At 70.9% G+C, this 56715-nt stretch carries 50 protein-coding genes and 2 pseudogenes (2 of these 52 running past the window's edge); 30 read left to right on the top strand and 22 right to left on the bottom strand.

All coding sequences use genetic code 11. From position 1 onward, the window contains the following. The 3 genes from IE97_RS0125810 to IE97_RS0125800 form a co-directional block, all read right to left on the bottom strand. Positions 1 to 2012, bottom strand: partial view of a caspase family protein gene (locus IE97_RS0125810; protein WP_030245171.1) — the 5' portion only. Its footprint begins 520 nt before the window's first position; 2012 of the gene's 2532 nt are visible here — the first part of the coding sequence; the start codon lies at positions 2010 to 2012; its stop codon lies off the left edge, out of view. A 4-nt stretch (positions 2013 to 2016) separates the two neighbouring features. Continuing rightward, positions 2017 to 2352 (bottom strand): hypothetical protein, encoded by a 336-nt coding sequence (locus tag IE97_RS0125805; RefSeq protein ID WP_234310770.1) that lies wholly within the window; start codon positions 2350 to 2352, stop codon positions 2017 to 2019. Between the two features lie 125 nt (positions 2353 to 2477). Continuing rightward, positions 2478 to 3539 carry a hypothetical protein gene (locus IE97_RS0125800; protein ID WP_030245166.1) on the bottom strand — a complete coding sequence of 354 codons (1062 nt, stop codon included), beginning with the start codon at positions 3537 to 3539 and terminating at the stop codon, positions 2478 to 2480. 173 nt (positions 3540 to 3712) lie between these two features. On the opposite strand from IE97_RS0125800, the gene IE97_RS0125795 reads away from it, so the two are divergent. Both IE97_RS0125795 and IE97_RS0125790 read left to right on the top strand, forming a co-directional pair. Then, positions 3713 to 4162, top strand: coding sequence for a hypothetical protein (locus IE97_RS0125795; RefSeq protein ID WP_030245162.1), 450 nt, complete (start codon positions 3713 to 3715; stop codon positions 4160 to 4162). Positions 4163 to 4334: 172 nt separating this feature from the next. Beyond that, positions 4335 to 5255 (top strand): hypothetical protein, encoded by a 921-nt coding sequence (locus IE97_RS0125790; RefSeq protein ID WP_037837106.1) that lies wholly within the window; start codon positions 4335 to 4337, stop codon positions 5253 to 5255. Here IE97_RS0125790 and IE97_RS0125785 read toward each other — a convergent pair. Further along, complete coding sequence (locus IE97_RS0125785) at positions 5152 to 6546, bottom strand: PLP-dependent aminotransferase family protein (protein WP_030245152.1); 1395 nt, start codon at positions 6544 to 6546, stop codon at positions 5152 to 5154. The genes IE97_RS0125790 and IE97_RS0125785 overlap by 104 nt on opposite strands. A 157-nt stretch (positions 6547 to 6703) precedes the next feature. On the opposite strand from IE97_RS0125785, the gene IE97_RS0125780 reads away from it, so the two are divergent. The 3 genes from IE97_RS0125780 to IE97_RS0125770 all read left to right on the top strand — a co-directional run bounded on the left by IE97_RS0125780 (position 6704) and on the right by IE97_RS0125770 (position 9867). Then, positions 6704 to 7513: an alpha/beta fold hydrolase gene (locus IE97_RS0125780; RefSeq protein WP_030245146.1), complete on the top strand. Its 810-nt coding sequence runs from the start codon at positions 6704 to 6706 to the stop codon at positions 7511 to 7513. A 44-nt stretch (positions 7514 to 7557) separates the two neighbouring features. Next, a complete protein-coding gene (locus IE97_RS0125775) occupies positions 7558 to 8562 on the top strand; it encodes an endonuclease/exonuclease/phosphatase family protein (RefSeq protein ID WP_030245145.1) in 1005 nt (334 codons plus the stop codon). A 63-nt stretch (positions 8563 to 8625) separates the two neighbouring features. Continuing rightward, positions 8626 to 9867 (top strand): glycosyltransferase, encoded by a 1242-nt coding sequence (locus IE97_RS0125770; protein WP_030245143.1) that lies wholly within the window; start codon positions 8626 to 8628, stop codon positions 9865 to 9867. Between the two features lie 132 nt (positions 9868 to 9999). Here the strand turns inward: IE97_RS0125770 and IE97_RS0125765 are convergent, their stop codons facing one another. Next, complete coding sequence (locus IE97_RS0125765; protein WP_030245140.1) at positions 10000 to 12081, bottom strand: PhoX family protein; 2082 nt, start codon at positions 12079 to 12081, stop codon at positions 10000 to 10002. A 277-nt stretch (positions 12082 to 12358) separates the two neighbouring features. Here IE97_RS0125765 and IE97_RS0125760 point away from each other — a divergent pair, with 277 nt between their 5' ends. From IE97_RS0125760 to IE97_RS39380, 7 genes and pseudogenes are all read left to right on the top strand, one after another. After that, a complete protein-coding gene (locus IE97_RS0125760) occupies positions 12359 to 14161 on the top strand; it encodes a VWA domain-containing protein (RefSeq protein WP_030245139.1) in 1803 nt (600 codons plus the stop codon). 109 nt (positions 14162 to 14270) lie between these two features. Continuing rightward, on the top strand, positions 14271 to 15887 hold the full coding sequence (gene metG, locus IE97_RS0125755) for a methionine--tRNA ligase (protein WP_030245137.1): 1617 nt from the start codon (positions 14271 to 14273) through the stop codon (positions 15885 to 15887). Positions 15888 to 16024: 137 nt separating this feature from the next. Continuing rightward, positions 16025 to 16930 (top strand): hypothetical protein, encoded by a 906-nt coding sequence (locus tag IE97_RS0125750; RefSeq protein WP_030245134.1) that lies wholly within the window; start codon positions 16025 to 16027, stop codon positions 16928 to 16930. 77 nt (positions 16931 to 17007) lie between these two features. Further along, positions 17008 to 17187 (top strand): hypothetical protein, encoded by a 180-nt coding sequence (locus IE97_RS0125745; RefSeq protein ID WP_158708329.1) that lies wholly within the window; start codon positions 17008 to 17010, stop codon positions 17185 to 17187. A gap of 154 nt (positions 17188 to 17341) precedes the next feature. Continuing rightward, positions 17342 to 17554, top strand: a pseudogene (locus IE97_RS0125740) (PH domain-containing protein); the annotation flags it as partial. A gap of 169 nt (positions 17555 to 17723) precedes the next feature. Next, positions 17724 to 18254, top strand: coding sequence for a GNAT family N-acetyltransferase (locus IE97_RS0125735; RefSeq protein ID WP_030245120.1), 531 nt, complete (start codon positions 17724 to 17726; stop codon positions 18252 to 18254). Positions 18255 to 18353: 99 nt separating this feature from the next. Continuing rightward, a complete protein-coding gene (locus tag IE97_RS39380; protein WP_051705101.1) occupies positions 18354 to 18917 on the top strand; it encodes a hypothetical protein in 564 nt (187 codons plus the stop codon). A 132-nt stretch (positions 18918 to 19049) separates the two neighbouring features. On the opposite strand, the gene IE97_RS0125725 is transcribed toward IE97_RS39380, so the two are convergent. Further along, entirely contained in the window at positions 19050 to 19220 is a 171-nt protein-coding gene (locus IE97_RS0125725) for a hypothetical protein (RefSeq protein ID WP_234331856.1), read from the bottom strand. A gap of 100 nt (positions 19221 to 19320) precedes the next feature. Here IE97_RS0125725 and IE97_RS0125720 point away from each other — a divergent pair, with 100 nt between their 5' ends. From IE97_RS0125720 to IE97_RS0125710, 3 genes are all read left to right on the top strand, one after another. Beyond that, a complete protein-coding gene (locus IE97_RS0125720) occupies positions 19321 to 20325 on the top strand; it encodes a FecCD family ABC transporter permease (RefSeq protein ID WP_030245116.1) in 1005 nt (334 codons plus the stop codon). Then, a complete protein-coding gene (locus IE97_RS0125715) occupies positions 20322 to 21389 on the top strand; it encodes a FecCD family ABC transporter permease (RefSeq protein WP_051705100.1) in 1068 nt (355 codons plus the stop codon). The genes IE97_RS0125720 and IE97_RS0125715 overlap by 4 nt, the downstream gene beginning before the upstream one ends. Before the next feature lie 88 nt (positions 21390 to 21477). Further along, entirely contained in the window at positions 21478 to 22521 is a 1044-nt protein-coding gene (locus IE97_RS0125710) for an ABC transporter substrate-binding protein (RefSeq protein WP_030245109.1), read from the top strand. A gap of 60 nt (positions 22522 to 22581) precedes the next feature. On the opposite strand, the gene aspS is transcribed toward IE97_RS0125710, so the two are convergent. After that, complete coding sequence (gene aspS, locus IE97_RS0125705) at positions 22582 to 24345, bottom strand: aspartate--tRNA ligase (protein WP_030245103.1); 1764 nt, start codon at positions 24343 to 24345, stop codon at positions 22582 to 22584. A 188-nt stretch (positions 24346 to 24533) separates the two neighbouring features. Between aspS and IE97_RS0125700 the strand changes: the two genes are divergently transcribed. From IE97_RS0125700 to IE97_RS40750, 5 genes and pseudogenes are all read left to right on the top strand, one after another. Continuing rightward, positions 24534 to 26672 (top strand): SpoIIE family protein phosphatase, encoded by a 2139-nt coding sequence (locus tag IE97_RS0125700; RefSeq protein ID WP_030245100.1) that lies wholly within the window; start codon positions 24534 to 24536, stop codon positions 26670 to 26672. A 253-nt stretch (positions 26673 to 26925) separates the two neighbouring features. After that, entirely contained in the window at positions 26926 to 27348 is a 423-nt protein-coding gene (locus IE97_RS0125695) for a hypothetical protein (RefSeq protein WP_030245098.1), read from the top strand. A gap of 5 nt (positions 27349 to 27353) precedes the next feature. Further along, positions 27354 to 27557, top strand: a complete 204-nt coding sequence (locus tag IE97_RS0125690; protein ID WP_158708328.1) for a Scr1 family TA system antitoxin-like transcriptional regulator — start codon at positions 27354 to 27356, stop codon at positions 27555 to 27557. Beyond that, positions 27535 to 27741: a DUF397 domain-containing protein gene (locus IE97_RS0125685; protein ID WP_030245092.1), complete on the top strand. Its 207-nt coding sequence runs from the start codon at positions 27535 to 27537 to the stop codon at positions 27739 to 27741. The genes IE97_RS0125690 and IE97_RS0125685 overlap by 23 nt, the downstream gene beginning before the upstream one ends. Positions 27742 to 27848: 107 nt before the next feature. Next, positions 27849 to 28720 (top strand): annotated as a pseudogene (locus IE97_RS40750) (Bro-N domain-containing protein). Between the two features lie 86 nt (positions 28721 to 28806). Here IE97_RS40750 and IE97_RS0125670 read toward each other — a convergent pair. Next, the gene (locus tag IE97_RS0125670; protein WP_030245088.1) at positions 28807 to 29778 is read right to left on the bottom strand and encodes a pirin family protein; all 972 of its coding nucleotides are present in this window, start codon (positions 29776 to 29778) and stop codon (positions 28807 to 28809) included. 171 nt (positions 29779 to 29949) lie between these two features. Then, positions 29950 to 31461: an MFS transporter gene (locus IE97_RS0125665; RefSeq protein ID WP_037844786.1), complete on the bottom strand. Its 1512-nt coding sequence runs from the start codon at positions 31459 to 31461 to the stop codon at positions 29950 to 29952. A 131-nt stretch (positions 31462 to 31592) separates the two neighbouring features. Between IE97_RS0125665 and IE97_RS0125660 the strand changes: the two genes are divergently transcribed. After that, positions 31593 to 32339, top strand: coding sequence for a TetR/AcrR family transcriptional regulator C-terminal domain-containing protein (locus tag IE97_RS0125660; RefSeq protein ID WP_030245085.1), 747 nt, complete (start codon positions 31593 to 31595; stop codon positions 32337 to 32339). 129 nt (positions 32340 to 32468) lie between these two features. Here IE97_RS0125660 and IE97_RS0125655 read toward each other — a convergent pair whose 3' ends face one another. From IE97_RS0125655 to IE97_RS0125640, 4 genes are all read right to left on the bottom strand, one after another. Beyond that, a complete protein-coding gene (locus tag IE97_RS0125655) occupies positions 32469 to 33038 on the bottom strand; it encodes a L,D-transpeptidase family protein (protein WP_030245084.1) in 570 nt (189 codons plus the stop codon). Between the two features lie 111 nt (positions 33039 to 33149). After that, positions 33150 to 33500, bottom strand: coding sequence for a hypothetical protein (locus IE97_RS0125650; protein ID WP_030245083.1), 351 nt, complete (start codon positions 33498 to 33500; stop codon positions 33150 to 33152). A gap of 270 nt (positions 33501 to 33770) precedes the next feature. Further along, positions 33771 to 34847: a peptidoglycan-binding domain-containing protein gene (locus IE97_RS0125645; RefSeq protein WP_037844783.1), complete on the bottom strand. Its 1077-nt coding sequence runs from the start codon at positions 34845 to 34847 to the stop codon at positions 33771 to 33773. A gap of 317 nt (positions 34848 to 35164) precedes the next feature. Then, on the bottom strand, positions 35165 to 35629 hold the full coding sequence (locus IE97_RS0125640) for an SseB family protein (protein WP_030245078.1): 465 nt from the start codon (positions 35627 to 35629) through the stop codon (positions 35165 to 35167). Between the two features lie 237 nt (positions 35630 to 35866). On the opposite strand from IE97_RS0125640, the gene IE97_RS0125635 reads away from it, so the two are divergent. From IE97_RS0125635 to IE97_RS0125625, 3 genes are all read left to right on the top strand, one after another. Next, positions 35867 to 37693 carry an acyl-CoA dehydrogenase gene (locus IE97_RS0125635; protein ID WP_030245076.1) on the top strand — a complete coding sequence of 609 codons (1827 nt, stop codon included), beginning with the start codon at positions 35867 to 35869 and terminating at the stop codon, positions 37691 to 37693. 76 nt (positions 37694 to 37769) lie between these two features. Continuing rightward, entirely contained in the window at positions 37770 to 39068 is a 1299-nt protein-coding gene (locus tag IE97_RS0125630; protein ID WP_030245073.1) for a M18 family aminopeptidase, read from the top strand. 87 nt (positions 39069 to 39155) lie between these two features. Next, positions 39156 to 39413, top strand: a complete 258-nt coding sequence (locus IE97_RS0125625) for a DUF6458 family protein (RefSeq protein ID WP_030245070.1) — start codon at positions 39156 to 39158, stop codon at positions 39411 to 39413. Positions 39414 to 39425: 12 nt separating this feature from the next. On the opposite strand, the gene IE97_RS0125620 is transcribed toward IE97_RS0125625, so the two are convergent. Next, positions 39426 to 41231, bottom strand: a complete 1806-nt coding sequence (locus tag IE97_RS0125620; RefSeq protein ID WP_030245068.1) for an NHL domain-containing thioredoxin family protein — start codon at positions 41229 to 41231, stop codon at positions 39426 to 39428. A 352-nt stretch (positions 41232 to 41583) separates the two neighbouring features. On the opposite strand from IE97_RS0125620, the gene IE97_RS0125615 reads away from it, so the two are divergent. Continuing rightward, on the top strand, positions 41584 to 42075 hold the full coding sequence (locus IE97_RS0125615) for an LURP-one-related/scramblase family protein (protein ID WP_030245065.1): 492 nt from the start codon (positions 41584 to 41586) through the stop codon (positions 42073 to 42075). A gap of 29 nt (positions 42076 to 42104) precedes the next feature. On the opposite strand, the gene IE97_RS0125610 is transcribed toward IE97_RS0125615, so the two are convergent. Further along, entirely contained in the window at positions 42105 to 42926 is an 822-nt protein-coding gene (locus IE97_RS0125610) for a carbon-nitrogen family hydrolase (RefSeq protein ID WP_030245062.1), read from the bottom strand. A 193-nt stretch (positions 42927 to 43119) separates the two neighbouring features. Between IE97_RS0125610 and IE97_RS0125605 the strand changes: the two genes are divergently transcribed. Continuing rightward, on the top strand, positions 43120 to 43944 hold the full coding sequence (locus IE97_RS0125605) for a maleylpyruvate isomerase family mycothiol-dependent enzyme (protein WP_030245059.1): 825 nt from the start codon (positions 43120 to 43122) through the stop codon (positions 43942 to 43944). 196 nt (positions 43945 to 44140) lie between these two features. Next, positions 44141 to 44887 (top strand): SAM-dependent methyltransferase, encoded by a 747-nt coding sequence (locus tag IE97_RS0125600; protein ID WP_030899892.1) that lies wholly within the window; start codon positions 44141 to 44143, stop codon positions 44885 to 44887. Position 44888: 1 nt separating this feature from the next. On the opposite strand, the gene IE97_RS0125595 is transcribed toward IE97_RS0125600, so the two are convergent. Continuing rightward, positions 44889 to 46184, bottom strand: a complete 1296-nt coding sequence (locus IE97_RS0125595; RefSeq protein WP_030245054.1) for an MFS transporter — start codon at positions 46182 to 46184, stop codon at positions 44889 to 44891. Then, complete coding sequence (locus tag IE97_RS0125590) at positions 46181 to 46831, bottom strand: GntR family transcriptional regulator (RefSeq protein WP_030245051.1); 651 nt, start codon at positions 46829 to 46831, stop codon at positions 46181 to 46183. The genes IE97_RS0125595 and IE97_RS0125590 overlap by 4 nt, the downstream gene beginning before the upstream one ends. Before the next feature lie 208 nt (positions 46832 to 47039). On the opposite strand from IE97_RS0125590, the gene IE97_RS0125585 reads away from it, so the two are divergent. Next, a complete protein-coding gene (locus tag IE97_RS0125585) occupies positions 47040 to 47942 on the top strand; it encodes a D-alanyl-D-alanine carboxypeptidase family protein (protein ID WP_030245047.1) in 903 nt (300 codons plus the stop codon). 73 nt (positions 47943 to 48015) lie between these two features. Here IE97_RS0125585 and IE97_RS0125580 read toward each other — a convergent pair whose 3' ends face one another. From IE97_RS0125580 to IE97_RS0125565, 4 genes are all read right to left on the bottom strand, one after another. Next, positions 48016 to 49416 carry a dihydrolipoamide acetyltransferase family protein gene (locus tag IE97_RS0125580; protein ID WP_030245045.1) on the bottom strand — a complete coding sequence of 467 codons (1401 nt, stop codon included), beginning with the start codon at positions 49414 to 49416 and terminating at the stop codon, positions 48016 to 48018. Between the two features lie 10 nt (positions 49417 to 49426). Further along, the gene (locus IE97_RS0125575; RefSeq protein ID WP_030245040.1) at positions 49427 to 50404 is read right to left on the bottom strand and encodes an alpha-ketoacid dehydrogenase subunit beta; all 978 of its coding nucleotides are present in this window, start codon (positions 50402 to 50404) and stop codon (positions 49427 to 49429) included. Position 50405: 1 nt separating this feature from the next. Next, a complete protein-coding gene (gene pdhA / locus IE97_RS0125570; RefSeq protein WP_030245038.1) occupies positions 50406 to 51611 on the bottom strand; it encodes a pyruvate dehydrogenase (acetyl-transferring) E1 component subunit alpha in 1206 nt (401 codons plus the stop codon). A 431-nt stretch (positions 51612 to 52042) separates the two neighbouring features. Then, entirely contained in the window at positions 52043 to 53647 is a 1605-nt protein-coding gene (locus IE97_RS0125565; RefSeq protein ID WP_030245036.1) for a protein kinase domain-containing protein, read from the bottom strand. Between the two features lie 346 nt (positions 53648 to 53993). Between IE97_RS0125565 and IE97_RS0125560 the strand changes: the two genes are divergently transcribed. After that, positions 53994 to 55637, top strand: coding sequence for a protein kinase domain-containing protein (locus IE97_RS0125560; protein ID WP_030245034.1), 1644 nt, complete (start codon positions 53994 to 53996; stop codon positions 55635 to 55637). Positions 55638 to 55709: 72 nt separating this feature from the next. Here IE97_RS0125560 and IE97_RS0125555 read toward each other — a convergent pair whose 3' ends face one another. Then, on the bottom strand, positions 55710 to 56252 hold the full coding sequence (locus IE97_RS0125555) for a bacterial proteasome activator family protein (RefSeq protein WP_030245032.1): 543 nt from the start codon (positions 56250 to 56252) through the stop codon (positions 55710 to 55712). A 246-nt stretch (positions 56253 to 56498) separates the two neighbouring features. On the opposite strand from IE97_RS0125555, the gene IE97_RS0125550 reads away from it, so the two are divergent. Further along, on the top strand, positions 56499 to 56715 hold the beginning of the coding sequence (locus tag IE97_RS0125550; RefSeq protein WP_030899902.1) for a hypothetical protein. Its footprint extends 272 nt past the window's final position; only the first 217 of its 489 coding nucleotides appear in the window; it begins with the start codon at positions 56499 to 56501; its stop codon lies beyond the right edge, outside the window.

The raw sequence follows: 56715 nt of genomic DNA, 5'->3' as shown, positions 1-56715 counted from the left end.
GGGCCGTCCCACAGGCCGGCCATCGAGCCGGAGCTGTCGAGGAGGAACAGGACCCGGCCGGGTCCGTGCGCGTTGCCGTACCGCTCCAGCGTCCTGTCCAGTTGCGTCGCGTCGGCGGGGTCCGCCGACGGCACGGAACCGGTCAGCCCGTGTTCGGCCGCCTGACCGGCGATCAGGCCTCGCTCGTCCTTCGCGGACCTGAACCCCTGCTTGCCGAGCACCTCCCGGCCGCCCTTCCCCGCCAGCCAGTCGCGGAAGCGGTTCACCGCCTCGTCCCGCGCCTGGGCGTCCCGGTCGCCGCCTTCCCAGCGCACCCGCACGAACGTCGGTTCGAGACCGGGTACGTCGTCGGGGTAGAGGGCGGTGCGCTCGGCCCGCGTGACCGAGTGGCAGCCGACGCCGCTCCTGAGCAGGAACTCCGGGACCAGGACGGCGCTGCGGTCGTCCGCGGCGTCGTCCTCGGGCAGCGTGCACAGCAGCTTGACGGCCGAGGGCTCGGGCCGTCCTGCCTGGGTGATCAGCCGCTCGGCGCGGCGCACATCGCCCCCGTCGCCGTACAGTCCGACCGTCGCCAGCAGTGCCGAGTCGCTGAACTCGGGGTCGGGCCTGCGCACTTGTGCCTTCGTGTCGGCGTCCTTCAGGACCCTGATCAGCTCCGGCAGCGACCGCCCGGTGGGCGCGACGCCGACGTCGAGGCTCTCGGGGACGGCCAGCACGACCGGTGAGTAGGCGAACGGACCGGCGTCCGGCTCCAGCCGGGCGAAGACGCGGTCCACCTGCGCCTCCGTGACCCGGCCGACGTCCGCGCGGGTCGCGGGGATCCACACGTCAGGCTGCGGACCGACGTCCCGCTGCGGGTTGACGTCCTCACGCGGCTGCTGCCAGGGGTCGGAGTGCTCGCCCAGCGCGGTCACCACATGAGCGGCACCGGCGCTGTAGACGGTGACGCCGCTGCGCAGACAGCCGTCCTCCGTGGTGTTGTCCGCCGAGGCGAGGTAGGCGTCCGCGGCCGCCCGCATCGCCGGCTCCAGGTCGGGGTCGGTGAGGACCCGTAATTCCAGGGGCGGCTCGCAGGAGCCGGAGTCGCCGGTCAGGGCCAGCAAGCCGTAGCCGCCCGCACTGGTGGCGAGCAGCGCCAGCAGAACCGACAGGGCGGTGCGGCGGAGTCGGGGGCCGGTGCCCTGCCGGGCGGGCGCGAACCGACGTCGGAGCCGGGCGAACCAGCCACCGGACGTGCCCCCGGCGCCACCGGACAGGTCCACCGGTCCTGCCGCCAGCAGCACGTCGTCCCCGTTCCAGGGACGGGCCAGCGCCTGCGGCCGCTGCAGGTCGTTGTCCTCCGCCCTGTACCTCGCCTCGGCCATCCGCCGCTCCACCGCGTCGTACAGCTCGGAGAGCCACACCTCCCCGCCCTCGTCGAGGACGTGCACGAGTTCACGGGTGAACGGCGTCGCCACCTTGGCGGTACCGCCCAGGATGCAGCGGTTGGGCTGCACGCTCATCAGGAGGAGGATCTTGTGCCGCCTCGGATCGTCGAGGCGGTGCCAGATTCCCGCGGCGTTACCCGCGTAGCAGCAGTCGAGGATCACCACCACCTGCTCGGCGTGGCTCTCGACGAGTTCGCCCAGCACCTGGCTGAAACTGACGGAGCCGGGCAGCCCGTTGCCCGTGAGGACCCGCGCGGTGCGCATCTGGAGGTGCAGCTCGCTGCCGGAGGTCGAGGTGACGGCATGCCCGGCGAAGTAGAGCAGCAGCAGTCCTCTGGCTTCGCGGCAGGCGCGGCTCAGCGCGCCCGTGAAGTCGTCCTGGGTCGGCGAGGCCAGGGATTTCACCTCGCCCGCGCCGAACACATGGCCCCGGTTCAGCGCGTCCTCGAGTGTCGTCCGGTTGCGCCGCACGGCGGGGAGCTGGCCATTGACACCCTGTGGATGCTCCGGCGCCGTGTGGTCGTACTCGGACACACCGACCAGCAGCGCCCGGTTCACTCTGCCGCGCGCGTCGAAGCGGCTCACCGGTCTACCCCCGTGGGGGGTCCAGCGGGCGGATCTCGGGCCCAGGATCGCCGCCCTGGAGCCTGCGGCGGTTGTTCGTCCAGGTCTTCACCGCGCGGGTGGTGTACTCGGTCAGTGCGACGACCGTGACGACATCACCGAGCAGTTTCAGCACGAGCTCCAGGTCGGGCCCCAGCCGTCCCTCGGGCCCGTCCGTGCCGGCCTGCACCTCGATCTCCAGGTCCCCGTCGGCGAGCAGTCGCTCCAGCGGCTCGTCCCGCTCCAGCCACGTCTTCAGGGCTCTGACATCGTCCACGGTCGCGCCGGCGCCCAGCCGCACGCGTACGCCTAAGACAGCCACTCGGCCCCCCTCTGTCATACCCGACATCATGACACCGGGTCAGGCCTCAGCGGCAGACCTGTGACGCGACCGGGGACAGCGATTGCACCTCTCCGTTCACGCCAGTCACACATGTCACAGGCGTGTCAGGGCTGGGTCTGCAACTGCCGCAACTGCCGCTGCACATGGTCGAGCGCCCCTTCGCGCCGTCCGGGGACCCGGCCCCGCAACTCGGCGAGCGCGGCGCCCAGTTCGCGGGCACGGGCCGTGTCACGGATCTGACCCCACTGGTGGTGGGCCCGGTCCACGGCGGCCTCGACGGCGGGCGCGTCCGGCGCCTGCCCGGCGTTCAGGCGGACGGTGGCCACGGTCAGCCAGGTGTGGCAGCTGCGGCCCGCGTCCCCGGCGAACATCGCGAGGTCCGCCCGGACCTCGGTCCAGTGCAGGGCCTCCTCGGAGGTGGGCCCGTGCGCGGCGACTGCGGCCCGTTCGTGCCGGGCGGCGAGCGCGTCGGCCTCGGAGTGGCGGCCGGACTGGACGGCGGCGGTGATGGCGGCGTGCGGATCGCCCGCCGCCGGGCCCGGTGTGCTGATCACGATGTCCGTGGCCGCGCTCTCCGGTGCGATACGGGCCAGCGCCTGCTGGTGCAGCTGATCCGCCGGCGGCCGGAACCCGCTGCGCAGGATCGTCGCGACCGCCTTCATGTACGCCGGTGCCGCGACGGTGCGTCTGGACGGTGGTGGCGCGATCCGGCCGTGGACGGCGCTGCCGCGGCCCGAGTCCAGCGGGGTGCCGCGCAGCAGCTCCCAGGTCTCGGCGTCGGCGTGCAGGTCGAGCAGGAAGGTCGTGGCCCCGGCCGGCCGCAGCCGCAGTTCGTCCCGGAACCAGTGCCAGGGGAACGCGGTGTAGCGGGCGGTGGAGGCGGTGGTGCGGGCCAGCGCGAGGTGCGGCAGACGCTGACGGCGGTCGAGGACGAGCTGGCCCGTGACGAACACGGTGAGCGGGCCCGGGGACGCGGCGGCGGCGCGCAGCCGGGTCAGCACGGCCTGCGGCTCCAGCGGGTCGGCGAGCTCGACGACGTTCGCGGTGTCCGTGCCGGACAGCACGGCGGGTGGGACGGCGGCCAGGACGGGCAGCACGGAGGCGGCGTCCACCAGACGCCCCTTACCCACCGGCGAGGCCGCCAGCAGCAGCACGGTTCCGGACATCTCGTCCCCTCCCCCGGTCGATCACGTACCGCAGCACGGTAACCGGTGCGGCTGCAAAGGAGGGCCCTCAGGACCGCAAACGCCCGCCTTCGGGGGTTTTGGCCCGCCGACTTGCCGACGGCAGTCGGGCGGTGTGCCCTGGAGAGCAGGGGCAGGGAGAGAGGAGAGCTCTCATGGCTCACGCGGCACCCGCCTCACCCAAGGTGACCAGGCAGCTCCCGCAGCGCCGTGCACCCGACGTCTTCAGCGCGCGGACCCACGCGATGGCCAGGGTCGCGCTGCCCGTCGTCCTCGGGCTGGTCTACGGCTACTGGGCCGCCGCCAACCGTCGCTACGGCGGGCCCATCACGGGCTGGAACCTGCTGTTCGGCTTCGTCACCGCGCTCGTGTTCGCCGTGCTCTTCGCGGCCGTGTGGCAACTCGGCCAGGGGCTCCGGCGCGAGCTGCGCGCCCTGCTCTGGTTCGCCTTCACCGGCTGCGCCACCGGCTTCCTCATCAGCCAGTCCGGTGAGTCCGTGCTGTGGTCCATGTGGCTGGGACTGGCGGCCGGAGCGGGCGTCTTCGTGATGGTGTTCTACCGCTACTACACGCACGAGGACGCCGCCGGCCACCGCGTCGACTGATCGCGTCCGGGCCGGACCGGACCGGGCCTGTCGTGGACGTGGGGCGCCCCGTTCGGCTCGAGGTGTGGGGCCGAATGCAGTCCCGCCGCTCGCGGGCCGCACCGGCGGCGCCTTGTCTGGAGTGGTGACCGAGCGCGGCCGGGCGCCCGTACCCGAGGAGGCGCCCACACGACTGCGGAACGCCCTGTCGGCCGTTCTGCTGGCCCTCGCGTGCCTGCTGCTGCCGTTCGGGGCGCTCGCGTCCTGGGCGGCGCACGGGCTGACCGACACCGGCCGCTACGTGCGCAGTGTGGCGCCGCTCGCCGCCGACCCGCACGTGCGGCGCGCGGTGGCGGACGCCCTCGGGGACGGCATCATGCGGAAGGCCGGGCACGAGCTCGACAGCGGGCCGCTGCGCGGCGCGGCCGGGCCCTTCGTGCACGACGCGGTGCGGTCGTTCACCCGGACCGACGTGTTCCGCACGGCGTGGGAGGCGGCGAACCAGGCCGTCCACACCGCCGTGGTGCGGGCCCTGCGCGACGACGACACCCGGGCGACCGCGGTCACCGTCGACCTCGCCCCGGTCGTAGCCCGTGTCAAACGCCAACTCACCGACAACCGGGTGCCGTTCGCCCACCGCATCCCGGTCACGCACACCCGGGTCCCGGTGCTCCCGGCCGGGGACGTGGACCGACTGCGCAAGGGGTACCAGGTGCTGGACACCGCCGCCTTCTGGTTGCCGCCGGCCGCCGCCGTGTTCGCGGTCGCCGGGATCACCGTCGCCGCGTGCCGTCGCCGCGCGGTCACCGCCCTCGGCCTCGGTACGGCGCTGGGCGGCGGGCTGCTCGTCCTCGCTGTCGCGATCGGCCGCCGCCTCACCCTCGCGGACCTGTCCGACCCCCTCCACCGCCCGGCCGCGGGCGCGGTCTACGACGCCCTGACCGCCAGCCTGCGCACGGTGTCCTGGCTGCTGCTCACCCTCGGCCTGACGGTGGCGCTCGCCTCCTGGCTCACCGGCCGCTACGGCCCCCGCTCCGCCGCGCGGCGATGTGCGCCAGCGTCCGCAGCGCCCGCCGCAGATCCGGCTCCGGAGCCGAGGCGAGACCGAGCCTGACGGCGTCGGGCGTGTGGCCCGGGGCGACGGCGAAGGCGGGGCCGGGCGTGACGGCGATGCCGTGCGCGGCGGCGGCCGCCGTGAAGGTGTCCGCGCGCCACGGGGCGGGCAGCTCCCACCAGGCGAAGTAGGCGCGCGGGTCGGACCGCACGGCGAAACCGTCGAGTTCCTGGGTGAGGATCCGCTGGCGTCGCGTCGCGTCCACCCGCTTGGCCTCGGTCAGCCTCGCCACGACCCCCTCCCCGGCCCACCGCACGGCCGCCTCCAGCGCGAACCGTCCCGCACTCCACCCACCCGACCGCACCGCCTCGGCCACCGCACCGACCCGGTGCGGTGGCACGACGAGAAAACCGACGGTGAGCCCCGGCGCGACCCGCTTGGACAGGCCGTCGACGACATGGGTGAGGGCGGGGGCGTGGGCGGCGAGGGGGTCGACCGGGCCGCGGCGCTCGCCGGCCCGTTCCCCACGCCCGTGACGGCCGTCCGGCCCGACCAGGAAGGACCAGATACGGTCCTCCACGACCGGCAGGTTCACGTCGTGCACCAGATGCGCGAGTTGCAGCAAGCGCGGCCCGCTCGTCGTCACGGACGTCGGGTTGTGCAGCGCCGGCTGCAGATAGAGGGCGGACAAGGGGGCCGTACGGTGCGCGGCGGCGACGGCCTCCGGGAGCAGCCCGTCCCGGTCGCCGGCCAGCGGCACCAGCGTGATCCCCAGCCGCGCCGCGATCTCCTTGACCAGCGGATACGTCAGCTGCTCCACGCCGACCCGGCCGCCCGGCCGGACCAGGGAGGCCAGGGCGGCGGCGATGGCCTGACGGGCGTTGCCGGTGAACAGCAGCCGGTCCGGGTCGGGGCGCCAGCCGGGCGTGGTGAGGAGGGCGGCCGCGGCCTCCCGGGCGGACGGGGTACCGGTGGCGGCGGCCGGCAGCAGCGCCTCGGCCAGCACGTCGGGACGCAGCAGCGGCGCGAGAACGGGCGCGAGAAGCTCCGCCTGACCAGGCGCGCTGGGGTAGTTGAGCTCCATGTTGACCGGGGCGTCGGCCAGGCCCGGCTCGACGAGTGCCCGCCCCGCGGGCCCCGCCGGCGCGGCCCGCACGAAGGTGCCGCGCCCGACCTCACCGACGACCAGCCCGCGCCGTACGAGTTCGCCGTACACCCGCCCGGCCGTGGAGGGCGCGATCCCCCGGCGCCGCGCGAACGCCCGCTGCGGCGGCAACCGTTGGCCGGGCCTGAGCCGCCCGGTGGCGATGTCGTCCGCGATCAGGTCGGCGATACGCCGGAAGTCACCCATCGATCGGCTTCCCCTTCGAATGGAATGGACTGAACTGGACGGGACTGGACGGGACCGGACGGGACCGCGATGCGGACTGGACGGGACCGCGCTCCGGATTGCACCGAGAGCAAAGATCTTATTGCACCGAGTAGTTGAGCGGCCTAGGGTCGTCCCCATGGCACCCTTCCTCGCATACGAGGACAAAGGCCCTGACACTCATCGGGTTCCCCTGGTCCTCGTCCACGGCCATCCCTTCGACCGCACGATGTGGGCCCCACAACTGGACACCTTCTCCACGGCCCGCCGCGTCATCGCCCCCGACCTGCGCGGCTACGGCGCCTCCCCCACGACCCCGGCCCTCGCGGACTTCTCCGGATTCGCCCGGGACATCGAGGCCCTGCTGGACGAACTGAAGGTCGCGTCCTGCGTCCTGGCGGGCCTGTCGATGGGCGGCCAGATCGTCATGGACTGCTACCGCCTGTTCCCCGAGCGCGTCCGCGGCCTGGTCCTCGCGGACACCTTCCCGGCGGCGGAGACCCCGCAGGGCGTCCACGCCCGCGACGCCATGGCGGACCGCCTCCTGCGCGACGGCATGCGCGGCTACGCCGACGAGGTCCTGGAACGGATGGTCGCACCGTACGCCCCCGCCGAGGTCAAGGCCCACGTCCACCGCATGATGACGGCCACCTCCCCCGAGGGCGCCGCCGCCGCCCTGCGCGCCCGCGCCCGGCGCCCCGACTACCAGGACCTCCTGACCCGCGTCCCGGTCCCGGCCCTGGTCGTCGTCGGCACCGACGACACCTACACACCCGTCTCCGACGCCCGGGCCATGCACGCGGCCCTCCCCGACTCGGCGCTGCACGTGATCGACGGCGCGGCCCACATGCCCAACCTGGAACGCCCCGAGGAGTTCGACAGGGCACTGCGGGAATTCCTGGCCCGCGTCGACGCGGCTGAACCTTCCGGCGCCGCACCCCGTCTTTGAGGGAGGATACGGGCATCCCACCCAGCGAGCGGAAGGCCGGGCCCTTGGACACAGCGGCTGCCGAGTGGACCGCCACCGACGACACCCCCGGGTACCGTCCGCCCCGACGGCGGCTCGGCACCTGGTGCGCCGGACTGCTGCTCGCCGGAGTGAGCGTGGTCGTCGCCTTCCGGACCGCGGACAGCGACGGCCTCACACCCGTCCCGCAGCTCCTCGCCTTCCTCCCCTGGCTGCTCGCCCCCACCGGTCTGGCGCTGCTGCTCTCGCTGCGGTCCCGCTGGTGGCTGGGAACGGCCTGGGGCGTGGTCCTGCTCGGCCTGCTGGCCTGGTTCATCGAGCCGTACGGCAAGACCGGCGACCCCGTCGGCCGACCGGTCGCCGAACTGCGCGTGCTGACCTCGAACGTCGAGTTCGGGCAGGCCACCGGCGGCCTGGTCGCCACCGTCCGCCGCGAGAAACCGGACGTCGTCTTCGTACAGGAATGCGACTACGGGTGCGACGCGAAGCTGAAGGACGACCTCTCGCGGGACTACCCGCACCGCCGTGCCGTCGAGGGCGGCGGCTCCGAGGGCTCCGTCATCCTCAGCCGCTTCCCCCTCCGCCCCACGGCCGGCGTCACCGCCACGATGGGCATGCCCGGCGCGATCGCCGACGTGGACGGGCACGCCGTACGCCTCCAGCTCGCCCACCCCATGCCCCCGCTGCCCGCCCAGGTCGGCCTCTGGAAGCGTGAGCTGTCCGCCCTGCGCGCCGCGGCCACCGCCGACCGCGACACCCCCCTCGTCCTGGCCGGCGACTTCAACGCCTCCCAGGACCACGCCGCCTTCCGCCGCATCCTCGGCACCGGCCTGTACGACGCCGCCCGCCTGGACGACGCCGCCCGCGCGGCCACCTGGCCGGCCTGGACGGCCGCGACGTTCGGCACGCAGATCGACCATGTGCTGGTGTCGAAGGACTTCGCGGCGGACCGCACCCGCATCCTGAACCTGTCCGACACGGACCACCGGGCGGTGGTCACGGACCTGACACTGTACGAGGGCCGTCCATAGCGGGCGGGTCGTGCCACAGAATCGTCGACCGCGGCCCGAACCTGCGGAAATGGGAGTCACGAAATGCGTGTGCTGTTGTCGGGGTATGACTCGCGCGGGGGCATCGAACCGCTGGTGGGACTCGCGGTGCGGTTACGGGAACTCGGCGCGGAGGTGCGGGTGTGCGCGCCGCCGGACGAGGAGTTCGCGAAGCGGCTGGCCGGGGCCGGTGTGGAGATGGTGCCGACTGGCCAGTCGGTGCGCCAGTTGGTGACCGGGAAGACGCCGCCGTCGGCGGCAGGAGTGCCCCGGCGCGCGGCCGAGTTGGTCGCCGCGTTTTATGACAAGGTCACCGTGGCAGCCGAGGGGTGTGATGTGCTGGTGGCGTCCGGCCTCGTGCCGGCCGTGGCCGGCGTGAAGTCGGTCGCCGAGAAACTGGGCATCCGATACGTGTACGCGAGCTACCAGCCGGTCAGCCTGCCGTCGCCGCACCACCCGCCGATGCCGCGGCCGGGTCGGCCGCTCCCCTCGGATGTGACCGACAATCGAGTGCTGTGGGAGCGGGACGCCCAGGACGCGCAGGCGGTGTTCGGCGAAGCGATCAACACCCACCGGGCGTCGATTGACCTGCCGCCGGTGGACAACGTCCGCGACCATGTCTTCACCGACCACCCGTGGCTGGCCACGGACCCGGTCCTGGCCCCGTGGCTGCAGCCGGCGGAACTCGGCGTGGTGCAGACCGGCGCGTGGATCCTGCCGGACGAACGCCCGCTCCCCGCCGAGTTGGTGGCGTTCCTGGACGCCGGCACACCACCGGTGTACGTGGGCTTCGGCAGCATTCCCCTGCGCGATCCGGAGGACGTCGCTCGGGTGGCCATCGAAGCGATCCGCGCGCAGAGCCGCCGCGCAGTCGTCTCCCGCGGCTGGGCCGACCTGGCCCTGATCGACGACCAGGACGACTGCTTCGTCGTCGGCGAGGTCAACCATCAGGCACTGTTCCGCCGGGCGGCCGCCGTCGTGCACCACGGCGGCGCGGGCACCACGACGACGGCCACCCGGGCCGGCGCGCCTCAGGTGGTGGTACCCCAGGGGGCGGACCAGCCATATTTCGCCAGCCGGGTCGCTGACCTGGGCATCGGCGCGGCACACGACGGTCCGGCTCCAACCGTCGAGTCCCTGTCGGCCGCGCTCAAGACGGCCCTGACCCCCGAGACCCGCGCACGAGCGACCGCCGTGGCCGACACGTTCCGCACCGACGGGGCGACGGTGGCCGCGAAACTGCTGCTCGACGCCGTCAGCCAAGAAAGGCCGCCAGTGTCCGCGTGAACCACGCCAGATCGTCGAGCCAGGGACAGTGCCCTGCGCCGGGCCAACTCGGTATGCCCGAAGAGACCGGCTTCCAGGGTGAGGAAAAGGGGGGCGCCGACGGACGCCCCCCTTCACTCTCTTCTCTTCCGATCAAACGCCGATGTCGCACCCGTCGGCCCGCCACACGGCCACGACCGCGGGCCGGACGTACGTCCCGGGCCCGTCCGGCCAGGTGCTGGCCGGCTTCTCCACGGATGCGCCGTCGATCTCGCCCGGATGCTGCACGGCGACGAGGACGCGCCGCTCCTGGATGATCGGACCGCAGGTCTCGGCACCCTTCGGCACGGTCAGGAACTGCTTCAGCTCACCGCGCCGCTCACCCCGGGTGGCCACCCCGAACAGACCGTCGTGCGAACCGAGCTGGGCGCCGTCGGTGGAGATCCACAGGTTGCCGTACGGGTCGAAGGCGACGTTGTCCGGGCAGGAGATGGGGCTGACCCCGTCCTTCGGGAAGCCTGCGAAGTAGGTCGCCGGGTCCTCCGGGTCACCCGCCACGAGGAACAACGACCAGGCGAACTTCGTGCTCTCGGGCCGGTTCCACCGCTCGGTCAGCTCCAGTACGTGCCCGTGCTTGTTGGCGTTGCGCGGGTTGGCCTCGTCCGCCTTGGCGTTGGAGCCGACACCCCGGTTGGTGTTGTTGGTGAGGGCGACGTACACCTTGCCGGTCACCGGGTTCGGCTCGATGTCCTCGGGCCGGTCCATCTTGGTCGCGCCCACCTTGTCACCGGCGAGCCGGGTGAAGACGAACACCTCCTCGGCCGTCATCCCGTCCACGTGCGAGACGGCGCCCTTCGCGGTCGCGGTGGCCAGCGGGATCCACTCACCGCTGCCGTCGAACTCGCCGTCGGCCGGCAGCTTGCCCGTGCCGTCGATCTCGATCGCCGGGGAGTCACCGGTGACCTTGGCGACGTACAGCGTGCCCTCGTCGAGCAGCGAGAGATTGTGCTCGCGGACGGCCCGGGAGGTGCCGTGCTTCATCCGCTTGCTGCTGACGAACTTGTAGAAGTAGTCGAAACGCTCGTCGTCACCGGTGTACACGACGGGGCGGCCGTCCGAGGTGAGCCGGATGTTCGCGGCCTCGTGCTTGAACCGCCCGAGGGCCGTGTGCTTGCGCGGTGTCGAGTCCGGGTCGTACGGGTCGAACTCCACGACGTACCCGAACCGGTGCACCTCGTTCGGCTCCCGGGCGACGTCGAACCGCTTGTCGAACCGCTCCCACTTCCGCTCGCTGGCCCCGGTCCCGATCCCGTACCGCTTGTCCGTCGCCCGGCTGCTGTTGGCGAAGTACTGGTTGAAGTTCTCCTCGCCGTGCAGGGTCGTACCCCACGGCGTGACACCGCCCGAGCAGTTGTTGAGGGTGCCGAGCACCTTGGTGCCGGTCGGGTCGGCGGAGGTCCTGACGAGGTCGGACCCCGCGACCGGCCCCGTCAGCCGGAACTCGGTGGTGGCGGTGACGCGCCGGTTGAGCCGATGCCGCGGAACGGCGGTGAGCTTCCCGCTCTTCCCGTCCCCCTCCACGACGACGGCGGACAGGCCGTGCGCGGCCCAGGCGATCTCGACCTGCTCACGGGTCGGGTTCGCGGGGTCGTACCCGCGGAACATCAGGATCTCGTCGGTGTATTCGTGATTGGCGACGAGCAGCTGCCGTCCGCGCTCCCCCGGCAACGGCAGCAGCGCGAGAAAGTCACAGTTGTACCCGAACTGCCCGGCCTGCGCCTTGGCGGTCTGCTTCTCCGGGTCGAAGGCCGGCGCCCCGCGCAGGATGGGCTCGCCCCAGCGGATGACGACGTTCTGCCGGTACCCGTCCGGCACGGTCACCGCGTCCGCGGTGTTGGGCGCGACGGGCGCGAAGCGCAGCCCGCGAGCGCCCGTGCGCTTACGGCCGGCGGCCTCGGCGGCGGCACCACCGGCCGGGGCGGCGTCCGCGGACGGCGCCTGCCCGACCCCGACGGCCCCCGCCCCGGCGGCGGCCACGGTCACCACGGCCGCGGCGCGCATCATCGACCGGCGGCTGAGCGCACCGGCGATCACGTCACCGACGTACTCGTTGGAGCTGGTGTTGGGCACCTCGTGGAAGCAGGCGTCTCCACACCGGAAACGACAGGTCATGGCGGACCGGCCGCCGGGGTGCGAACCGGACGGCGTTCCGATCAACGGCAGCAGCTTGCGCACTTTGCTCTCCTTGGATGCCCTTGGTGTCAGCGTGACCGTAGGGGCACATATGCGCGAGAGCCGGGCGCCCTGGTGAACAACGAGTGAACCCCCAGCAGCCGTCCGGGTGTTGCCGCCGTTCAGCAGGGCGACACCCGCGCAGGCCGGATGTCCCCCTTGACAGCCCGGGCCACCCACATCCGCCCCTGCCCAAGATCACCCAGGCGGGCCGCTAACCTTACGTGTCCGTCCTGGCCAGGGATTGACGGCTTCAACTCACGCGAAGGGTTGCGCGCACATGGGCATTCTCACTCGGTTGCGGAACGCGTTCGGACGGTCCCGCAAGTCACAAACCGCCGAGGCGGAGGGTGCGGCGCAGACCACGGCGGCGGAAACGACCTCCCAGGAAGCACCGGCGGCACAGTCGGCGCCCTCGACGCCCTCCGCGCCCCCGAAGGTCCCGTCCCCCTCCCCGGAACCGGAACCGACTCCGACGGCGAGCGTCCCCGAGCCCCGCGACGAACACGACCTCGTGTCGGCGGCCTTCGACAAGGTCACGGTCCCGGGGCCGACCCGGTCGACGGAGGGCGAGCCGGCTGGGGAGCAGCCGACGGCTGAGGAGAAGCCGGCGACTGAGGAGAAGCCGGAGGTCGAGGAGAAGCCGGCGACTGAGGAGAAGCCGGAGGTCGAGGAGAAGGCAGCGGCTGAGGAAAAGCCGGAGGTTGCCGAGGAGCCGAAGGCTGCGGAGGCGCCGAAGGCCGCGGAGAAGCCGGAAGCCACCACCGAGAGCCCCGTGGCCGAGGAGCCGGAGCCAAAGACGGAGAAGCCGGAGGTTGCCGAGGAGCCGTCGGCGCCTGAAGCCGGCCCGGAGACCGAGACGCCGCAGCCCGAGCCCACCTCCAAGACGGAGGCGCAGCCCACCGCCGAGCCCGAGGCACCCGCGGAAACCGAGCCCCAGCCGACGCCGGCGCAGCAGCAGGCGCCGGAGGCGACGAAGCCGGAGTCCGAGCCGACGCCCGACGTGAAGCCCGAGGCAGAGACGACGCCCGAGCCCACGCCGACGGCCGACGTGAAGACTGAGGGCGAGACGACGCCCGACGCGGAGCCCGCCGCCGAAGAAGCGCCCAAGCCTGAGCCGACACCCGACGCGAAGCCCGAGCCCGAGCCCGAGCCGACGCCCGACGTGAAGCCCGAGGCAGAGGCAACGCCCGAGCCCACGCCGACGGCCGACGCGAAGCCTGAAGCCGATGGGGAAGCGAAGCCCGAAGGCAAGCCGAAGGCCAAGGCGGAGCCGAAGGACGAGGAGGTCGCTGCCCCGGCCCCCGCCGCCGCGGACGCCGACGGTGCCCAGGCCCCCCAGGGGCCACCCGCACCCGACAACGAGAGCCGCACGGGTGGTGCGGGCGGGAACGACACGGCCGAAGCCGAAGGCGAGGCCGAACCCGCCCTCCCCCTGACCGCCCTCAAGAAGCACGCCCCCGGCCTCGCCACGGCGTACAAGGCCGCCGCCACCGCCCTCAAGAAGCACAACCTCACCGGCACCCGCGCCAAGGTCTACCTCGTCCTCGACCGCTCCGCCTCCATGCGCCCGTACTACAAGGACGGCTCCGCCCAGGCCCTCGCCGAACAGACCCTCGCCCTCGCGGCCCACCTCGACCCCGAGGCCACCGTCCCGGTCGTCTTCTTCTCCACCGAACTGGACGGCACCGGCGAGATCACCCTCACCGAGCACGAGAACAAGATCGACGATCTCCACGCCGGCCTCGGACGCATGGGCCGCACCAGCTACCACGCAGCAGTCGAAGCAGTCCTCGCCCACCACAGCGAGGAAGCAACCGGCACCCCCGCCCTGGTGATCTTCCAGACCGACGGCGCCCCCGACGCCAAGACCCCCGCCACCCAGGCCCTCACCGACGCGGCCAGGACCCACCCCTCCGTCTTCTTCTCCTTCGTCGCCTTCGGCGACCCGGAGAACAAGGCCTTCGACTACCTCCGCAAGCTCAAGACCCCCAACACGTCCCACTTCCTCGCCGGCGAAACCCCCCGCGAGTTCACGGACAAGGAGCTCTACGAGGGCGTACTGGCGAACTGGCGGCCGTAAGCCCGTAACACCACCAGCGTCGCCCCGGGGGGTGGACAGCGCACCACGCGCCGTCCACCCCCCGAAACGGATGTGAGTCGATCTCCGACGGACCAGTAGGATTTCGACCATGGCGGCCACTGGATCCGAGAAGCAGGGTGGAAAGGCGTACTACGTCTCCACCCCCATTTATTACGTAAACGACGCTCCTCACCTGGGCCACGCCTACACGACCGTCGCAGGCGACGTGCTCACCCGCTGGCACCGCCAGCGCGGCGAGAAGGTGTGGTACCTCACCGGCACGGACGAGCACGGTCAGAAGATCATGCGCACCGCGGAGGCGAACGGCGTCAGCCCGCAGCAGTGGGCCGACAAGCTCGTCACCGAAGCGTGGAAGCCTCTCTGGGAGCACCTGGAGATCGCGAACGACGACTTCATCCGCACCACGCAGAAGCGGCACACGGACCGCGTCCAGGAGTTCGTCCAGGACCTGTACGACAAGGGCGAGATCTACAAGGGCGGCTACGAGGGCCCGTACTGCGTCGGCTGCGAGGAGTACAAGCTCCCGGGCGAGCTCCTCGACGGCGAGGGCGACTTCGCAGGTCAGAAGCTGTGCCCGATCCACAAGAAGCCGGTCGAGATCCTCAGCGAGGAGAACTACTTCTTCAAGCTGAGCGAGTACGGCGAGAAGCTCCTCGCCCACTACGAGGCCAACCCCGGCTTCATCCAGCCCGAGTCCGCGCGCAACGAGGTCGTGAACTTCGTACGCCAGGGCCTGCAGGACCTCTCCATCTCCCGCTCGACCTTCGACTGGGGCGTCCCGGTCCCCTGGGACGACAAGCACGTGATCTACGTGTGGGTCGACGCGCTGCTGAACTACGCCACGGCGGTCGGCTACAACGAGAACCAGGCCAAGTTCGAGGAGACCTTCCCGGCCGACGTCCACCTGGTCGGCAAGGACATCCTCCGCTTCCACGCGGTGATCTGGCCGGCGATGCTGATGGCGCAGGGTCTCCCCCTGCCCGGCAAGATCGCGGCCAACGGCTGGCTGATGGTCGGCGGCGAGAAGATGTCCAAGTCGAACCTGACCGGCATCAAGCCGCAGGACCTGACCTCGCACTTCGGCGTGGACGCGTACCGCTGGTACTTCCTCCGCGCGATCGCCTTCGGCCAGGACGGCTCCTTCTCCTGGGAGGACTTCTCCGCCCGCTACACCAGCGAGCTGGCGAACGACTACGGCAACCTGGCGTCCCGCGTCGCCGCGATGGTCGGCAAGTACTTCGGCGGCGAACTCCCGCAGTCCACCGCCGACGGCGAGGCCGAGAAGGCGATCCACGAGGGTCTGACGAAGGCGGTCACGGAGGCGGACCGCCGGATCGGCGACGACCTGGACTTCCAGGGCGGCATCCTGGCGATCTTCGACTTCGTGAAGCAGGTCAACGGCTACATCACGGAGCAGGAGCCGTGGAAGGTGGCCAAGGACACGTCCGAAGAGGGCAAGGCCCGCCTGGCCACCATCCTCTACACGGCCGCCGAGTCCCTCCGCGCGGTCGCGGTTCTCCTCAACCCGGTCATGCCGGAGACGTCCCAGAAGCTCTGGGACTCCCTCGGCGCGGGGGACTCCCTCGGCGCCCTCGCCGACCAGAAGATCGGCGAGGCCGGCGAGTGGGGCAGGCTCCCCGCCGGCACGACGGTCACCAAGGGCGCGGTCCTCTTCCCACGCCTGGAGGAGAAGCCGACCGCGTAACCCTCGACCCGTACGGCAACGCGCCCTGCCCCCGATTCTCACCGGGGGCAGGGCGCGAACGTTTCTTCCGTCCTCGAAAGAGTGAACGCCTTCCCGTCCGCCGGAGAGTACGGCCTTCTGCTCTCTTACATAGCCACATGGTCACATCAGCCCATGAAGGCATGCACCGGATCTTCCAGGAGCGGCCTGAGATCCTTTCCCCGGTCTTCGGGGTGCTGGGCATCGCGTTCCCCGAGAAGGCGGCCGTCTACGCGATCGGCACCGACGTGACGGAAGCCAGACCTCTGGTGCGCCACATCGACACGGTGCTGCGTATCGGCCCGTCCGACGGGGAGGACTTCCTCCTCGCCGTCGAGGCGCAGGAGAGAAGGGACACCAAGAAGGAATCGAGCTGGCCCTACTACATCTCCTACCTCCAGGCGAAGTACGGCCTGCCAGTTCTCCTGCTCGTCGTCTGCCGCGACCGGGCCACGACCAAGTGGGCGACCGGCCCCTTCTCCTGTGGCACGCGTGGCTGGACCGCCCAGATGACGTACCCCTTGGTCGTCGGACCGGACGACCTCCCGGTGATCACCGATCCGAGAACCGCGGCGGAGAAGCCGGCGATGGCCGTGTTCTCAGCTCTGGCTCACGCCAACAGCCCCCACATCGACGCCATACTGGACGCACTGGGCCGTGCCCTCGCAGGGATGGACTGGAACGCCGCCAGCTACTTCTTTCAGTTTCTCGACTCGGCGTTGGGGGACACCCCCGCCGGAGACAAATGGAGGGACATCGTGACGTTCGTCAACTACTTCCCCGGCCGTGGCACAGTGATGGAGAAGGCCTACCTCGAGGGCGAAGCCAAGGGCGAAGCCAAGGCCATCCTCCGCTTCCTCGAAGCGCGGGGCGTCTCCGTCCCCCAGGAGGCCCGCGACCGCATCGCCGACTGCACCGACCTCGACCTCCTCAACCGCTGGCTGGACCGGACGCCCCACGTGGAGAGCGTCGCCGAGCTCTTCGCCGAGGACGCGGGGCCCGCCGAAGACCGGGCCGAAACCTGACCCACGGGGCGATCATGAACGACGATCTGGACACCACACCGGAACTACACGACCTACTCCGGTTCACCCTGACATGCATGGGCCTGGGCATTCCGCCGGAGCGAGTAGTCGGCGATTTCCGTTCCGGGCTGGAGAAACTGCGACAACAGGGCTCCCTCTCTCTTCGGGACATGGCCCGCATCCGGGCCCAGGTGGACAAGCGGCCCGATGACGAACACGAGGACGAGGAATGGGTCCGGGGGTACACCGCCGGATAACGGCGGCGTGGGCCGCAGCGGTCCTACGGCTCTTGGAGGTGCGTGACATAGCGGTACCCAAGGAGGTCTTCCGCCCCCTCCACCTGTGTCCGGACCCGGACATCCTCACTCGCTGCCTCGACCGGGCCATCACGGTGGACACACCGGAGGAACTGAGCAGGGCATCACCGGCAAGAAGACCGAGTACCACTCCGTCCCCTACCGCAGCATCACCCACTTCGCGGTGGAAACGGCCGGCACGTTCGACCTCGACGCCGAGCTGAAGATCTGGATCTCCGGCACCCCGACCCCCATCGAGAAGACCTTCACCAAGGGCGTCGACATCTACGAGGTCCAGGCGATCCTGACCCAGTTCGTGGCGGGGTAGCCCCGGACCGTTTTTCCCGGCCTCGAAACACCTGCACCGACCCCGGCACCCTCACTCTCTGGTTCGACCGCTCCTTGATGGCCACCACGGCGGAGGACCTGTCAGGTGGGTGGTGCTCGGTCGGGATATTCGATGGTCGCCGCTAGTTGATGGTGGTCATACTGCCGTGATGGATCCAGTGACGCTCGATACCGACCGTCTGGTGCTGCGGGCCTTCACACCTGCCGACGTGGATGCGGTGTACGAAGCCTGCCAGGACGAGGACATCCAGTTCTACACCCCGGTGCCGGTGCCGTACCGGCGTGCGGACGCGGAGAAGCTCGTCTGCGAGAAGCTGCCCGCTCAGTGGGCTGAGGACAAGGACTACACCCTCGGCGCGTTCCGCAAGGACACCGGCGCCCTGGTCGGCTCGTACTGCCTGACCCTCGTCAGCCGTGGCGTCTGGGAGCTCGGTTACTGGGCGGTCAAGGAACAGCGTGGACACGGGTACTCGGTGGAGGCCGCCAGGGCCCTGTGTGACTGGGGCTGGGAGACGCTCGACGTCCACCGCATCGAGTGGTGGGCCATGGTCGGGAACACCGGCTCGCGTGCCGTCGCCGAGAAACTCGGCTTCACCGTCGAAGGGACACTGCGCAGTCGCGGCATCGCCAACGATGGCAAGCCGCACGACTGGTGGGTGGGCGGACTGCTGCGGCCCTGATGCTCGGTCCGGTGCTTCGTGAGCGAGGGGTGACGGCGCATGCCCGTGTGATCCAATGGCCGCGGAGCCGGAACCACCTCGCGGGGGGAGCACGAAGGCATGTCGACGGTCATACCTGTGCCCGACGACTGGCGCCTCTTTTTCAACAGTTGGGACGAACTCCGGCAGGGCTACCACGCTGGGGACAAGGACGAGACGGTGCGAGGCTGCGCCCGCCGGCTCGACGCGACGTTGCCGGGGTCGGAGGGCGATCCCGTGCTGTTCTGGACGCTGGGTCTGCTCACGCTCGCCCCCTACGTGGCCTTCGGCAACCCCGGCCCGGGAGTCGAGGACAAGGTCGTCGCCGTACTGAGCCGGGTCGCGCACGGTGACGACGGCAAGGCATGCGCGCACGGCTGGCATCCGTACGAGGCCGAAGTGGACGATGTGCTCGAGCGCCTTCCCGCCGACCTTGAGGTGCTGAGTTCACCGGTGAACCAGGCCCTCGACGACCTGCTTCCCGAGGACCTGCTTCCCGAGGACTACCTGGATGAAATCGAAGACCAGGAGGCCGAACCCGCGAACCTCTCCGGGCCCGAGATCCTCGCCCGCTGGCAGTGCCCGCGTACCGCATCGGGGTTCGCCCGCGCCGCCCTCGACTACCTGGGGGCTACCGTCCGCTGAGGCCCACGACTCCCGGGGAGGCGCAGCTGAGCGGTTGAGAGGCTCCTCACCGGCGAGGCGCAAGCACCGGAGCGAGACCTGTTCGCCGACGGCCCGAGTCCTCACCGGAACTCGGGCCCCGAGTCGCTCGGTTCAGCGCGCCTCCCCCGCGACCGGTTCCCCTGCCATCGCCGCCTTCCCGCCGGACCCGGCCCGCTCGCCCCTCTTGGTGTGCCGTACGAACGCCACCCCCAGCACCGCCAGGACCGACGCCGCCGACAGCGTGTACAGCCCTCCGTTCGTGCTCCCCGTCGTGTCCTGCAAGTAGCCGAAAGAGGACCGGTCGGTCGTGAGTACGACACCGCTTACGCTGGTGCAGCCTCGGCCGAACCCGCGCCAGGCGTGGTTCCCCCGGAGAAGGTGCATGTCAGCAGTCACTCGCCGACGCGTCGGCTGGACGGCCGCCGCCCTGCTCCTGTTGCTGCTCGCCGTCCTGCTCAGCCTCGCCATCGGCAGCCGCCCGGTCGCCCCGGGGGCCGTGTGGGACGCGCTGGTGCACGGCGGGCAGAGCGAGAGCGCGCAGGTCGTACGGTCCCTGCGGGTGCCGAGGACGGTCATCGGCGTGCTGGTGGGCGCCGCGCTCGCCATCGCCGGAACGGTTCTCCAGGGCATCACCCGCAACCCCATCGCCGAACCCGGCATCCTCGGCATCAGCCAGGGCGCCTCGGTCGGCGTCGTCTGCGCCATCACCTTCTTCGGCGTGCACACGCTCAGCGGCTACGTCTGGTACGCCTTCGCCGGCGCGGGACTCGCGGCCGTCGCCATCTACGCCGTCGCGGGCAGCGGACGCGGCGGCGCCTCGCCCGTGAAGCTGGCGCTGGCGGGCGCGGCGATGAACGCCTTCCTCGCCTCCGTCGTCTCCGGCATCGTCACGACCGACGCCCGCGCCCTGGACGAGTTCCGGTTCTGGGACGTCGGATCGATCAGCGGACGGGACCTGACGATCGCGGGGCAGGTCTGGCCCTTCCTCACCGTCGGGCTGCTGCTGGCGTTCGCCCTGGCCCGGGGCCTCGACGCGCTCGCCCTCGGCGACGACGTCGCCCACGGCCTCGGCCGCAACGTGCCGCTGCTGCGCGCGACCGGCGCCCTGTCCGCGACCCTGCTGACCGGTGCCGCGGTCGCCGCCGCGGGCCCCATCGCCTTCACCGGCCTCGCCGTCCCGCACATCGCCCGCGCCCTGGTCGGCCCCGCGCACCGCTGGCTGCTGCCGCTCGCCGCCCTGCTCGGGCCGGTGATGCTGCTGCTCGCGGACGTCCTCGGCCGGATCGTCGTACGCCCCTCGGAGGTGCCGGTGGCCGTGATGACCGCGCTGGCCGGTGTGCCGTTCCTGGTCTTCCTGGTGCGACGGAAGGCGGTGCCCGCCGTATGACCGGGACCGTGGAGTCACCGCCTCCGGTGGCCGCCCGCCCCGCCGGGTACGCCGTGCTGCGGGCCGGGCGGTGCAGTGTGCTGCTGCACCGCAGGGCCGCCGTGGTGGCGGCCGTGCTGACCGTGCTGCTGGCGGTCACCGTGGTCGCCTCGCTGTGCCTGGGCCAGGCGTACGTCTCGCCGGGCGAGGTCGTCCGGGTGCTGCTGGGGCTGCCCAGCCCCAACGAGCTGGTGGTGGGCACCCTGCGGCTGCCGCGGCTGGTGACCGGACTGCTGGTGGGCGCCGCGTTCGGCCTGGCCGGCGGGCTGATCCAGACCGTGGCCCGCAATCCGCTGGCCAGTCCCGACGTCATCGGTGTGACGCACGGGGCGGGCGCGGCCACGGTCGCCGCGATGACCTTCGGCGTCACCTCCTACGCGGCCCTGCCGTACGTGTCGGTGGCCGGCGGGCTCGGCGCGGCCCTGCTGGTCTATGTCCTGGCCTGGCGCGGCGGCCTGCACGCCAACCGTTTCGTGCTCATCGGCATCGGCATCTCCGTGGCGCTGGCCTCGCTGACCCGGCTGTTCGTGACCAAGGGGGACTACCTGGTCGCCCAGCAGGCGAAGGTGTGGCTGACCGGGTCCCTCAACGGCCGCGGCTACGACCAGGCCGCGCCGCTCGCGACCATCCTGCTGCTGCTCCTGCCCTTCCTGGTGTGGGCGGCCCGGGCCCAGCGCGGTGCGGACTTCGGCGACGACACGGCCGTCGCCCTCGGGATCCGGCTCGGCCGGGTCCGGCTCGGGCTCAGCGTGCTCGGGGTGGTGCTCGCCTCCGCGGCCACCGGCGCGGCCGGGCCGGTGGACTTCGTGGCACTGCTCGCCCCGCAGATCGCGCGCCGGCTCACCCGCACCCCGCACATCCCGCCGGTGTGCTCGGCCCTCACGGGCGCGCTGATCGTCGTCGTGGCGGACCTGATGGCCCGTCGGCTCCTGTCCCCGCTGGAACTGCCGGTCGGCGTGTTCACCGCCGTCGTGGGTGCTCCCTACCTGATGTGGCTGATTGTTAGGAGCCGGGCTCAAAGGTGACCGGATCCACACAGTCCGGATACGTCCGGCCTACAGGATTCGCTTAAAGTAAGGCTCGCCTAAGTTCCACCGAGGTTCAGGAGTCTCCATGTCCGTCAGCAGCCGCGGCGCCACCGCTGTCGCTCTCGCCCTGGCCGCCGCGCTGTCCCTGACGGCATGCGGCGGCTCCTCCGGCGAGGAACCGTCCGGGAAGGCCTCCGCCGGAGCCGGGGACAAGAAGGCCGTCGCCCAGGGCGGGAAGGAGTTCGCCGACGCCGCGAAGAAGACCGCGGCCATGGGCACGGACGCCAAGCCCGGGCAGTGGCCCCGCACCGTCAAGCACGCCATGGGCGAGACCGAGATCGAGGCCCGGCCCGAGCGCGTCGTCGTCCTCGACGTCGGCGAGCTCGACAACGTCGTCTCCCTCGGCATCAAGCCGGTCGGCCTCGCCCCGACCGAGGGCTCCCCCGAACTCCCCTCGTACCTGAAGAGCAAGGCGGGCAAGCCCGAGAACGTCGGCACCATCAACAACCTCAACCTCGAGGCCATCGCCGCGCTCAAGCCCGACCTGATCCTCGGCAGCCAGCTGCGCGCCGCCGACAAGTACGACGAGCTGTCGCAGATCGCCCCGACCGTCTTCTCCCTGCGCCCCGGCTTCACCTGGAAGGAGAACTACCTCCTCAACGCCGCCGCCCTGGACAAGACGGCCGAGGCCAAGGCGAAGCTCGCCGCCTACGACGAGAAGATCGACGCCCTCGACGAGAAGCTCGGCGCGAAGAAGCCGTCCGTCTCCATGGTCCGCTTCATGCCGGACGGCGTGATCCGCCTCTACGCCAACGCCTCGTTCATCGGCACGATCCTGAAGGACGCCGGCATCCCGCGCCCGAAGAACCAGGACATCGACGACCTCGCCGCCGAGGTCAGCGCCGAGAACATCGACCAGGCGGACGCCGACTACATCTTCACCGGCGTCTACGGCGACCCCAAGGCCACCGACAAGTCCAAGGCCCAGGGCAATCCGCTGTGGAAGAACCTGAAGGCGGTCAAGTCCGGGCACGCCCACGACGTCCCGGACGAGACCTGGTACCTCGGCCTCGGTGTGATGGCGGCCGAGAAGGTCGTCGCCGACCTGGACCGCCACCTCACCGCGTAGCCCCGCGTACGACAGTGGCCCGGAACCGACGCCGGTTCCGGGCCACTCTCACGTCCGCGCCTACTTCGGCTGCGGCTTGCGCACCGACAGGTGCAGCTCCTTCAGCCGCGCCTCCTCCAGCTCGGTCGGCGCGCCCATCATCAGGTCCTGGGCGTTGCCGTTGAGCGGGAAGGCGATGGTCTCGCGGATGTTCGGCTCGTCGGCGAGGAGCATGACGATGCGGTCGACGCCGGGGGCGATGCCGCCGTGCGGCGGGGCGCCGAAGCGGAAGGCGCGCAGCATGCCGGCGAACTTCTCCTCGACGGTGTCGCGGTCGTACCCGGCGATCTCGAAGGCCTTGAGCATGATCTCCGGCTCGTGGTTCCGGATCGCGCCGGAGGACAGCTCGACGCCGTTGCAGACGATGTCGTACTGCCAGCCGAGGATGTCCAGCGGGTCCTGGGTCTCCAGGGCCTCCAGGCCGCCCTGCGGCATGGAGAACGGGTTGTGCGAGAAGTCGATCGCGCCGGTCTCCTCGTCCTTCTCGTACATCGGGAAGTCGACGATCCAGCAGAACCGGAAGACGTTCTCCTCGAAGTGCCCGGCACGCTTGGCGGCCTCGACCCGCACCGCGCCCATGATCTTGGAGACCTCGTCGAACTCGCCCGCGCCGAAGAACACGGCGTGGCCGGCGGCGAGGGACAGGCGCTTGGTCAGCTCGGCGACGTTCTCCTCGGTGAGGAACTTCGCGATCGGGCCGGACAGCGAGCCGTCCTCGGCGACACGGACCCAGGCCAGGCCCTTGGCGCCCTGCGAGACGGCGTAGTCGCCGAGCTGGTCGAAGAACTTGCGGGGCTGCGCGGAGACGTCCGGCACCGGCAGGGCGCGGACGTGCTTGCCGGCGAACGCCTTGAACTCCGAGCCCTCGAAGATGTCGGTGATGTCGACGAGTTCGAGCTGGGCGCGCAGGTCCGGCTTGTCCGAGCCGTACTTGAGCATCGCCTCGCGGAACGGGATCCGCGGGAACGGCGAGGTGACGTGGCGCCCGTTGCCGAACTCCTCGAACAGCTCGGTCATCAGCTTCTCGACGGGCTGGAAGACGTCCTCCTGCTCGACGAAGCTCATCTCGACGTCGAGCTGGTAGAACTCGCCCGGCGAGCGGTCCGCACGCGCGTCCTCGTCACGGAAGCAGGGCGCGATCTGGAAGTAGCGGTCGAAGCCGGAGATCATCAGCAGCTGCTTGAACTGCTGGGGGGCCTGCGGCAGGGCGTAGAACTTGCCCGGGTGCAGACGGGACGGCACGACGAAGTCGCGGGCGCCCTCGGGGGAGGTCGCGGACAGGATGGGCGTCGCCATCTCGTTGAAGCCGAGCGCCGTCATCTTGTGCCGGATCGCCGAGATGACCGCCGTGCGCAGCATGATGTTGCGGTGCATGCGCTCGCGGCGCAGGTCCAGGAAGCGGTACTCCAGGCGCCGTTCCTCGTTGACGCCGTCCTCGGCGTTGATCGTGAAGGGCAGCGGGGCGGCCGCGCCGAGCAGTTCGACCTCGCCGACCTCGACCTCGACCTCACCGGTGGGCAGCTCGGGGTTGATGTTCTCGGCGCCGCGGGAGACGACCTTGCCGTCGACGCGGACGGTCGACTCCTTGGACAGCTTGTCGAGGGCCTCGTAGGCGGGGGTGCCGGGACGGGCCACGAGCTGCGTGATGCCGTAGTGATCGCGCAGATCGATGAAGAGGATGCCGCCCAGGTCGCGCCGATTGTGCAGCCAGCCACTCAGCCGGACGTCGGTGCCGACGTCAGAGGCGCGGAGCTCGCCGCAGGTGTGGGACCTGTACCGATGCATCGTCGTTCATCCAGTCTTCGCTGATCGGGGTCTGTGTTTCACGTGAAACTCGTCCCCAGCGTACCGGGCAGGCGAAGATCGACTCTCCTGAGTTCTCCACAGGCGGCGATCGCACGCACCACGACACCGGTCGCGCACGTGTCGCCCCTCGGTGGCACTGTTCGAGCGCGTCTTCCTAAAGTAGGGCAATGCGCACTGGCGAGCCGTTGCCCGCCGTGGGGGAGGCTCTTGCCGCCCTCGCGACCGGCCTCTGGCATTGGGACACCGCAACAGGGCTGGTCACGGTCGACGCCGAGGCGGCACGGCTGCTCGGGCTGCCCTCCGAGGAGGTCAGCCTCACGGAGGCCCAGGCCCGGGCCCGGCTGCACCCGGTCGACTGGAACGAGATCACCGGCGTGGTCCAGCTCGCCGTCGCCGAGGGGACCCTCGCCGAGGTGCGGGTCCGGGTCATGGACGACCAGGGCCGGATCGTCCGGGTGGTCCGCAGCCGCTCCAAGCCTTCCTTCGACCGGGTCCACAAGTCGTACCGGCTGATCGGCACCCTCCAGGAGGTCACCGAGCCGACGCCGGGCACCCCGGCCGGACGCAGCGCGGTCACCGGCGACTGGCGGCGCTCACGGGAGGCGTTCCTGCTGGACGCGGGCCGGGCACTGGCCGAGGCACGCTCCACGCAGGAGGTCCTTCGGGTCACGGCCAATCTGTCGATGCCCGGGTTCTCGCCGGACGGGCTGGCGGTCTTCGGCGTCTCGGGCGACCGCCTGACGCTCATCGGCCACCACGGACAGCAGCAGAGCGACGAGAGCCCGTTCTCGGACATGCCGCTGGACACCGACTATCCGGCCGCCGAGGTGGTACGGACCGGCCGGGCGGTGTATCTGTCCTCCCCCGAGCAGTACCAGGCCCGCTACCCGCTGACCTGGCCGCTCGCCGAGCGCTTCGGCCGCCACTCCTGGGCGTTCCTGCCGCTGACCGTGGCGGGCCGCACGATGGGCGCGTGGATGGCCGCGTTCGCCTACCCGGTGGCGTTCACACCGGACGAGCGGTCCGTGCTGGCGACCGTGGCGCGGATGCTGGCGCAGGCCCTGACCCGGGCGGGACTGGCGGAGAGCGAGCGGGCGCTGACCGACGGGCTGCAGCGCACCATGCTGCCGAGACTCGGCCCGCAGCGCATCCCGGGCATGAGCGTCGCCGCCCGCTACGTGCCGACCGGCGGCGGGCTCCAGGTCGGCGGCGACTGGTACGACGTGATCCCGCTGCCGAGCGAACGGTTCGCGCTGGTCATCGGCGACGTCCAGGGCCATGACGTACGGGCCGCGGGTCTGATGGGCCAGCTCCGCATCGCCCTGCGGGCCTATGCCTCCGAGGGCCACCGCCCCGACGCCGTTCTCTCCCGCGCCTCCCGCTTCCTGCACGGCATCAGCGACGAGGACCCCGCCGACCCGCGCTTCGCGACCTGTGTGTACGTCGAGGTCGACCCGGCGAGCGGGGTGCTGGACATCGCCCGCGCCGGGCATCCGGACCCGGCGTTCCGGATGTCCGACGGCACGGTACTGACCCGGCCGACGTCCGGCGGCCTGCCGCTGGGCATCGACCCGGACGCCGACTACCCCACGACCCGCCTCGCCCTGGAGCCCGGCGAGACCATGCTGATCTGCACGGACGGCCTGATCGAGACCGGCGGGCACGACCTGGACACCGGCTGGCGCCGGCTGCGGGCGATCCTGGAGGACCACGAGGGCGATCTCGAGGAACTGGCCGACACCCTGGTGCAGGCCGTGCACGGTCCGTCCTCGCACCACACCACCGGCCCGCTGACCGACCGCCGCGAGGACGACATCGCCATGCTGCTGCTCAGCCGGGAGGGCGAGGGCTGTGGCTGCGGCGACACCATGACCGTCCGGCCGCCGGTGCGGCGCACGGTGCTGACGGTCGCGCAGGCCGAGTCCGAGCGGGTCGCGGTGGCCCGGCAGCAACTGCGCGACCTGCTGCACGACTGGTCCTCGCCGGACCAGTGCGACTCGGCGGTGCTGCTGCTGTCCGAGCTGCTGACGAACGTCCTCGTGCACACCGACTCCGACGCGCTGCTCGTCGCGGAGATCACCGGCGGGGTGGGTGAGCGGCGGCTGCGGATCGAGGTCACCGACGCCGGTGACGACCTGCCCCACAAGCGCCGGCCTGGGGAACTGGCCTCCTCCGGCCGCGGCCTGGTGCTGATCGAACTGCTCGCGCACGCCTGGGGCGTCGACCCGCGCGGCGTGGGCAAGAGCATCTGGTTCGAGCTCCACGAGTCCATGGACGGCCCGGGCGACGGCTCCTGGACGCCGTAGCGGCACCGCTCCGCGCCGCGTGGGTGCCTGTGTTGTGCCGGGTGCGGCTCCGTGTTGCGCCGGGTGCGGCTCCGTCGGGGCCGGTCGCGCAGTTTCCCGCGCCCCTGGGTCGCACCACCGTCAACCCGATGACACCAATGCACCCTTTCGCGTGACCGCCGGGTGAGTGACGGCGACGTCCACCGCACCGCCTGCACGATGAGTGCCCTGGCCGCATTCCGACCGCCGCAGGCAAGATTCTTAGGGAAGTCGCATGGGCAAGTCCGCATCCCGGGAGGACCGGGGCAAGAGGTCCTCCTTCTCGGTGTCGTACGAAGGCGGCGGCCAACGCGACCCCTCCACTCAGGTCAAACTGGGGCGCCTCTCGTACAAGGGCCCCGCCACCGTGGCCATCGCACTGGTGGCCGCGAGCGGCGTGGTCGCTTACCAATGGCTCGGCGGTCAGGGCGACACCGGCGGCACGGGGGCCGGGCCGGGCACGCAGGTCACGTCGAGTGCCGACGCGCCAACGGGCACGAGCACCGCGACCGCGGCCACGGGCACCACGACCGCACCGGCGTCGGCCACGTCCGGCCCGCCCGCATCCCCATCCGCCTCCCCGCCCGGCAGCGCGGCTCCGGCGGCCGCCGGCGACACGGGTGCGGCGGTGGTGCGGGAACACCGCAAGGCATGGTGAGCCTCATGCGTTTCGCCGACGCGCCTGACATGGCGTATGTGGAGGCGCTGCACACCGGTTCGCTGACCGACGATCCGTCCCTGGTCCGCCGTTACCGCGACGCATACGATCTGACCAGGGCCGCCGCGCTGCCACCGGAGGCGTCCCTCAACCTGATCGAATCGGTGGCGGAGGGCTACGACAACCATGAGCGCCCACCACATTCCTGACGCGTCGGCCCTCATCGCCTGGCGCAAGTCCAGCCACAGCGGCGGCGACAACGGCAGTTGCCTGGAGGTGGCCGACGGCCACCCGGGCCTCACCCCCGTCCGCGACAGCAAGAACCCCACCGGCCCGGCGCTGCTCTTCGGCACCGCCGCGTGGTCGGCGTTCATCGAAGGCGTGAAGGGCTGACGCGGTCGACAGAATCGACGCTTCTGTCCACGTCCGGGTGAACATCCTTGCTGTCGACGCGAGTTGCACCTCCGCAGGTCTACGTTCCGACGCGGAGGTGATGCTCGATGAACGAGCAGAACAACACGCGTAAAGACGCGATCGACATCAACGACTTCGTGTACGCGGCCACAGGGGCGCGGGTGCGGAGGCTCACGATGCCGGACGGGACGCACTGGTTTCCGGCCGTCGACGTCTGCAAGGAGCTGGGGTACACCACTCCCCGAAAGGCGCTCCTCGACCATGTCCCCGAAAAGCACCGAGAGATTCTTGAGACAGTGACTGGAGGTCACTCTCTCAGCGTTCCCGCAGGTCGGGAGTGGCGACGAGACATGAATGTCATCGATCTCCAAGGTCTGATCCGCTTGGTCAACGGCTGCTCGAAGCCGGAGGCGCAGCCCTTCAAGGCCTGGGTCTCCGAAGTCATCGCCACCATCCAGCGCGACGGCTCCTACTCCCTGGAACCGGCCCCGTACAGCCTGCCGCCCCCACCACCCCCACCGCCTACGCCGTACCCTCGCAGCTCGCCGACGCCCTCGTCCGGCTCGAGGAGCGCGGCACCCGGACAGACGCGGCGCTGCGGCAGATCGACGACAAGCAGAACACGATCGTCGAGATGCTCCGCGACATCACCAAGACGCTGCGCCGCCCCGACGACCGCACCCGCCCCGTCCAGGCACCCGAGTTGACGCCCCAGCAGCTTCTGGCCAACTGGAAGGCCAGGAACCTCGTCGTCACCGAGGACGTCCACGCGGTGGCCGCACACCTGGCCCCGGCACTGCTGCACGGCGGCGCCGGATACAGCGTGGAGGAGATCTCCGTCTGCACCGGGCTGTCGCCCGACCGTGTCCACGACAGCCTGGAGCTGCTGTCCGAGCAGGAATGCGTACGGCAGGTGGGCCGTGCCCCGAACGGCGCTCCGTTCTACGTGCTGCCGTAGCCAGGCACCGAGGATAGGAAAGGCCCGAAGCCGCAACCCGAATTTGCGGCTTCGGGCCTCGTCGTACCGTACCCGTCCCAGCGGCTCTACAAGCCGCCCTCGGACATTCCATGCACGGCCGGGATGGTTCCCAGCCGTCCCTTCTGGAAGTCATCGAACGCCTGCTGGAGTTCCTCACGGGTGTTCATCACGAACGGGCCGTAGTGCGCCATCGGCTCACGGATCGGCTGTCCGCCGAGCAGGACGACCTCCATGTCCGGCGTGTTCGAGTCCTGCTTCTCGTCCGCGCGGACGGTCAGCGACGAGCCCGCGCCGAAGACGGCTGTCTGGCCCGTGTGGACCGGGCGGCGGTCGACGCCGACGCTGCCCCGGCCGGCCAGAACGTACGCCAGCCCGTTGAAGTCCTCGCGCCACGGCAGGGTGAGCTCCGCGCCCGGTGCCAGCGTCGCGTGGATCATCGTGATCGGGGTGTGCGTGATGCCGGGGCCCGCGTGCCCGTCCAGCTCACCGGCGATGACCCGCAGGAGCGCGCCGCCGTCGGGGGTGGAGAGCAACTGGACCGAGCCGCCGCGGATGTCCTGGTACCTCGGCGCCATCATCTTGTCCTTGGCCGGGAGGTTCACCCAGAGCTGGAGGCCGTGGAAGAGCCCGCCGGACATGACGAGATGCTCCGGTGGCGCCTCGATGTGCAGCAGGCCCGAGCCGGCCGTCATCCACTGAGTGTCGCCGTTGGTGATGGTGCCACCGCCACCCTGGCTGTCCTGGTGGTCGAAGATCCCGTCGATGATGTACGTGACGGTCTCGAAGCCGCGGTGCGGGTGCCAGGGAGTGCCCTTGGGCTCGCCCGGCGCGTACTCCACCTCGCCCATCTGGTCCATCATGATGAACGGGTCGAGATGGCGGTAGTTGATCCCCGCGAACGCCCGGCGCACCGGGAAGCCCTCACCTTCGAAACCGCTCGGGGCGGTCGTGACGGCGAGCACGGGACGTGCCACGGCGTCGGTCGACGCGGTCACGCGGGGCAGCGTCAACGGGTTCTCGACGGTCACTGCAGGCATGTCGGTTCCTCCTCGTGTACGACCACTTTAGTTGAGCGTTGAACTTTCTGCCACCTCGTAACAGAGAAAACCGTGAGGGCATTCCCAGGGGGCGGCGCGGCGAACCACGGGACACCGGCATGGCGGAAGGCCGACACCCCGCGTCGGGGTGCCGGCCTTGGTACGTCCAGGTCAGGCGACCAGTTCACGCTCCCCGGTCCCGGTCCTGGTCCCGGTCCCGGCGGGCTCCGGCTTGCGGTCCCGCATCACCAGCGTGGCGACGACCGCCGCCGCCAGGACACCGACCGCGCTGATCGTGAAGGTCGTCGACATCGAGGCGGTGAAGGCCTCGCGGGCCGCCCGCACCAGGCCCGTGTCCCCGCCGGCGACGGCCAGGGCGCCACCGATGGACTCCTTGGCCTGCTCGGGGGTGCCGGCCGGCATCTCGTCGGCGTAGCCGCCGGAGAGCAGGGAGCCGAGGATCGCGATGCCGAGGGCGGTGCCGGACTGCTGGATGGTGTCGTTGAGGGCGGAGCCGACACCCGCCTTCTCCTCCGGGATGGTGCCCATCAGCGCGGCCACCGCGGCCGGCATCGCCAGACCGGCGCCCAGACCCAGGATCCCCAGCGCCACGGCCGGGACGGTGAAGCCGCTGTCGGCGGTGAGCGTGGTCAGCAGCCCGAACGAGGCGGCCATCAGCAGCATTCCGCCGAGGATGACGAACCGGTTGCCGAACCTCACGGCGAGCTGCGCCCCGGCCGCGTTGCCGGCCAGCGCGGCCACGGCCAGCGGCAGGAAGGCCAGGCCCGCCTTGACGGCCGACCAGCCGAGCACGAACTGGAGGTACTGGGTCAGGACCAGCAGCAGGCCGGCGTTGCCGATCTGGACGAGGGCCAGGGAGAGCGAGCCGCCGCTGAAGTTGCGGTGCTTGAAGAGGGCCAGCGGGACCATCGGGGCGCGGGTGACGTTCTGCCAGATCACGAAGCCGGCCAGGGCGACCACCGCGACGGCCAGGACGAGGAGGGAGCGGCCTTCGAACGCGCCGTGCTGCGGGATCTCGATGATCCACCACACCAGCGCCGTCATGCCCACCGCCGACAGCACCGCGCCCAGCGGGTCCGGCTTCTGCCACGGCGCCTTCGACTCCGGCATCAGCAGCACACCGGCGAGCAGGGCGAGACCGACGATCGGCACGTTGATCAGGAAGATCGCCTGCCAGGCGAAGTGGTCGATCAGCACCCCGCCGAGGACCGGGCTGCCGACCAGCCCCAGCATCGACACCGAGCCCCACGCGGCCATCGCCTTGGGCCGCTCGTCCTCGTCGAAGACGGTGATGAGGATGGACAGCGTGGACGGCATGATCAGCGCCCCGCCGACACCCATCGCGATCCGCACCGCGATCAGCTCACCCGGAGTGGAGCAGAACACCGCCCCCAGCGAGGCCGCCCCGAAGAGCAGCAGCCCGATCAGCATCACCTTGCGGCGCCCGAACCGGTCCCCGAGGCTTCCCGAGGTCAGCAGCAGCCCGGCGAAGACCAGGGTGTAGGAGTCGAGGATCCACTGCATGTCCTGGGCGCTCGCCCCGAGGTCCTCGGTCAGCGCGGGCACCGCGACCGTGAGTGCCATGTTGTCGACGACCAGCACGAGTGTGCTCAGGCACAGCACGATCAGGATCCACCAGCGGCGTGGATTGCGAGCGTCCATTCCTCTTCCCCTCCTGCGAACACCGTTCCTTCGATGCGAACACTGTACGCAAGCTGGAACAGTGTGCGCAAGCCTTGATGTCTGTACGCTGATTGCGCACGCCGTTCGCACGGAGGCCTGGAGGAGCGCCGATGAGCAGGAGCAGGACGACGGACAAGAACCCGATCCCGTCGGTGTGGGCCCGCGAGCAGCGCCGCACGGACCAGCCCGCGCTCAGCCGGGACGCGATCGTCCGCGAGGCGATCGCGATGCTCGACGCCGAGGGGATCGAGGCGCTCAGCATGCGCAAGCTCGGCGCCCGCCTGAACGCGGGGGCGACCTCGCTGTACCGGCACGTCGCCACCAAGGACGAGCTGATGGAACTCGCGGTGGACGAGGTCGCCGCCGAGATCCACGTCCCGCCGGCCGACAGCCCCGACTGGCGCGCGGCGGTGACCGAGGCGGCCGGGTCGTTCCGTACGACCGCGCTACGGCATCCCTGGCTGACCCTGGTGCTGGGGCAGGCGGGGCTCGCCTACCTGGGGCCCAACTACATGGACTTCTCCGAGCGACTCGCCGCCCTGTTCACCGCGGCGGGATTCCCCGAGCCGAGCCGGGCGATCGAGACGGTCTTCTCGTACGTCATGGGCATGAGCAACGCGGAGGCCGCCTGGCTCACCACGGTCGCCCGGTCCGGCGAGACCGAGGCAGACTTCGTCGCCCGGCTGATGCCCGCGGCACAGCGGGCCGCGGCAGACCACACCCACCTGGCCTTTCCGCACGCGGAGGTCGAGGAAGCGACCACCGACCCCGCCGCTCTGCGCGACATGAAGTTCGCCTACGGCCTGGAGGTCGTCCTGGACGGCCTGGCGCTGCGGCTGCCGCGCGAGGAGCGCTGAAGTGCCCTGTCGTCACATGGCCGCGCGGCCGCGGCAGGCCCGCTCAGGGCTGCCGCGGCCGCGCGGATCACATATCCCACAGGCCCCGCCGACAGCAGCGGCGGAGTGGCTCCCCCTCTCGCCGCGGCGTCAGGACACCACGCGCAGGTGGGTCGGCCAGCCGATGCGGTCGAGGAGCCGGAACATCTTCTTGATGTCGTTGGGGTTCAGCTTCACGCAGCCGTTGGACCTGTAGTCTCCGGCGCCGTCCCAGCGGCGGGGTTCGCTGCCGCCCTGGCCGCCGTCGCGGTTCATCTCGGAGTGGATGAACATCTCCGTACGCGTCAGCGTGCCTTGGGAGCACTTCATGTCCTGCAGGTGGACGGCGTGGCCCTTGATGACCCTGCCGTTGTAGGTACGGGACTTGAGCTTGATCTTCCAGTTGCCGTTCGGCATCCAGCCCCTGCCGCGCACGCAGTCGTCCTTGATGCCGAGACCCGATCCGGCCCGGTAGGTGGCCCAGAGCGTCCCGCCCCGGTAGACGGAGAGCCGCGAGTTGGTGGGGTGGCCCTGGTTCTTGTCGAAGACCAGAGTGGTCGCCGCGGCCGCCGTCGGCGCCCCTGCGGGCGCCTGTGCGGCGGCGGCCGGTGCCAGGGCCAGCGTGGTCGCCACGGCTCCGGCGATCACGGCGCCGCGCAGGTGACGTCCGTTGCTGCTCATGCGTTTCCCTCTTTCTCCCCGCACGGCTCGGTTCCCCCCCCGGCCGCGCATGTGTGGCGTGTGTGGTGGCTCGTGATGTGTGCGGGCCGGCGTGGACCGCCCGGTGCGCGATCAGGCGATGGCCAGGCGTACCTGCGCCGAGTTGGTCCCGGTGAAGGTGAAGGAGAACTGCTCCCGGACCCCGGAGCTGCATGCGGACTTCGTGCGGTAGTCACCGTTGCCGGCGTTGATGCGGACCAGGGCGCACTTGCCGTCCATGCGGGTGTCCTGGAGCCATCCGGCCACCGTCACGTTGCCGCCCGAGCAGCGCAGGCTCCAGCTGGCCGCCGCCCCGTCGATCACCGGGGACGCGGAGGACGGGCAGGTGGCCGCGCTCGCCGGGCCGGCGGCGCCGACGGCCAGGCCACCGGCGAGGACGACGGCCGACACAACGGACGAGAGGGTCTTGCGGACAGCGGACATGAGTGCCCCCTTCGGGCAGCGTGCTGACAGGAAGCGGACCGGTACAGGGACCTGGACCTGTCGCCCGCCGACGGGGCGGGGAGGCCGGGAGTGCCGGTCGCGGAAGAAGCATTGCCCGGACGACCGGGTGGGAGAAGACGATCCCTGCTGCTTACCGAGGCGCATCGATGCACCCTGCATAGCAGGGCTCTGACCTGGCACTATGACCCGATGCAAGAGGCTCGTGCCGACCAGGCAGGCCGTGCCCGGCCGGCCCGCGAGCCGCCCTTCTCACTCAGAGGCGGAGGGCAGTGGGCTCGTGGCCCTCTGGTAGGCCGGTGCCTTGACCGGCGGGAGCTGTTCCACCAGCAGGGCCAGCCAGGTGTCCACGTCCACCCGGCCTGTCTCGGGCAGGTCATGGGTGCGCTGGAAGTACCTCACGTCCTCGGCGGTCGCCGCGGTGAAGCTCCCCGACACGGGCGTGCCGCCCTGGCCCACGTTGTTCAGGAGTTCCTGCGCGGCCCGTACCTCGTCGGGCCCCGATCCGGGCCCGACCTCCTTCACCAGCTCCGGCCAGGTGAAGCGGCCCACCTTGCCGTCGGCCGGCAGGTGCTTCCGGCGCTGGAAGTCCATGACCGCGTCCCGGGTGTCCGCCCCGAGGAAGCCGTCGGCCCGCACCGTGTAGCCGTGCGCGTTCAGCAGGTGCTGCAGGGCGCGGGCGCGGCTGAACTGGTCCTCCTGGCCCATGTACAGCAACGGCCATGCGAGCGGCGTCTCGCGCGGGGAGGCGGCACCGGCCGCCCCGCCCGCCATCGCCCTGCTGTCCTGGCCGGAGAGGCGATCGTGGACGACCATTCCGGCGGTGAAGGCCAGAACCACGGCCGCCGCGACCAAGGCCGGGCGGAGCCACGGCGGGCGGGGCCGGCCGGTTGTGCCACGGTCGCCCGCGCCGCGTGCGGCGGCGGGGCCTGTGGTGGCATCGGCTCCCTCTTCCCCGGGGGAGGCATCGGGTGCGGGCCTTTCGCCGGATCCGTCCACAGCGCCCGCGGGCGCGGCGTGCTCCCCCTCTCCGTCGGCGGCGCGCTGACGGCCGTTCTCCCGCAGCGCGGCGCGGCACAGCGCGCGTGCCTGTTCGAGTTCCGCCGCCGGGGCACGCAACTGGGTGTGCAAAGCGTCCACCACCCGGGGAGGAGCGGTCGACAGGTGTTTCGGGTTCAGGTAGCGGGACAGCGTCGTCTGGTCCACGCCCAGCCTCGCCGCCAGCGCCTGGTGCGTCGGCCGGGTGCCGCCGGACGCGCTCCCGGACTCCTCCCACCAGCGGCGCAGTAACCGCGCCAGCTCCACCCCCGCGCTCCGCTCCTGTGCCATGTCGATGTCTCCCCGTCGTCGTGCTGGACAGCCGGGCCTCCGCAGCGCCTGCATAGCGCATACCAGCAGGTCAGCTGTGTGCATGACGGCAGGCATCGATGCATCGGCCTCAGCGGCGCAGATCGTAACGGCGTGGTGACGGCGTCCGGCGCGGCTCCGGATGGGCCTGGCCGTGCGGTGAGGCCGCCTACGCCCCGGGGAGAGCGGGACCGGTCACCGCGGGGGGACGGCCTCCGTTCACCCGGACGAGTGCACGACCATCAGATGGAGGCCGTCTGCGAAGGAGGGGCGTCTAGCCGTCTGCGAAGCAATGGCGTCTAGCCATACATCCGGCGCATCGCGAACTCGACCATCTGCTCCACGGCCTTCGCGTCGAAGACCATCCGGTGCTCGCCCTCCATGTCGAGGACGAAGCCGTAGCCGGTCGGCAGCAGGTCCAGCACCTCGGCGCCGGTGATCACGAAGTACTTGGACTCCTTCCCCGCGTACCGGCGCAGCTCCTTGAGCGTGCTGAACATCGGGATCACCGGCTGCTGGGTGTTGTGCAGGGCGAGGAAGCCGGGGTTGTCGCCGCGCGGGCAGTAGACCTTCGACGTCGCGAAGACCTGCTGGAAGTCCTCGGCGGCCATCTGCCCGGTGGTGAACGCGCGCACCGCGTCCGTGAGGGAGGGCGGGGACGGCTCGGGGTACAACGGCGGCTGCTGCCCGTATCCGCCGGACATCGGCTGCTGCGGAGGGGCGTACTGCGCTTGCGGGCCCGCTGTCTGGTCGTAGCCGTACATGAGCGCAAGAGTACCGAGAGCGGCCGGGCGGAAGGGCCGGTACGGCCGAGCAGCACCGGGGGCGGCTACACCGCGGCACTGACCGTTCCGGTGTGACCTGTCACAGATGCCAGTATGGGGTTGCGTCTTATTACTGGCGGGTAGCATCATCGGAGCCACTTGCTACTTGTTGGTACGTGAACTAGCGCGAGGATCCAGTGCCTCGCCGATCTCTCTACGGAGCCGGGAGCCGTCACCATGGGGCACTACAAGTCGAATCTCCGCGACATCGAGTTCAACCTCTTCGAAGTACTCGGGCGCGACAAGGTGTACGGCACCGGCCCGTTCGAGGAGATGGACGTCGAGACCGCGAAGAGCATCCTGGAGGAGCTCACCCGCCTCTCGGAGAACGAGCTGGCCGAGTCCTTCGCCGACGCCGACCGCAACCCGCCGGTCTTCGACCCGGAGACCAACACCGCGCCGGTCCCCGCCTCCTTCAAGAAGAGCTACCAGGCCTTCATGGACTCCGAGTACTGGCGCCTCGGCCTGCCCGAGGAGATCGGCGGCACCACCGCGCCCCGCTCCCTGATCTGGGCCTACGCCGAGCTGATCCTGGGCGCCAACCCGGCCGTGTGGATGTACTCCTCGGGCCCCGCGTTCGCCGGCATCCTCTTCGAGGAGGGCAACGAGGTCCAGAAGCACATAGCCAAGGTCGCGGTGGATAAGCAGTGGGGCTCCACGATGGTGCTCACCGAGCCCGACGCGGGCTCCGACGTGGGCGCCGGCCGCACCAAGGCCGTGCAGCAGGAGGACGGCTCCTGGCACATCGAGGGCGTGAAGCGCTTCATCACGTCCGGTGAGCACGACATGTCGGAGAACATCCTCCACTACGTGCTGGCCCGCCCCGAGGGCGCCGGCCCCGGCACCAAGGGCCTCTCCCTCTTCCTCGTCCCGAAGTACCTCTTCGACTTCGAGACCGGCGAGCTGGGCGAGCGCAACGGCGTCTACGCCACCAACGTCGAGCACAAGATGGGCCTGAAGGCCTCCAACACCTGCGAGATGACCTTCGGCGACCAGCACCCCGCCAAGGGCTGGCTGATCGGCGACAAGCACGACGGCATCCGCCAGATGTTCCGCATCATCGAGTTCGCCCGCATGATGGTCGGCACGAAGGCGATCTCCACGCTCTCCACGGGCTACCTCAACGCCCTCGAGTACGCCAAGGAGCGCGTCCAGGGCCCGGACCTGAAGAACTTCATGGACAAGACGGCGCCCAAGGTCACCGTCACCCACCACCCCGACGTGCGCCGCTCGCTCATGACGCAGAAGGCGTACGCGGAGGGCATGCGCGCCCTGGTGATGTACACCGCCTCCATCCAGGACGCCATCCAGATCAAGGAGGCCGCCGGCGAGGACGCCTCCACCGAGCACGCGCTGAACGACCTGCTCCTGCCCATCGTCAAGGGCTACGGCTCCGAGAAGGGCTACGAGCAGCTCGCCCAGTCGCTGCAGACCTTCGGCGGCTCCGGCTTCCTCCAGGAGTACCCGATCGAGCAGTACATCCGGGACTCCAAGATCGACACCCTCTACGAGGGCACCACCGCGATCCAGGGCCAGGACTTCTTCTTCCGGAAGATCGTCCGCAACCAGGGCGCCGCGCTGAACTCCCTCGCCGAGGACATCAAGAAGTTCCTCGCCCTCGGCACGGGCGGCGAGGAACTGGCCGGCGCCCGCGAGCACCTCGCCAAGGCCGCCGTCGAGCTGGAGGCCATCGTCGGCCTGATGCTCACCGACCTCGCCGCCACCGAGCAGGACGTCAAGAACATCTACAAGGTGGGCCTGAACACCACCCGCCTGCTGATGGCCTCCGGTGACGTCGTCGTCGGCTACCTGCTGCTCAAGGGCGCCGCGATCGCCGCCGAGAAGCTGGAGACCGCCTCCGCCAAGGACAAGGCCTTCTACACCGGCAAGATCGCCGCCGCGAAGTTCTTCGCCGCCAACGTCCTGCCGGGCGTCACGCTGGCCCGCAAGGTCGCCGAGGGCGTCGAGCTGGACCTGATGGAGCTGGACGAGGCCGCGTTCTAGTCCCCTCACGTCCTCTGTTCGAGGGCCTGTTCCCCTACCCCGGGAACAGGCCCTCGTCCGTCGTTAAGGTGAATGCATGACGGAACCAGCGCGCTTCGACCGCGGCCACACCGATGACCTGATGACCTTCCTGGCGGCGAGCCCGTCGCCGTACCACGCCGTGGCGAACGCCGCCGAGCGGCTGGAGAAGGCCGGCTTCAGGCAGGTCGCGGAGACGGACGCCTGGGAGGGGACGAGCGGCGGCAAGTACGTGCTGCGCGGCGGCGCGATCGTCGCCTGGTACGTGCCGGAGGGCGCCGCGCCCCACACGCCGTTCCGGATCATCGGCGCCCACACCGACTCCCCCAACCTGCGCGTCAAGCCGCTCCCCGACAGCGGGGCACACGGCTGGCGCCAGGTGGCCGTGGAGATCTACGGCGGCCCCCTGCTCAACTCGTGGCTGGACCGCGACCTGGGCCTCGCCGGGCGCCTCACCCTGCGCGACGGCTCGACCCGGCTGGTCAACGTCGACCGCCCGCTGCTGCGCGTCCCGCAGCTCGCCATCCACCTGGACCGCTCGGTCACGGCCGACGGCCTCAAGCTCGACAAGCAGCGGCACATGCAGCCGGTCTGGGGCCTCGGCGACGACGTCCGGGGCGGCGACCTGATCGCCTTCCTGGAGGAGACGGCCGGCCTCCCGGCGGGCGAGGTCACCGGCTGGGACCTGATGACGCACTCCGTGGAACCGCCCGCCTACCTCGGCCGCGACCGCGAACTGCTGGCCGGCCCGCGCATGGACAACCTGCTGTCGGTGCACGCCGGCACAGCGGCCCTGGCCGCCGTCGCCTCCGGCGCGTCCGCACCGGCCTCCATCCCGGTCCTGGCCGCCTTCGACCACGAGGAGAACGGCTCCCAGTCCGACACCGGCGCGGACGGGCCGCTCCTCGGAAACGTGCTGGAGCGCTCGGTGTTCGCGCGCGGCGGCACCTACGAGGACCGGGCCCGCGCCTTCGCCGGCACGGTCTGCCTGTCCTCCGACACGGGCCACGCCGTCCACCCCAACTACGCGGAGCGGCACGACCCGACGCACCACCCGCGCGTCAACGGCGGCCCGATCCTCAAGGTCAACGTCAACAACCGCTACGCCACCGACGGTTCGGGCCGCGCGGAGTTCACGGCGGCCTGCGAGGCGGCCGGGGTGCCCTTCCAGTCCTTCGTCTCCAACAACTCCATGCCCTGCGGCACCACGATCGGCCCGATCACCGCCGCCCGGCACGGCATCAGGACGGTGGACATCGGCGTGGCCATCCTGTCGATGCACAGCGCCCGCGAACTCTGCGGCGCCGACGACCCGTTCCTCCTCGCGAACGCGCTGACGGCGTTTCTGGAGAGGTAGAACAGACCGTCGCCGCATGGGTGTTCCCCTCCGGGGTACCCGGAGTGCGGACCGGAACGACCGGACCGTACAGGGAGGCGAACACTCATGGGCCTCGGCGGATGCATCATCCTCATCGCCGTGGGAGCCATCCTCACGTTTGCGACCGACTGGGACATGCAGGGGGTCAACCTCGACCTCGTCGGCATCATCTTCATGATCGTGGGTCTGATCGGCGTCACCACGTTCAGCAGCATCTACCGGCGCAGGCGCGTGGTGGTGCCACCGCCGACGTCCGCAGTCGTCGAGGACCCGGCGGCGCACCACCACCGCCGTGACGGCTACAGCGACGGGTACGGGGTGTGACGCCCTGGTCGATCAGGCGTCCATCCCGGCCAGCACCAGGGGAAGCCGGTCCGCCCCCGCTTCCGTGAGGCGGACGGGGACGCCCCAGTCCTGCTGGTGGACGTGACAGGCGGGGTACTCGTTGTCCGGGTCGTCGTCGCAGGAGGCGGCCATCGCGGAGACGTGCAGCACGCCCTCCGGTACGGAGGGGTCGAGTTCGAGGGCGCGGGAGAGGTCTGTCCCCGCGCCCTCGCCGCTGCGCAGCAGCTCCGGCGGGGTGGACGAGACCAGCAGGCGGGTGGAGGGGCCGTAACGGGTGTCCAGCTTCTGGCCCGCCGGGGCCTGGAAGATCACGTCCAGCCGGAGCCGCCCGGGCGCGACCTCGGTGGCCTCCCGCTGCGTACGGTGGGCGACCTCCGGCACCTGCACCGCCTCCTCCGGCAGCCGCAGCCGGGTCAGCCGGTGCCGGGCGGACTCCACGACCACGATGTCGTCGCCGACGAGCACCGCGTCGCTGGGCTCGCGCAGGTCCGTGGCCAGGGTGGTGACCTCGCCGGTCGCCGGGTCGTAGCGGCGCAGGGCGTGGTTGTAGGTGTCGGCGACGGCGACGGATCCGTCCGGCAGCGCGGTGACACCCAGCGGGTGCTGCAACAGGGCCTGTCCGGCGGCACCGTCCCGGTGACCGAAGTCGAACAGGCCGGTGCCGACGGCGGTGTGGACGGAGCCGTCCGGCTCGACCCAGCGCAGCGCCGACGTCTCGGAGTCCGCCAGCCACAGCCGCTCGGGCGTGGCGGCCAGCCCGGACGGCTGCGCGAACCAGGCCTCGGCCCCCGGCCCGTCGACGAGCCCCTCGTTGGTGGTCCCGGCCGCGACCGCGACCGTCCCCTCCTCCGGGTCGTACGTCCACAGCTGGTGGACACCGGCCATGGCGATCCAGACCTTGCCCTGCCAATGCGCGACGTCCCAGGGGGAGGAGAGGTCGACCTCGCGGGCCGGGCCCGAGGTGGGCGATCCCTGCCACCACTGCCGGCCCGTGCCTGCGAGGGTGGTGACTTCGCCGGTTACGAGATCCAGCCGCCGCAGGGCGTGGTTGACGGTGTCGGCCACGACCACCGACCCGTCGTCGAGCAGTGCCAGCCCCTGTGGCTCGTTGAACACGGCCTCCTCGGCCGGCCCGTCGGCAAGCCCGCGGCCACCGGAACCGATCCGCCGGACGACGGTCTCCCCGTCCTCCGCCAGCTCCACCAGCTGATGCCGGGTCGTGTCACTCACCAGGAAGTTCCCGCTCGGCAGCAGCAGCGCCTTGCCCGGGAACCGCAGCACCGTCGGCTCCGGCTCCGGCGCCACGTACGGCCCGTCCCCGCGCCGCAGCGTGCCCTTCGCCGCGTGCTCGCCCTCCAGCTCCTCGACCAGCCGCTCGATGGCGTGCACATGCCCCTCGCCGGCGTGCTGCGCGACCACGTACCCCTCGGGGTCGATCACCACGAGCGTCGGCCAGGCCCGTACGGCGTACTGCTTCCACGTCGCGAGCTCCGGGTCGTCGAGCACCGGATGCTCCACCCCGTACCGCTCCACGGCGTCGACGACCGCCTGATGCTCGGCCTCGTGCACGAACTTCGGCGAGTGCACCCCGATGACCACGACCGTGTCCCGGTGCTTCTCCTCCAGCTCGCGCAGCTCGTCGAGGACGTGCAGGCAGTTCACGCAACAAAATGTCCAGAAATCAACAATTACGATCCGGCCCCGCAACTCGGCCAGGCTGAGTTCCTTGTCCCCTGTGTTGATCCAGCCGCCTTTGCCGATGAGCTCCGGGGCCCGGACACGTGCGCGTTTCGCCATACCTCCAGCCAATCACACCCCGTGGCGTGCCCTTCCGTGTGCCGTTGGTCGGCCCAGATGATCCGGAGCCGCTTCTCCGGCTCGAACCGTCGGCCTCTCCCGGCAGCCCTGGCTACCCAGACTCTCTCCACAACTTCGGACAGCAGCGCCCGCCTCTGCGGAACGTCGCCGCTCTTCCATCGCGCCGCCACCTCCGGGTGCCTGCTCAGCAACGCGGCCGTGACAGCAGCTTCGACGCTGCTCGCCATAGCCCCGCTCCAGTACCTGAGGGCCCGCTGCGGCGGGTGACCGGGCTCAGCCCGTCGGCCTACCGGCGGCGTTTCGGAGCGGGCGGCGGGGAAGCCCTGGTCTCATGAGATTCCTCGTGTACGACCGGCTCCTCGGCATCGGCGACGACTACTGGATCGAGGACGAGCGCGGCACCAAGGTGTTCCTCGTCGACGGCAAGGCCCTGCGGCTGCGGGACACCTGGGAGCTGAAGGACCTCCAGGGGCGCGTCCTCGTCGACATCCACCAGAAGATGCTCGCCCTGCGCGACACGATGGTGCTCCAGCGGGGCGGGCAGCCGCTGGCGACGATCCGCCGGAAACGGCTGTCCCTGCTGCGCAACCACTACCGGGTGTCCCTGGCCGACGGCAACGAACTCGACGTCAGCGGCAAGATCCTCGACCGGGAGTTCGCCGTCGAGTACGAGGGTGAGCTGCTGGCGGTGATCTCCCGGCGGTGGCTGACCGTACGGGACACCTACGGCGTGGACGTCGTCCGGGAGGACGCGGATCCGGCGCTGCTGATCGCGGTGGCGGTGTGCGTGATCCACCTGGCGGAGAAGGAGCGGGAGGACTGAGGCCCGGGCCGAGGGCCGGACCGCGGCCTTCACGGACGGCGCGGCACGTCCAGCCCCAGCATCCGGTCCTTCAGCGCGGGGAACTGCTCCCGCGTCGCCGCGACCTTCCCCGGGTCGAACTCCACCGTCAGGACCTCCTCGCCGGCGCCGGCCTCGGCCAGCACCTCGCCCCACGGGTCGACCACGATCGAGTGACCGGACTGGGGGACTCCGGCGTGCGTTCCGGACGTCGCACACGCGATGACGAACGACTGGTTCTCGACCGCCCGGGCCCGGGCCAGCAGCGTCCAGTGGGCCGCGCGGCGCTCCGGCCAGCCCGCCGAGACCACGAGCGTCTCGGCACCGGCGTCGACGAGACCGCGGAAGAGCTCGGGGAAACGGAGGTCGTAGCAGGTGCTGAGTCCGAGGGTGGTCTGCGGCAGACGAACCGTCACCAGCTCGGCACCCGCGCCCATCAGTACGGCCTCGCCCTTGTCGAAGCCGAAACGGTGGATCTTGCGGTAGGCGGCGGCGAGGTCGCCGGAGGGGGAGAAGACGAGGGAGGTGTTGTAGAGGGGGCCGTCACCCGCGGCGGAGCCGCTGTCGATCGCCGTGCGCTCGGGGATCGACCCCGCGTGCAGCCACACGCCCGCGTCGCTCGCGGCCTTCGCCATCGCCTCGTACGTGGGCCCTTCGAGCGGCTCGGCCTCCCGGCCGAAGTCGTCGTAGGCGAAGGCACCGATGGTCCACAGCTCGGGCAGGACGACGAGATCGGCTCCGGCCTGCTCCCGGACGAGCCCGGCCGCCCGCCGTCGGCGCGATTCGACCGATTCGCCCTCGTCTACGGCGATCTGGATCACAGAGGCGCGCACACTACCACCGTCCTGGCATTCGGGCCGTCCACACTGGCTTGCCCACGGGCCTACGATCGTCACACGAAAGCACTGCCGGGGCGCCTCACAGCAGCGTAACTTAGCTCGCAAGACGCCCGCCGACAGCCGCCACCTCCCACTGGCAACGCCGCCACCACCTGCCCGTGCACCGACCGCCGAGGGGTCCCGTTCCGTGAGTCTGCATCCCACCCTCCAGCCCTACGCCGACGCCTGGACCCACTCCATCGAAGCGATATCCGAGCTGGTCCAGCCGCTCGTGGAGGCCGAATGGAACCGGCGGACGCCGTGCCCCGGGTGGTCGGTGCGGGACGTGGTCTCCCATGTCATCGGACTGGACTGCGAGATGCTGGGCGACCCGCGCCCGATCCACACGCTGCCGCGCGACCTGTTCCACGTCACCAACGACCACCAGCGTTACATGGAGATGCAGGTCGACGTCCGCCGTCACCACACGGCGCCGGAGATGACCGCCGAGCTGGAGTACGTGATCATCCGCCGCAACCGCCAGCTGCGGAACGACTCGCGTGACCCGGGCACGAAGGTGCGCGGTCCGCTCGGGGCCGAGCTCACCCTCGAGGAGTCCATGCGCCGCCACGCCTTCGACGTGTGGGTGCACGAACAGGACCTGCGCACGGCTCTCGGCCGGCCCGGCAACCTCGACTCCCCCGGCGCGCACATCGCCCGTGACGTGCTGCTCGCCGAACTCCCGCGTGTCGTCGCCGAGGACGCCCAGGCACCGCGCAGCTCGGCCGTCGTCTTCGACGTCCACGGCCCCGTCGAGTTCCTGCGCACGATCCGCGTCGACATCCAGGGCCGCGGCACCCTCGAAACGGCCCCCGCGCTCGGCCCCGCCGCGACCCTCACCCTCGACTGGGAGACCTACGTCCGCCTGGCCTGCGGCCGTGTGACACCGGAGGCGGTGGCGGACCGGGTGAAGACGGAGGGCGACCAGGACCTGACCGCGGCGATCCTGAGGAACTTCACCGTGACGAAGTAGTTCACTCGACTGCGGGCAGTCGTGCCGCTGGGGCGATGGGGGTCCCCCCTGCTCGAGCGAAGCCGAGAGCTTGGGGGAGGGTGGGCGCAGCGGCACCCCGCAACGCCGGGATGCGGACCGACCCGGCCTGAGCACCATCCCCATCGCCTGAAAACCCCATGCCGCTGCCCCATCCCCCGCCGTAGCGTCTCCTGCCATGACCCCACCCCGCCGCTCCGGCCGCCTCACTTTCCACGGCCCCCTCTCCGAGGCCCGGGCCGACCAGCTCGTGGCTCGCCTCGCCCGCAACACCCCGACAACCGTCCTGGACATCGGTTGCGGATGGGGCGAGCTGATGCTGCGCGTCCTGGAAGCCACCCCGGAGGCGACCGGCCTCGGTATCGACCTCGACGCCGATGACCTGGCCCGTGGCCGGAACGCCGCAGAGCAACGAGGCCTCACCGACCGGGCCCGTTTCCTCGAGGAGTCAGCCACCAACACCCATCACGGCCCCGCCGACCTCGTCCTGTGCGTCGGCGCGAGCCAAGCCCTCGGCGACCAACTCCCCAAGGCCCTCGCCGAACTCCGCCGCCTGGTCACCGACCACGGCCGCGTCCTGCTCGGCGAGGGCTTCTGGCAGCGCCCCCCGACCGAAGCCGAACTGTCCCGCATGTGGCCGGACGCCGCCGTCACCGACCACCACGACCTCACGACCCTCACGGACCTGGTGATCGAAGCGGGTTTCAGGCCGGAGTGGACGGAGACGGCGAGCCTCGACGAATGGGAGGCGTTCGAGTCGGCGTACCAGGCGGACGCCGAGGTCTGGCTCGCCGAGCACCCCGGCCACCCCCTGGCAGCCGAGACACGGAGGCGCGTCGACCGCCACCGAGCCGCCTGGCTGACCTACCGGGGCGTCCTCGGACTCGCGTACCTCACCCTCGTGCCGGTGAGGGCGGCCCGGTGACCTACACCGGCACGTGCACCGTCTCCACCCGGCTCGCCACCAGCCGTTCCCGCTCCCTGCGCGCCGCCCGCTTCCGCAGCCGCAGGATCTGCGTGACCCCGAGGGCCTGGAGCACGAACACCGCGGAGAAGGCCACGGTGTAGTCGTCGCCGGTGGCGTCCAGCAGGACCCCGACGGCGAACAGTGTCGTCATGGAGGCGATGAAGCCGCCCATGTTGGTGATGCCGGAGGCCGTGCCCTGCCGCTCGGGCGGGTTGGCCGGACGGGCGAAGTCGAAGCCGATCATCGACGCGGGCCCGCACGCCCCGAGCACCGTGCACAGTACGACCAAGAGCCACATCGGGGCGTGCGGGGCGGGGTAGGCCAGTGTCGCCGCCCACAGGGCCGCCGTGGTGCCGACCGTGCCGAGCGCGAGCGGCAGCCGCGCCTCGTGGTGGCGGGCGATGATCTGGCCGTAGACCAGACCGACGACCATGTTCGAGAGCACGACGAGGGTGAGGAGTTCGCCGGCCGTTGCCCGGGACAGCCCCTGTGCCTCGACGAGGAACGGCAGTCCCCACAGCAGCAGGAACACCATCGCCGGGAACTGGGTCGTGAAGTGCACCCAGAGGCCCAGACGCGTGCCGGGCTCCCGCCAGGAGGCGGCGATCTGGCGTCGTACGTACGCCGCGCCCTGGTGTGGCAGCGGCTCCGGCTCGTGGCCCTCCGGGTGGTCCTTCAGGAACAGCAGGACCAGCACGAACACCACGGCCCCGGCGGCCGCGCTGCCCGCGAACGCCGCCGTCCAGCCGATGCCGTGCAGCAGCCGGGCCAGGACCAGCGTGGAGACCAGGTTGCCCGCCATGCCGACCAGGCCGGCGAACTGGGCGACGAGCGGCCCGCGCCGGGCCGGGAACCACCGGGTGCCCAGCCGCAGCACGCTGATGAACGTCAGCGCGTCACCGCAGCCGAGCAGCGCCCTGGAGGCGAGCGCCATGCCGTACGAGGGGGAGAACGCGAAGCCAAGTTGCCCGGCCGTGAACAGCACGGCGCCGAGCGCCAGCACCTTCTTGGTGCCGAGCCGGTCGACGAGCAGGCCGACGGGGATCTGCATGCCCGCGTAGACCAGCAGTTGGAGGATGGAGAAGGTGGAGAGGGCGGAGGCGTTGACGTGGAAGCGGTCGGCGGCGTCGAGTCCGGCGACGCCCAGGGACGTGCGGAAGATGACCGCGACGAAGTAGACCGAGACGCCGATGCCCCAGACGGCCAGGGCCCGCCGGCCGCCCGGAGGGTCGCCCGGCAGCGTCGTGGAACTCATCGGACCTCCCCGCGGGCCAGGTGCGAGAACCAGCCGACGTGCCGGTGGACGACCCCGACGGCCGCCTCGGCGTCCCCGGCGCGCAGCGCGTCGAGGATCTCCTCGTGCTCGGCGAGGGTCTTGGCGATCCGGTCGGGATGGGAGTGCATGACGGCGACACCCATGCGCAGTTGACGGTCGCGCAGCTGGTCGTAGAGGCGGGAGAGGATCTCGTTGCCGCCGCTGCGGACGATCTCGGCGTGGAAGCAGCGGTCGGTGACGGCGGCGGCGGCCAGGTCTCCGGCGGCGGCCTGCCTCTTCTGCCGGGCCAGGAGTTCCTCGAGGCGCTCGATGAGCCCGGCGGGCGCGGGTACGGCCTTGCGGGCCGCGTGCTCCTCGACGAGCAGCCGCGTCTCCACGACGTCGGCGATCTCCTGGGCGGAGACGGGCAGGACGAGGGCGCCCTTCTTCGGGTAGAGCCTGATCAGACCCTCGACCTCCAGCCGCAGCAGCGCCTCGCGCACCGGTGTGCGCGAGACCCCGACGGCCTCGGCGAGCTCGCCCTCGGTGAGGAGCGTCCCGCCCTCGTAACGGCGCTCCAGGACGCCCTGCTTGACGTGGCTGTAGACGCGGTCGGCGGCGGGAGGCTGCTTCACGGACAGGGTCATGCCGACAGCATAGATACAACAGGTACACATGACGGGATCCGTCCAGGATCCGGACGCGAATGTCACACATCTGCGGCAAACTCGTGGCCCTGCTGGACCGGGGCACCACCAACTGTGCTAGTTACGAGTCAGACACGTGCGGCCCCCTTTCCCCTCGTCCTCAACCCGGCCGCACCGTAGGGGCATTCAGACAATCGGGGTATTTCCTTTGATAACCGGCATTAAGGGCACCCGTCTCCGCAGAGCTGCGGCCGTCGCCGTGACCACCGGCGCCATGCTCACGACCGGAGCCCTCACCGTCGCGCCGGCGCAGGCTGCCGCCTCGGCGCCCTCCATCGCCGCCAAGGGCGGCTACGTGATGAACAACGCGACCGGCAAGTCGCTTTACACCAAGGCGGCCGACACGCGCCGCTCGACCGGCTCGACCACCAAGATCATGACCGCTCTGGTGGTGCTGAAGCAGTCGAACCTCAACCTGGACAGCAAGGTCACGATCCAGAAGGCGTACAGCGACTACATCGTCGACAACAACTGGGCGTCCAACGCCAAGCTGATCGTCGGAGACAAGGTCACCGTCCGCCAGCTGCTCTACGGGCTGATGCTGCCGTCCGGCTGCGACGCGGCGTACGCGCTCGCCGACAAGTTCGGCTCGGGCTCGACGCGGGCGAAGCGCGTGCAGTCGTTCATCGGCAAGATGAACACCACCGCCAAGGAACTGGGCCTGAAGAACACCAACTTCGACTCGTTCGACGGCATCGGCAGGGGCAGCAACTACTCCACGCCGCGCGACCTGACGAAGCTCGCGAGCGCGGCGATGAAGAACTCCACGTTCCGCACGGTCGTCAAGACGAAGAAGTACACGGCGAAGACGACCACGAAGTCCGGCGGCACGCGGACGATGGCCCCGTGGGAGAACACCAACCCGCTGCTCAGCAGCTACAGCGGCGCGATCGGTGTGAAGACCGGTTCCGGCCCGGAGGCGGGGTACTGCCTGGTCTTCGCCGCCACCCGGAACGGCAAGACGGTCATCGGCACGGTTCTCGCCTCGACCGACGGGCCCACGCGCAAGTCGGACGCGACGAAGCTGCTCAACTACGGCTTCACCAGGTAGGACAGGCACGGTAGGACAGGCACGACGAAGGGGGGCTCGCCGCAGCCGGCGGCGAGCCCCCCTTCGCTGCCCCTCACGCCCAGGTGATCAGGCGCTTCGGCTGCTCCAGGATCGCCGCCACGTCGGCCAGGACCTTCGAGCCCAGCTCGCCGTCGACCAGGCGGTGGTCGAAGGAGAGCGCCAGGGTGGTGACCTGACGGGGCTTCACCTTGCCCTTGTGGACCCACGGCTGCGGCTTGATCGCGCCGACCGCGAGGATCGCGGACTCGCCCGGGTTGAGGATCGGCGTGCCCGTGTCGACACCGAAGACGCCGACGTTGGTGATCGTCACCGTGCCGCCCTGCATGGCCGCCGGGGACGTCTTGCCGTCCCGCGCCGTCGACACCAGCTCGCCCAGCGACTCGGCCAGCTGCGGCAGCGTCTTGGCGTGCGCGTCCTTGATGTTCGGCACGATCAGTCCGCGCGGGGTCGCCGCCGCGATGCCCAGGTTCACGTAGTGCTTGACCACGATCTCCTGGGCGGCCTCGTCCCAGGAGGCGTTGATCTCCGGGTGACGCCTGATCGCGACGAGCAGCGCCTTGGCGATCAGCAGGAGGGGGTTCACGCGCAGGCCCGCGAACTCCTTGTCCTCCTTCAGCTCCTCGACCAGCTTCAGCGTGCGCGTCACGTCGACCGTCACGAACTCCGTGACATGCGGCGCGGTGAACGCCGAGCCGACCATCGCCGCCGCCGTCGCCTTGCGGACGCCCTTGATCGGGATGCGGGTCTCGCGGGCGGTGTCGTACGACGCCGGGGCCGGGGCGGCGGCCGGGGCGGGCTCCGACGGCTGCTCGGGGGCCGCCGGGGCGGCTGCGGCCACCGCCGCGTGCACGTCCTCCCGCGTGATGATGCCGTCCGGGCCGCTCGGGACGACTGTCGTCAGGTCGACGCCGAGGTCCTTGGCCAGCTTGCGGACGGGGGGCTTGGCCAGCGGGCGGTCCGCGCCGGCCGGGGCGGGTGCGGCCGGAGCCGTCGGTGTGTGGCCGTTCAGCTCCGTCTGGATCGCTGTCGAGGCCTGCTGGACCGGGACCTCCGGGCCCTTGCGGGGGCGGCGGCGGGTGGACGAGGTCGCCACCCCGTAACCCACCAGGACCGGCTGTCGGCCGGAGCCTTCCGCCTTCGGCTCTTCGAGGGCCTTGGCGGGCTCCGGCTGCGGCTCGGCCGGCGCGGCCCCTCCGCCCACCTCCACCGCGATGATCGCCGTGCCCACGTCGACCGTGGAGCCCTCCGGGAAGTGCAGCTCCCGGACCACGCCGTCGTAGGGGATGGGCAGCTCGACGGCCGCCTTCGCCGTCTCGACCTCGCACACCGCCTGGCCGTCGGTGACGGTGTCACCGGGCTGGACGTACCACTTGAGGATCTCGGCCTCGGTGAGTCCCTCGCCCACGTCGGGCATCTTGAACTCGCGTACGGACGCTTCCGTCATCGTCGTCACGACCCTCTCCTCAGTACGCCAGCGAGCGGTCGACGGCATCCAGTACCCGGTCCAGGTTCGGCAGGTACTCCTCCTCCAGGCGGGCCGGCGGGTAGGGCGCGTGGTAGCCGCCGACCCGGAGTACGGGGGCCTCCAGGTGGTAGAAGCAGCGCTCCGTGATCCGGGCGGCGATCTCCGCGCCGGAGCCGAAGAACACCGGGGCCTCGTGCACGACGACCAGACGGCGCGTCTTCTCCACCGACGCCTGGATCGAGTCGAAGTCGATCGGGGAGACCGAGCGCAGGTCCAGGACCTCGAGGCTCTTGCCCTCCTCGGCGGCCGCGTCCGCGACCTCCTGACAGAGCTTCACCATCGGACCGTAGGCGGCGAGGGTCAGGTCGGTGCCGGGGCGCACCACGGCCGCCTTGTGCAGCGGGTCCGGGATCGCCTCCGTGTTGACCTCGCCCTTGTCCCAGTAGCGGCGCTTGGGCTCGAAGAAGATCACCGGGTCGTCGCTCTGGATGGCCTGCTGCATCATCCAGTAGGCGTCCGACGCGTTCGAGGGGCTGACGATCTTCAGGCCCGCAACGTGCGCGAACAGGGACTCGGGGGACTCCGAGTGGTGCTCCACCGCGCCGATGCCACCGCCGTACGGGATACGGACGACGACCGGCATCTTGACCTTGCCCAGCGAGCGGGCGTGCATCTTCGCGAGCTGTGTGACGATCTGGTCGTAGGCCGGGAAGACGAAGCCGTCGAACTGGATCTCCACCACGGGGCGGTAGCCGCGCAGGGCCAGGCCGATCGCCGTGCCGACGATGCCCGACTCGGCGAGGGGGGTGTCGATGACGCGGCTCTCGCCGAAGTCCTTCTGCAGCCCGTCCGTCACCCGGAAGACGCCGCCGAGCTTGCCGACGTCCTCGCCCATGATCAGGACCTTGTCGTCGGACTCCAGGGCGCGGCGCAGCGACTCGTTGATCGCCTTGGCCAAAGCCAGCTTCTCAGCCATGTCAGTTGTCCCCCTCGTCGGCGAACGCCGCCTGGTACGCGGCGAACTGGGCGCGCTCCTCGTCGACCAGCGCGTGCCCGTCCGCGTAGACGTTCTCGAAGATGGCGAAGTGGTCCGGGTCCGGCATGGCACGGACCGCCTCGCGCACTCGTTTGCCCAACGCCTCGGACTCGGCCTCCAGTTCCGCGAAGAATCCCTCGTCCGCGTGGTTTGACGCCTCCAGATAGCGGCGAAGGCGCAGGATCGGGTCCTTGGCCTCCCAGGCCTGGCGCTCCTCGTCGCCCCGGTAGCGGGTGGGGTCGTCGGAGGTGGTGTGGGCGCCCATGCGGTAGGTGAACGCCTCGACGAGGGTCGGGCCCTCGCCGCTGCGGGCCCGCTCCAGGGCCCAGCGGGTGACCGCGAGGCAGCCGAGCACGTCGTTGCCGTCGACCCGGACGCCCGGGAAGCCGAAGCCCTGGGCGCGCTGGTAGATCGGGACGCGGGACTGCTTCTCGGTGGGCTCGGAGATGGCCCACTGGTTGTTCTGGCAGAAGAACACGACGGGGGCGTTGTAGACCGCGGAGAAGGTGAACGACTCGGCCACGTCGCCCTGGCTGGAGGCGCCGTCGCCGAAGTAGGCGATCACCGCGCTGTCCGTGCCGTCCTTGGCGACGCCCATGGCGTAGCCGGTGGCGTGCAGCGTCTGGGAGCCGATGACGATGGTGTACAGGTGGAAGTTGTTGCTGTTCGGGTCCCAGCCGCCGTTGTTCACCCCGCGGAACATGCCGAGCAGGTTGGTCGGGTTCACCCCGCGGCACCAGGCGACGCCGTGCTCGCGGTAGGTGGGGAAGACGTAGTCGTCGTCACGCAGGGCCCGGCCGGAGCCGATCTGGGCGGCCTCCTGGCCGAGCAGGGAGGCCCAGAGGCCCAGCTCGCCCTGGCGCTGCAGGGAGGTGGCCTCGGCGTCGAAGCGGCGGGTGAGCACCATGTCGCGGTAGAGGCCGCGGAGCTCTTCCGGGGTGACACCGGCGACGTACTTGTCGTACTCGGCGTTCTTGACCCGCTTGCCTTCGGGCGTCAGCAGCTGGACGAGCTGGGGCTCGGTGCCCTTCGTCGCGCCGGCGTCCTTCTTGGCGGTGGTGCGGGTGGTGCGCTTGGTGCCGGTGGTGCCGGCCTTGCTTCCGGCGCTGCGTCGCGGTGTGCGCGCGGCAGTGCTCTCCACGGTCACGTGTGCTCCTCCGTCGGTCCGGGCCACGGGGTTGCCGGTAGGCCTGGGGGTCCCCCCTGCTCTTTTGAGCTTGGGGGAGCGGCTCACCTGTTCTCGGCCACCGGGGCACGGGGTGGGTGCCACTCGGCCGGGAACAGGCGTGACAGGTGCCCCGGCGAGCGCCCTGCAAAAGGCACGTTACCCAGTGCGCCACATGTCTGTGAAACCCCATCTGACCTGCGATTTTGCTTGGATTTCCAAGTAAATCGGGAAGGCTTCGAAGGGGCCCTGGTCACAGCCTTGCAGGAGGCCGGAGCTACCGCACGTTAACCCGGTGACCCAGGTCACGGGAAGAGTTCACTTGTCGGCGCGGCGAAACGCATGCGCGCGTGGAGCCCGTTTTCCGGGCTCCACGCGCGCATGGATCGTCCGTTTTCCCGCTGCCGCCGGGGTCAGCCCTCGCCGCCCGCGCCGCCGCCGACGACGCCGGTCGCGCCGCCCGCGTCGGTGCCGCCCGTGTCGTCCGGCGGCGTCTCCGGGTCCGTGGGCTCCTCGCCCGTCGGATCGCCGGTCGGCTCGGCGGGACCGGAGGTCTGCGGGTCCGACGGCTGGCCGGTGGGTGTCTCGGGAGCGCTCTGCGACGGCGTGTAGGACGGGGTGTACGACGGCGGCCACTGCCCGCCGCCGCCGGTGCCGGTACCGGTGCCGGTGCCGCCGTCCGTGGTCGTGTCGGTCGGCTCGTCGGTCGGCTCGTCGCTCGGCGTCTCGCTGGGCGTCTTCTTCTCGGCCGTCTGCGAGGCGGTCGGCGACGGCTTCTTGTCCTTGTTGTCCTCGCCGCCGCCCTTGCTCTGCAGCGCCAGGGCGACACCCGCGGCGACGGCGATCACCGCGAGCACGGCGAGGATCCACAGCTTGCCGCGGCCGCTGCCCTTGTTGCCGTGGCCCTCGAAGCCGCCGTCGTCCCCGCCGCCGTAGCCGGAGGGCAGGATCGGCGACGGGATCTGCGCGGTGCCGGAGGCGTCCCCCGGGTGGCCCATCACGGCCGTCTGGGCGAAGCCGCCCGCCGGGGTCTTCCGGCCCTCGTGCGTGGTGACCGGGCCGGTGTTCCAGGTGCCGGTGTGGCCGCCCTGGTCGTAAAGCATCTGGAGCCCGTACTGGACCAGTCCGCGCATCTCCTCGGCCGTCTGGAAACGGTCGTCGGGCTCCTTGGCGAGGGAGCGCATGACCAGGCCGTCCAACTCCGGCGGGCAGGCGTCGGAGGCCTCGGACGGGGGCGTCGGGATGTCCTGGACGTGCTGGTAGACCACCGACAGCGGCGTCTCGCCGGTGAAGGGGGGCCGCAGCGCGAGGAGTTCGTAGAGCAGGCAGCCCGTCGCGTACAGGTCGGAGCGGTGGTCGACGGCCTTGCCGAGCGCCTGCTCGGGGGACAGGTACTGCGGGGTGCCCATGACCATGCCGGTCTGCGTCATCGTCGTGGACGCGCCGTGCAGGGCGCGGGCGATGCCGAAGTCCATCACCTTCACGGCGCCGTTGTGGGTGATGATGACGTTGGCGGGCTTGATGTCGCGGTGCACGATGCCGTGCTGGTGCGAATAGGCCAGCGCCTCCAGGACGCCGGAGACGATGATCAGCGCCTGCTCGGGGCCCGGCGCCTCCGCGTTCAGCAGCAGGTCGCGGATGGTGCGGCCCTCGACCAGCTCCATGACGATGTACGGCACGGACTGGCCGCCGACGAAGTCCTCGCCGGAGTCGTACACGGCGACGATCGCGTGGTGGTTGAGGCCGGCGACCGACTGTGCCTCGCGCGTGAAGCGCGCCTTGGACACCGGGTCCTCGGCCAGGTCGGAACGGAGCAGCTTGACAGCGACGGTGCGCCCGAGACGGACGTCCTCGGCGGCGAACACCTCGGCCATGCCACCCCGGCCGAGTCTGCCGGTCAGCCGGTACCGGCCGTCCCCGACCAACCCGCCGTTACCCCAGGACTCCGGCGCCTCCGACATCCCGCCGCCACTCGCCTCGGGGTCGGACGGGCCCTGAGCGCGCTGCTGCTGTGCCATCAGTCCTCGCCGTCGTTTCTGCCCGCGGTGCGCGCGGTGTTGTTACGGTCTCCGTCGGCCACGCTACAGCCTCGGCGCAAGCCGCCGGTCCGAGACGGGTGCGGGACCGGCACGTGACGGACGCGCCATGAAACCTTTACTCCGTACTCTCGTGCAAATTCTGTGTGTCGGCCGTACGACCCCTGTAACGCTTCCGCAGCGCTTCTTTCGCGTACGGTCACGGAACGGGCACCGCGCTTGACGTGTCACTGCCCTGGGGCAGACTTGGCCGGGAATGGCGGTTTGGATCACCGACGGATCAGCTACAAGTCGGCGGCGCCTCAAGGGCTACGGGGGGAAACGACTCATGAGCCAGGACGGCGCACAGGGCCGGTACGCGGGGCGGGCGCTCGCCAACAACCGCTACCAGCTGCGTGATCTCCTCGGCCAGGGCGGCATGGCCTCCGTGCACCTCGCGTACGACAGCGTGCTCGACCGGCAGGTCGCGATCAAGACACTTCACACCGATCTCGGTCGGGAACAAGCCTTCCGTGAGCGGTTCCGCCGCGAGGCCCAGGCCGTGGCCAAGCTCACGCACACCAACATCGTCTCGGTCTTCGACACCGGCGAGGACAGCCTCGACGGCATGACGGTTCCCTACATCGTCATGGAGTACGTCGAGGGCCGCCCGCTCGGCTCGGTCCTCGACGAGGACGTGCGGCAGCAGGGCGCGATGCCCGCCGACAAGGCACTGAAGGTCACCGCGGACGTACTGGCCGCGCTGGAGATCAGCCACGAGACGGGGCTGGTCCACCGGGACATCAAGCCGGGCAACGTGATGATGACCAAGCGCGGCGTGGTCAAGGTCATGGACTTCGGCATCGCCCGCGCCATGCAGTCCGGTGTGACGTCGATGACGCAGACCGGCATGGTCGTCGGCACCCCGCAGTACCTCTCGCCGGAACAGGCCCTCGGGCGCGGTGTGGACGCCCGCTCCGACCTGTACTCGGTCGGCATCATGCTGTTCCAACTGGTCACCGGGCGGCTGCCGTTCGAGGCGGACTCGCCGCTGGCCATCGCGTACGCGCACGTCCAGGAGGAGCCGCCGGCCGCGTCCTCGGTCAACCGCGCGCTGCCCCCGGCCGTGGACGCGCTGATCGCCCGTGCCCTGAGGAAGAACCCGAACGAACGCTTCCCGAGCGCGGAGGCCATGCGCGACGAGTGCCTGCGGGTGGCGGCCTCCCTCCACGCCACGCCGCCGAGCATCGTCCCGGGCGCGCCGACGCCGAGCGGCGCGGGCGTCGCCTCGGCCGTGTTCCCGCCGGTCGACCAGGCGGCCCCGCCGCCCTCGGGCCAGGTCGGGACGCCGTACCAGCCGGCCCCGCCGCCCCACCCGTACGGCACGCCCGCACCGGCCCCGACGTACGGCTATCCGCAGCAGGGCGGCTACCAGACGCCGCCCCCGGGCGCGTACTCCCCGCAGTCCGGCCCGTCGACCCCGCCGCCGTACCACCTCACACCGCAGAACGCGCCGGCCCCGTCGGGCGGCGGCAAGGGCAACAGGCCGGTGATCATCGGCTCGGTCATCGTGTCCGTCGTCGCGGTCGCCGGTCTGATCGGGGCCCTGCTGGTGAACCGCGGCGGCGAGGACGACCAGGGCGGCGGGGGCAGCGGCGGCCCGGGTCCGTCGGTCTCGGCGGCAGTCAAGAAGCCCGGTTACCGCGGCCCCGACACGTCGCGGGTGATCGACACCGATGAGTGCACGGAGCCGCGGGAGTCCTACAGCGACCCCGAGAAGATCCGGCTCCCGGACTTCAGGTTCAAGGACATCACCTCGGTCAAGGCGTGCCTCCGGGCGGCCGGCTGGGAGTCGAAGATCATCGACGTGGACGAGAACACCTACGGCGACGGCACCGTCATGCAGCAGTCCCCGTCCCAGAGCACCGACGCCGATCCGGAGGACATGCCCGAGATCGAACTCAGCGTCTCGACGGGCAACCCGCCGTCCTGACCCCGCCTGTGCGAGCGAGGGGCCCGGCGGCTTCGGCCGCCGGGCCCTGGCGTCGGTCGGTACGCGGGCGCGTTACAGGTAGGGCCCGCCGGAGCGGATGCCCGGCTGGTGGTCCTCGTGGCCGTCGTGGCCGACGCCCGGCGGGAGGGCCCGGCGCATCTGCTCCAGCTGGGCGCGGGCCGCCATCTGCTGGGCGAACAGCGTGGTCTGGATCCCGTGGAAGAGCCCTTCCAGCCAGCCGACCAGCTGGGCCTGCGCGATGCGCAGCTCCGCGTCACTGGGCGTCGCCTCGTCCGTGAACGGCAGGGAGAGCCGCTCCAGCTCCTCGACCAGCTCGGGCGCCAGACCGTCCTCCAGCTCCTTCACCGAGCTGGCGTGGATCTCCTTGAGCCGGGCCCGGCTGGCCTCGTCCAGGGGAGCCACGCGCACTTCCTCGAGAAGCTGCTTGATCATGCTGCCGATCCGCATGACCTTGGCGGGCTGCTCCACCTGTTCCGTGACCGGGGTCTCGCGGGAGTCCTCGTCTCCGCCGCCGCCGCTGAGCGCCATGCCGTCCTGGCCCACGACCAGGATCTGCGGGTTCTCGGGCGACCGTTCGTTTCTCGGCATCTCCATGCCGCCATTCTCTCGCACGCCTGCACGTCATTTTCGTGGTGCCCCCACGGGAGGCTGATCCACCGTCTTTGAGGAGACGAGTTGGTCGGGCGCCGGGTTCCTCCCGAACGGGGGAATCCCCCGGTGCTCCACCCAATGGCCGTACCCGACATGCCGGACGGGTCGGGCGGGGTGAGGCTGATGGCCGTGTAATGACCGAACTTGCCGATCTTGCCCCACCGGGCACGGCGGGAGGGGGTCACCCACGTGACTCCATGGCAACGCGCACTGCGGGCGACGGGACTGGTGGTCGCCCTGGGGGCGGGTGCGGTCGTCGCACCGTACGGGACCGGCGTCTCGTACGGAGCTGTCTCATCTGTTCAGGGGGACGGAGTCCGTGCACACGACGCACTCGCCGACGACGTCGGGACGTGGGTCGGTGCCCGCGCCACCCCGTCCGCCCCGGGCGAGCCCTCGCGGGCCG

It is taken from the genome of Streptomyces sp. NRRL S-455 (genome assembly GCF_000717875.1).
Lineage (GTDB): Bacteria > Actinomycetota > Actinomycetes > Streptomycetales > Streptomycetaceae > Streptomyces.
This window is presented reverse-complemented; position numbering and strand designations above follow the sequence as displayed.

Excerpts from the sequence above, each read along its gene's own strand:
- IE97_RS0125595 (WP_030245054.1), bottom strand. The coding sequence starts at position 46,184 with ATGAGTTCCACGACGCTGCCGGGCGACCCTCCGGGCGGCCGGCGGGCC.
- IE97_RS0125785 (WP_030245152.1), bottom strand. The coding sequence starts at position 6,546 with ATGGGTGACTTCCGGCGTATCGCCGACCTGATCGCGGACGACATCGCC.
- IE97_RS39380 (WP_051705101.1), top strand. The coding sequence starts at position 18,354 with ATGTCGACGGTCATACCTGTGCCCGACGACTGGCGCCTCTTTTTCAAC.
- IE97_RS0125720 (WP_030245116.1), top strand. The coding sequence starts at position 19,321 with ATGTCAGCAGTCACTCGCCGACGCGTCGGCTGGACGGCCGCCGCCCTG.
- IE97_RS0125800 (WP_030245166.1), bottom strand. The coding sequence starts at position 3,539 with ATGTCCGGAACCGTGCTGCTGCTGGCGGCCTCGCCGGTGGGTAAGGGG.
- IE97_RS0125795 (WP_030245162.1), top strand. The coding sequence starts at position 3,713 with ATGGCTCACGCGGCACCCGCCTCACCCAAGGTGACCAGGCAGCTCCCG.
- IE97_RS0125625 (WP_030245070.1), top strand. The coding sequence starts at position 39,156 with ATGGGCCTCGGCGGATGCATCATCCTCATCGCCGTGGGAGCCATCCTC.
- IE97_RS0125660 (WP_030245085.1), top strand. The coding sequence starts at position 31,593 with ATGAGCAGGAGCAGGACGACGGACAAGAACCCGATCCCGTCGGTGTGG.
- IE97_RS0125635 (WP_030245076.1), top strand. The coding sequence starts at position 35,867 with ATGGGGCACTACAAGTCGAATCTCCGCGACATCGAGTTCAACCTCTTC.
- IE97_RS0125650 (WP_030245083.1), bottom strand. The coding sequence starts at position 33,500 with ATGTCCGCTGTCCGCAAGACCCTCTCGTCCGTTGTGTCGGCCGTCGTC.
- IE97_RS0125690 (WP_158708328.1), top strand. The coding sequence starts at position 27,354 with ATGCGTTTCGCCGACGCGCCTGACATGGCGTATGTGGAGGCGCTGCAC.
- IE97_RS0125770 (WP_030245143.1), top strand. The coding sequence starts at position 8,626 with ATGCGTGTGCTGTTGTCGGGGTATGACTCGCGCGGGGGCATCGAACCG.
- IE97_RS0125640 (WP_030245078.1), bottom strand. The coding sequence starts at position 35,629 with ATGTACGGCTACGACCAGACAGCGGGCCCGCAAGCGCAGTACGCCCCT.
- metG (WP_030245137.1), top strand. The coding sequence starts at position 14,271 with ATGGCGGCCACTGGATCCGAGAAGCAGGGTGGAAAGGCGTACTACGTC.
- IE97_RS0125700 (WP_030245100.1), top strand. The coding sequence starts at position 24,534 with ATGCGCACTGGCGAGCCGTTGCCCGCCGTGGGGGAGGCTCTTGCCGCC.
- IE97_RS0125575 (WP_030245040.1), bottom strand. The coding sequence starts at position 50,404 with ATGGCTGAGAAGCTGGCTTTGGCCAAGGCGATCAACGAGTCGCTGCGC.
- IE97_RS0125645 (WP_037844783.1), bottom strand. The coding sequence starts at position 34,847 with ATGGCACAGGAGCGGAGCGCGGGGGTGGAGCTGGCGCGGTTACTGCGC.
- IE97_RS0125780 (WP_030245146.1), top strand. The coding sequence starts at position 6,704 with ATGGCACCCTTCCTCGCATACGAGGACAAAGGCCCTGACACTCATCGG.
- IE97_RS0125630 (WP_030245073.1), top strand. The coding sequence starts at position 37,770 with ATGACGGAACCAGCGCGCTTCGACCGCGGCCACACCGATGACCTGATG.
- IE97_RS0125715 (WP_051705100.1), top strand. The coding sequence starts at position 20,322 with ATGACCGGGACCGTGGAGTCACCGCCTCCGGTGGCCGCCCGCCCCGCC.
- IE97_RS0125615 (WP_030245065.1), top strand. The coding sequence starts at position 41,584 with ATGAGATTCCTCGTGTACGACCGGCTCCTCGGCATCGGCGACGACTAC.
- aspS (WP_030245103.1), bottom strand. The coding sequence starts at position 24,345 with ATGCATCGGTACAGGTCCCACACCTGCGGCGAGCTCCGCGCCTCTGAC.
- IE97_RS0125685 (WP_030245092.1), top strand. The coding sequence starts at position 27,535 with ATGAGCGCCCACCACATTCCTGACGCGTCGGCCCTCATCGCCTGGCGC.
- IE97_RS0125590 (WP_030245051.1), bottom strand. The coding sequence starts at position 46,831 with ATGACCCTGTCCGTGAAGCAGCCTCCCGCCGCCGACCGCGTCTACAGC.
- IE97_RS0125600 (WP_030899892.1), top strand. The coding sequence starts at position 44,141 with ATGACCCCACCCCGCCGCTCCGGCCGCCTCACTTTCCACGGCCCCCTC.
- IE97_RS0125620 (WP_030245068.1), bottom strand. The coding sequence starts at position 41,231 with ATGGCGAAACGCGCACGTGTCCGGGCCCCGGAGCTCATCGGCAAAGGC.
- IE97_RS0125555 (WP_030245032.1), bottom strand. The coding sequence starts at position 56,252 with ATGGAGATGCCGAGAAACGAACGGTCGCCCGAGAACCCGCAGATCCTG.
- IE97_RS0125745 (WP_158708329.1), top strand. The coding sequence starts at position 17,008 with ATGGGCCTGGGCATTCCGCCGGAGCGAGTAGTCGGCGATTTCCGTTCC.
- IE97_RS0125735 (WP_030245120.1), top strand. The coding sequence starts at position 17,724 with ATGGATCCAGTGACGCTCGATACCGACCGTCTGGTGCTGCGGGCCTTC.
- IE97_RS0125760 (WP_030245139.1), top strand. The coding sequence starts at position 12,359 with ATGGGCATTCTCACTCGGTTGCGGAACGCGTTCGGACGGTCCCGCAAG.
- IE97_RS0125665 (WP_037844786.1), bottom strand. The coding sequence starts at position 31,461 with ATGGACGCTCGCAATCCACGCCGCTGGTGGATCCTGATCGTGCTGTGC.
- IE97_RS0125710 (WP_030245109.1), top strand. The coding sequence starts at position 21,478 with ATGTCCGTCAGCAGCCGCGGCGCCACCGCTGTCGCTCTCGCCCTGGCC.
- IE97_RS0125695 (WP_030245098.1), top strand. The coding sequence starts at position 26,926 with ATGGGCAAGTCCGCATCCCGGGAGGACCGGGGCAAGAGGTCCTCCTTC.
- IE97_RS0125750 (WP_030245134.1), top strand. The coding sequence starts at position 16,025 with ATGGTCACATCAGCCCATGAAGGCATGCACCGGATCTTCCAGGAGCGG.
- IE97_RS0125655 (WP_030245084.1), bottom strand. The coding sequence starts at position 33,038 with ATGAGCAGCAACGGACGTCACCTGCGCGGCGCCGTGATCGCCGGAGCC.
- IE97_RS0125670 (WP_030245088.1), bottom strand. The coding sequence starts at position 29,778 with ATGCCTGCAGTGACCGTCGAGAACCCGTTGACGCTGCCCCGCGTGACC.
- IE97_RS0125560 (WP_030245034.1), top strand. The coding sequence starts at position 53,994 with ATGAGCCAGGACGGCGCACAGGGCCGGTACGCGGGGCGGGCGCTCGCC.
- IE97_RS0125565 (WP_030245036.1), bottom strand. The coding sequence starts at position 53,647 with ATGGCACAGCAGCAGCGCGCTCAGGGCCCGTCCGACCCCGAGGCGAGT.